Origin of the sequence: Lachnoanaerobaculum gingivalis, assembly GCF_003862475.1 — a bacterium.
GTDB classification, from domain to species: Bacteria; Bacillota; Clostridia; order Lachnospirales; family Lachnospiraceae; genus Lachnoanaerobaculum; species Lachnoanaerobaculum gingivalis.
The window spans coordinates 1-57,671 of the sequence record NZ_RRCO01000006.1; the positions used below are offsets into that span (position 1 = coordinate 1).

Annotated in this window: 65 protein-coding genes and 4 pseudogenes (1 of these 69 running past the window's edge); 16 read left to right on the top strand and 53 right to left on the bottom strand. The window is 32.6% G+C overall.

Translation table 11 applies throughout. The features are described 5' to 3' along the window. Positions 1–127: 127 nt before the first annotated feature. Positions 128–397 (top strand): annotated as a pseudogene (locus tag EHV10_RS15535) (IS1634 family transposase); the annotation flags it as partial. 429 nt (positions 398–826) lie between these two features. On the opposite strand, the gene EHV10_RS11745 reads toward EHV10_RS15535, so the two are convergent. The 35 genes and pseudogenes from EHV10_RS11745 to nrdD form a co-directional block, all read right to left on the bottom strand. After that, positions 827–1,294, bottom strand: a complete 468-nt coding sequence (locus EHV10_RS11745; protein ID WP_207667158.1) for an SEL1-like repeat protein — start codon at positions 1,292–1,294, stop codon at positions 827–829. Positions 1,295–1,462: 168 nt separating this feature from the next. Further along, positions 1,463–1,597 (bottom strand): annotated as a pseudogene (locus EHV10_RS15540) (hypothetical protein); the annotation flags it as partial. A gap of 103 nt (positions 1,598–1,700) precedes the next feature. Then, entirely contained in the window at positions 1,701–1,904 is a 204-nt protein-coding gene (locus tag EHV10_RS15545) for an RHS domain-containing protein (RefSeq protein WP_408610096.1), read from the bottom strand. A gap of 31 nt (positions 1,905–1,935) precedes the next feature. After that, positions 1,936–2,391, bottom strand: coding sequence for a hypothetical protein (locus tag EHV10_RS11755; protein WP_128674812.1), 456 nt, complete (start codon positions 2,389–2,391; stop codon positions 1,936–1,938). Positions 2,392–2,411: 20 nt separating this feature from the next. Continuing rightward, positions 2,412–2,711: an AHH domain-containing protein gene (locus EHV10_RS15550; RefSeq protein WP_408610094.1), complete on the bottom strand. Its 300-nt coding sequence runs from the start codon at positions 2,709–2,711 to the stop codon at positions 2,412–2,414. Positions 2,712–2,715: 4 nt separating this feature from the next. Then, positions 2,716–3,135 carry a DUF2750 domain-containing protein gene (locus EHV10_RS14760; protein WP_207667160.1) on the bottom strand — a complete coding sequence of 140 codons (420 nt, stop codon included), beginning with the start codon at positions 3,133–3,135 and terminating at the stop codon, positions 2,716–2,718. A 2-nt stretch (positions 3,136–3,137) separates the two neighbouring features. Beyond that, positions 3,138–3,566, bottom strand: a complete 429-nt coding sequence (locus EHV10_RS14765) for a DUF2750 domain-containing protein (protein WP_207667161.1) — start codon at positions 3,564–3,566, stop codon at positions 3,138–3,140. Positions 3,567–3,930: 364 nt separating this feature from the next. Beyond that, positions 3,931–4,446: an SMI1/KNR4 family protein gene (locus EHV10_RS11770; protein WP_128674814.1), complete on the bottom strand. Its 516-nt coding sequence runs from the start codon at positions 4,444–4,446 to the stop codon at positions 3,931–3,933. Between the two features lie 115 nt (positions 4,447–4,561). Next, positions 4,562–4,948 (bottom strand): ankyrin repeat domain-containing protein, encoded by a 387-nt coding sequence (locus EHV10_RS11775; protein ID WP_128674815.1) that lies wholly within the window; start codon positions 4,946–4,948, stop codon positions 4,562–4,564. 105 nt (positions 4,949–5,053) lie between these two features. After that, on the bottom strand, positions 5,054–5,491 hold the full coding sequence (locus tag EHV10_RS15555; RefSeq protein ID WP_207667162.1) for an RHS domain-containing protein: 438 nt from the start codon (positions 5,489–5,491) through the stop codon (positions 5,054–5,056). After that, positions 5,491–6,024, bottom strand: a complete 534-nt coding sequence (locus EHV10_RS11785; RefSeq protein ID WP_128674816.1) for a hypothetical protein — start codon at positions 6,022–6,024, stop codon at positions 5,491–5,493. The genes EHV10_RS15555 and EHV10_RS11785 overlap by 1 nt, the downstream gene beginning before the upstream one ends. A 662-nt stretch (positions 6,025–6,686) precedes the next feature. After that, the gene (locus tag EHV10_RS11795; protein ID WP_128674817.1) at positions 6,687–7,454 is read right to left on the bottom strand and encodes a hypothetical protein; all 768 of its coding nucleotides are present in this window, start codon (positions 7,452–7,454) and stop codon (positions 6,687–6,689) included. Between the two features lie 133 nt (positions 7,455–7,587). After that, a complete protein-coding gene (locus EHV10_RS11800; protein ID WP_128674818.1) occupies positions 7,588–7,887 on the bottom strand; it encodes a hypothetical protein in 300 nt (99 codons plus the stop codon). A 239-nt stretch (positions 7,888–8,126) separates the two neighbouring features. Beyond that, positions 8,127–8,435 (bottom strand): barstar family protein, encoded by a 309-nt coding sequence (locus EHV10_RS11805; RefSeq protein WP_045615694.1) that lies wholly within the window; start codon positions 8,433–8,435, stop codon positions 8,127–8,129. Positions 8,436–8,459: 24 nt separating this feature from the next. Beyond that, positions 8,460–8,909 carry a hypothetical protein gene (locus EHV10_RS11810; RefSeq protein ID WP_128674819.1) on the bottom strand — a complete coding sequence of 150 codons (450 nt, stop codon included), beginning with the start codon at positions 8,907–8,909 and terminating at the stop codon, positions 8,460–8,462. 3 nt (positions 8,910–8,912) lie between these two features. Then, positions 8,913–9,167 (bottom strand): annotated as a pseudogene (locus EHV10_RS15560) (RHS repeat-associated core domain-containing protein); the annotation flags it as partial. A 59-nt stretch (positions 9,168–9,226) separates the two neighbouring features. Next, the gene (locus EHV10_RS11820; RefSeq protein ID WP_128674820.1) at positions 9,227–10,039 is read right to left on the bottom strand and encodes a hypothetical protein; all 813 of its coding nucleotides are present in this window, start codon (positions 10,037–10,039) and stop codon (positions 9,227–9,229) included. A 63-nt stretch (positions 10,040–10,102) separates the two neighbouring features. Then, positions 10,103–10,894: a hypothetical protein gene (locus EHV10_RS11825; RefSeq protein ID WP_128674821.1), complete on the bottom strand. Its 792-nt coding sequence runs from the start codon at positions 10,892–10,894 to the stop codon at positions 10,103–10,105. Positions 10,895–11,245: 351 nt separating this feature from the next. Further along, positions 11,246–11,587, bottom strand: coding sequence for an RHS repeat-associated core domain-containing protein (locus tag EHV10_RS11830; RefSeq protein ID WP_279221838.1), 342 nt, complete (start codon positions 11,585–11,587; stop codon positions 11,246–11,248). Positions 11,588–11,698: 111 nt separating this feature from the next. Beyond that, the gene (locus EHV10_RS11835; RefSeq protein ID WP_128674823.1) at positions 11,699–12,502 is read right to left on the bottom strand and encodes a hypothetical protein; all 804 of its coding nucleotides are present in this window, start codon (positions 12,500–12,502) and stop codon (positions 11,699–11,701) included. Between the two features lie 241 nt (positions 12,503–12,743). Next, positions 12,744–13,148 carry an immunity 22 family protein gene (locus EHV10_RS11845; RefSeq protein WP_128674824.1) on the bottom strand — a complete coding sequence of 135 codons (405 nt, stop codon included), beginning with the start codon at positions 13,146–13,148 and terminating at the stop codon, positions 12,744–12,746. Between the two features lie 127 nt (positions 13,149–13,275). Continuing rightward, positions 13,276–13,701, bottom strand: a complete 426-nt coding sequence (locus EHV10_RS11850; RefSeq protein WP_128674825.1) for a hypothetical protein — start codon at positions 13,699–13,701, stop codon at positions 13,276–13,278. Between the two features lie 99 nt (positions 13,702–13,800). Further along, on the bottom strand, positions 13,801–14,247 hold the full coding sequence (locus EHV10_RS11855; RefSeq protein WP_207667163.1) for an SMI1/KNR4 family protein: 447 nt from the start codon (positions 14,245–14,247) through the stop codon (positions 13,801–13,803). A 30-nt stretch (positions 14,248–14,277) separates the two neighbouring features. Beyond that, positions 14,278–14,508: a hypothetical protein gene (locus EHV10_RS11860; RefSeq protein ID WP_207667164.1), complete on the bottom strand. Its 231-nt coding sequence runs from the start codon at positions 14,506–14,508 to the stop codon at positions 14,278–14,280. A gap of 25 nt (positions 14,509–14,533) precedes the next feature. Beyond that, positions 14,534–14,704, bottom strand: a pseudogene (locus EHV10_RS15565) (RHS repeat domain-containing protein); the annotation flags it as partial. Between the two features lie 94 nt (positions 14,705–14,798). Continuing rightward, the gene (locus tag EHV10_RS11870) at positions 14,799–15,116 is read right to left on the bottom strand and encodes a hypothetical protein (RefSeq protein WP_128674826.1); all 318 of its coding nucleotides are present in this window, start codon (positions 15,114–15,116) and stop codon (positions 14,799–14,801) included. Positions 15,117–15,187: 71 nt separating this feature from the next. Continuing rightward, the gene (locus EHV10_RS11875; protein WP_128674827.1) at positions 15,188–15,664 is read right to left on the bottom strand and encodes a hypothetical protein; all 477 of its coding nucleotides are present in this window, start codon (positions 15,662–15,664) and stop codon (positions 15,188–15,190) included. 407 nt (positions 15,665–16,071) lie between these two features. After that, positions 16,072–16,671, bottom strand: coding sequence for a hypothetical protein (locus EHV10_RS11885; RefSeq protein WP_128674828.1), 600 nt, complete (start codon positions 16,669–16,671; stop codon positions 16,072–16,074). Next, a complete protein-coding gene (locus EHV10_RS11890; protein ID WP_207667167.1) occupies positions 16,668–17,042 on the bottom strand; it encodes an RHS repeat domain-containing protein in 375 nt (124 codons plus the stop codon). The genes EHV10_RS11885 and EHV10_RS11890 overlap by 4 nt, the downstream gene beginning before the upstream one ends. Positions 17,043–17,073: 31 nt before the next feature. Continuing rightward, a complete protein-coding gene (locus tag EHV10_RS11895) occupies positions 17,074–17,307 on the bottom strand; it encodes a hypothetical protein (protein ID WP_128674830.1) in 234 nt (77 codons plus the stop codon). 169 nt (positions 17,308–17,476) lie between these two features. Continuing rightward, complete coding sequence (locus EHV10_RS11900; RefSeq protein WP_128674831.1) at positions 17,477–18,040, bottom strand: DUF4303 domain-containing protein; 564 nt, start codon at positions 18,038–18,040, stop codon at positions 17,477–17,479. A 247-nt stretch (positions 18,041–18,287) separates the two neighbouring features. Beyond that, positions 18,288–18,923 carry an Imm43 family immunity protein gene (locus EHV10_RS11905; protein ID WP_128674832.1) on the bottom strand — a complete coding sequence of 212 codons (636 nt, stop codon included), beginning with the start codon at positions 18,921–18,923 and terminating at the stop codon, positions 18,288–18,290. A gap of 1,043 nt (positions 18,924–19,966) precedes the next feature. After that, the gene (locus tag EHV10_RS11920; RefSeq protein WP_128674187.1) at positions 19,967–21,292 is read right to left on the bottom strand and encodes an IS1380 family transposase; all 1,326 of its coding nucleotides are present in this window, start codon (positions 21,290–21,292) and stop codon (positions 19,967–19,969) included. A gap of 420 nt (positions 21,293–21,712) precedes the next feature. Then, positions 21,713–22,012: a hypothetical protein gene (locus tag EHV10_RS11930; protein WP_128674834.1), complete on the bottom strand. Its 300-nt coding sequence runs from the start codon at positions 22,010–22,012 to the stop codon at positions 21,713–21,715. A gap of 1,147 nt (positions 22,013–23,159) precedes the next feature. After that, on the bottom strand, positions 23,160–25,328 hold the full coding sequence (nrdD, locus tag EHV10_RS11935; protein WP_128674835.1) for an anaerobic ribonucleoside-triphosphate reductase: 2,169 nt from the start codon (positions 25,326–25,328) through the stop codon (positions 23,160–23,162). A gap of 276 nt (positions 25,329–25,604) precedes the next feature. Between nrdD and EHV10_RS11940 the strand changes: the two genes are divergently transcribed. Next, positions 25,605–26,543: an alpha-hydroxy-acid oxidizing protein gene (locus EHV10_RS11940; RefSeq protein WP_128674836.1), complete on the top strand. Its 939-nt coding sequence runs from the start codon at positions 25,605–25,607 to the stop codon at positions 26,541–26,543. A 188-nt stretch (positions 26,544–26,731) separates the two neighbouring features. Here EHV10_RS11940 and EHV10_RS11945 read toward each other — a convergent pair whose 3' ends face one another. After that, positions 26,732–28,507, bottom strand: a complete 1,776-nt coding sequence (locus EHV10_RS11945) for an IS1634 family transposase (RefSeq protein WP_128674837.1) — start codon at positions 28,505–28,507, stop codon at positions 26,732–26,734. Between the two features lie 327 nt (positions 28,508–28,834). Here EHV10_RS11945 and EHV10_RS11950 point away from each other — a divergent pair, with 327 nt between their 5' ends. The 7 genes from EHV10_RS11950 (at position 28,835) to EHV10_RS11980 (ending at position 35,023) form a co-directional block, all read left to right on the top strand. Further along, on the top strand, positions 28,835–29,785 hold the full coding sequence (locus EHV10_RS11950; RefSeq protein ID WP_128674838.1) for an ABC transporter permease: 951 nt from the start codon (positions 28,835–28,837) through the stop codon (positions 29,783–29,785). Continuing rightward, a complete protein-coding gene (locus EHV10_RS11955) occupies positions 29,775–30,569 on the top strand; it encodes an ABC transporter permease (RefSeq protein ID WP_128674839.1) in 795 nt (264 codons plus the stop codon). Before EHV10_RS11950 ends, EHV10_RS11955 begins: the two co-directional genes overlap by 11 nt. A gap of 86 nt (positions 30,570–30,655) precedes the next feature. Next, positions 30,656–32,236 (top strand): ABC transporter substrate-binding protein, encoded by a 1,581-nt coding sequence (locus EHV10_RS11960; RefSeq protein WP_128674840.1) that lies wholly within the window; start codon positions 30,656–30,658, stop codon positions 32,234–32,236. Next, positions 32,236–33,000, top strand: a complete 765-nt coding sequence (locus tag EHV10_RS11965; protein ID WP_128674841.1) for an ABC transporter ATP-binding protein — start codon at positions 32,236–32,238, stop codon at positions 32,998–33,000. Before EHV10_RS11960 ends, EHV10_RS11965 begins: the two co-directional genes overlap by 1 nt. 25 nt (positions 33,001–33,025) lie before the next feature. Continuing rightward, positions 33,026–33,778, top strand: a complete 753-nt coding sequence (locus tag EHV10_RS11970; RefSeq protein ID WP_128674842.1) for an ABC transporter ATP-binding protein — start codon at positions 33,026–33,028, stop codon at positions 33,776–33,778. 153 nt (positions 33,779–33,931) lie between these two features. Continuing rightward, positions 33,932–34,381 (top strand): DUF3290 domain-containing protein, encoded by a 450-nt coding sequence (locus tag EHV10_RS11975; RefSeq protein WP_128674843.1) that lies wholly within the window; start codon positions 33,932–33,934, stop codon positions 34,379–34,381. A 3-nt stretch (positions 34,382–34,384) separates the two neighbouring features. Then, positions 34,385–35,023 carry a DUF421 domain-containing protein gene (locus EHV10_RS11980; RefSeq protein WP_128674844.1) on the top strand — a complete coding sequence of 213 codons (639 nt, stop codon included), beginning with the start codon at positions 34,385–34,387 and terminating at the stop codon, positions 35,021–35,023. Between the two features lie 106 nt (positions 35,024–35,129). Here the strand turns inward: EHV10_RS11980 and EHV10_RS11985 are convergent, their stop codons facing one another. From EHV10_RS11985 to EHV10_RS12030, 10 genes are all read right to left on the bottom strand, one after another. Beyond that, on the bottom strand, positions 35,130–35,621 hold the full coding sequence (locus EHV10_RS11985; protein WP_128674845.1) for an HD domain-containing protein: 492 nt from the start codon (positions 35,619–35,621) through the stop codon (positions 35,130–35,132). 98 nt (positions 35,622–35,719) lie between these two features. Further along, on the bottom strand, positions 35,720–36,571 hold the full coding sequence (locus EHV10_RS11990; RefSeq protein WP_128674846.1) for a transporter substrate-binding domain-containing protein: 852 nt from the start codon (positions 36,569–36,571) through the stop codon (positions 35,720–35,722). 24 nt (positions 36,572–36,595) lie between these two features. Beyond that, the gene (locus EHV10_RS11995; RefSeq protein WP_034211414.1) at positions 36,596–37,369 is read right to left on the bottom strand and encodes an amino acid ABC transporter ATP-binding protein; all 774 of its coding nucleotides are present in this window, start codon (positions 37,367–37,369) and stop codon (positions 36,596–36,598) included. A 19-nt stretch (positions 37,370–37,388) separates the two neighbouring features. Then, a complete protein-coding gene (locus tag EHV10_RS12000; protein ID WP_128674847.1) occupies positions 37,389–38,060 on the bottom strand; it encodes an amino acid ABC transporter permease in 672 nt (223 codons plus the stop codon). Further along, positions 38,041–38,700, bottom strand: coding sequence for an amino acid ABC transporter permease (locus EHV10_RS12005; protein ID WP_128674848.1), 660 nt, complete (start codon positions 38,698–38,700; stop codon positions 38,041–38,043). Before EHV10_RS12005 ends, EHV10_RS12000 begins: the two co-directional genes overlap by 20 nt. 223 nt (positions 38,701–38,923) lie before the next feature. Beyond that, a complete protein-coding gene (locus EHV10_RS12010; RefSeq protein ID WP_128674849.1) occupies positions 38,924–39,757 on the bottom strand; it encodes a CAP domain-containing protein in 834 nt (277 codons plus the stop codon). A gap of 137 nt (positions 39,758–39,894) precedes the next feature. Beyond that, positions 39,895–41,688, bottom strand: a complete 1,794-nt coding sequence (locus tag EHV10_RS12015; protein ID WP_128674850.1) for a glycoside hydrolase family 2 protein — start codon at positions 41,686–41,688, stop codon at positions 39,895–39,897. Positions 41,689–41,756: 68 nt separating this feature from the next. After that, the gene (locus EHV10_RS12020) at positions 41,757–42,557 is read right to left on the bottom strand and encodes a carbohydrate ABC transporter permease (RefSeq protein ID WP_334295167.1); all 801 of its coding nucleotides are present in this window, start codon (positions 42,555–42,557) and stop codon (positions 41,757–41,759) included. A 73-nt stretch (positions 42,558–42,630) separates the two neighbouring features. Next, positions 42,631–43,563, bottom strand: coding sequence for a carbohydrate ABC transporter permease (locus tag EHV10_RS12025; RefSeq protein WP_128674852.1), 933 nt, complete (start codon positions 43,561–43,563; stop codon positions 42,631–42,633). Positions 43,564–43,701: 138 nt separating this feature from the next. Continuing rightward, positions 43,702–44,997: an ABC transporter substrate-binding protein gene (locus EHV10_RS12030; protein ID WP_128674853.1), complete on the bottom strand. Its 1,296-nt coding sequence runs from the start codon at positions 44,995–44,997 to the stop codon at positions 43,702–43,704. 209 nt (positions 44,998–45,206) lie between these two features. Here EHV10_RS12030 and EHV10_RS12035 point away from each other — a divergent pair, with 209 nt between their 5' ends. The 6 genes from EHV10_RS12035 to EHV10_RS15155 all read left to right on the top strand — a co-directional run bounded on the left by EHV10_RS12035 (position 45,207) and on the right by EHV10_RS15155 (position 48,521). After that, entirely contained in the window at positions 45,207–46,100 is an 894-nt protein-coding gene (locus EHV10_RS12035; protein ID WP_128674854.1) for an AraC family transcriptional regulator, read from the top strand. 105 nt (positions 46,101–46,205) lie between these two features. Beyond that, the gene (gene tnpA / locus EHV10_RS12040) at positions 46,206–46,508 is read left to right on the top strand and encodes an IS66 family insertion sequence element accessory protein TnpA (protein ID WP_128674855.1); all 303 of its coding nucleotides are present in this window, start codon (positions 46,206–46,208) and stop codon (positions 46,506–46,508) included. Between the two features lie 114 nt (positions 46,509–46,622). Next, complete coding sequence (tnpB, locus tag EHV10_RS15570; protein ID WP_408610097.1) at positions 46,623–46,850, top strand: IS66 family insertion sequence element accessory protein TnpB; 228 nt, start codon at positions 46,623–46,625, stop codon at positions 46,848–46,850. Positions 46,851–46,922: 72 nt separating this feature from the next. Continuing rightward, positions 46,923–47,048 (top strand): hypothetical protein, encoded by a 126-nt coding sequence (locus tag EHV10_RS15145; protein ID WP_279221839.1) that lies wholly within the window; start codon positions 46,923–46,925, stop codon positions 47,046–47,048. A 29-nt stretch (positions 47,049–47,077) separates the two neighbouring features. Continuing rightward, positions 47,078–47,878, top strand: coding sequence for an IS66 family transposase (locus tag EHV10_RS15150; protein WP_408610098.1), 801 nt, complete (start codon positions 47,078–47,080; stop codon positions 47,876–47,878). Further along, positions 47,853–48,521, top strand: a complete 669-nt coding sequence (locus tag EHV10_RS15155) for an IS66 family transposase (protein WP_279221840.1) — start codon at positions 47,853–47,855, stop codon at positions 48,519–48,521. The genes EHV10_RS15150 and EHV10_RS15155 overlap by 26 nt, the downstream gene beginning before the upstream one ends. A 1,314-nt stretch (positions 48,522–49,835) precedes the next feature. Here EHV10_RS15155 and EHV10_RS12060 read toward each other — a convergent pair. The 5 genes from EHV10_RS12060 to EHV10_RS12080 all read right to left on the bottom strand — a co-directional run bounded on the left by EHV10_RS12060 (position 49,836) and on the right by EHV10_RS12080 (position 56,313). After that, the gene (locus EHV10_RS12060) at positions 49,836–50,018 is read right to left on the bottom strand and encodes a transposase (protein WP_128674857.1); all 183 of its coding nucleotides are present in this window, start codon (positions 50,016–50,018) and stop codon (positions 49,836–49,838) included. 168 nt (positions 50,019–50,186) lie between these two features. Then, on the bottom strand, positions 50,187–51,440 hold the full coding sequence (locus tag EHV10_RS12065; RefSeq protein ID WP_128674858.1) for a PIN-like domain-containing protein: 1,254 nt from the start codon (positions 51,438–51,440) through the stop codon (positions 50,187–50,189). A 179-nt stretch (positions 51,441–51,619) separates the two neighbouring features. Continuing rightward, positions 51,620–53,095 (bottom strand): hypothetical protein, encoded by a 1,476-nt coding sequence (locus EHV10_RS12070; protein ID WP_128674859.1) that lies wholly within the window; start codon positions 53,093–53,095, stop codon positions 51,620–51,622. Position 53,096: 1 nt separating this feature from the next. Further along, positions 53,097–54,815 carry a hypothetical protein gene (locus EHV10_RS12075; protein ID WP_128674860.1) on the bottom strand — a complete coding sequence of 573 codons (1,719 nt, stop codon included), beginning with the start codon at positions 54,813–54,815 and terminating at the stop codon, positions 53,097–53,099. A 1,093-nt stretch (positions 54,816–55,908) separates the two neighbouring features. Beyond that, positions 55,909–56,313, bottom strand: a complete 405-nt coding sequence (locus EHV10_RS12080) for a type II toxin-antitoxin system HicB family antitoxin (protein ID WP_128674861.1) — start codon at positions 56,311–56,313, stop codon at positions 55,909–55,911. A 183-nt stretch (positions 56,314–56,496) separates the two neighbouring features. Here EHV10_RS12080 and EHV10_RS12085 point away from each other — a divergent pair, with 183 nt between their 5' ends. Then, positions 56,497–56,694 carry a type II toxin-antitoxin system HicA family toxin gene (locus tag EHV10_RS12085; RefSeq protein ID WP_128674862.1) on the top strand — a complete coding sequence of 66 codons (198 nt, stop codon included), beginning with the start codon at positions 56,497–56,499 and terminating at the stop codon, positions 56,692–56,694. Positions 56,695–56,712: 18 nt separating this feature from the next. On the opposite strand, the gene EHV10_RS12090 is transcribed toward EHV10_RS12085, so the two are convergent. Together EHV10_RS12090 and EHV10_RS12095 are read right to left on the bottom strand one after the other, a co-directional pair. After that, the gene (locus EHV10_RS12090) at positions 56,713–56,904 is read right to left on the bottom strand and encodes a hypothetical protein (protein ID WP_128674863.1); all 192 of its coding nucleotides are present in this window, start codon (positions 56,902–56,904) and stop codon (positions 56,713–56,715) included. A gap of 293 nt (positions 56,905–57,197) precedes the next feature. Next, on the bottom strand, positions 57,198–57,671 hold the 3' portion of the coding sequence (locus tag EHV10_RS12095) for an NUDIX hydrolase (protein WP_128674864.1). The gene runs 45 nt beyond the window's last position; the window shows 474 of its 519 coding nt (coding positions 46–519); the start codon falls outside the window, past its right edge — the gene reads right to left on this strand; its stop codon occupies positions 57,198–57,200.

Below are 57,671 nucleotides of genomic sequence, written 5' to 3' on the forward strand. Positions count from 1 at the left end.
TCCTGACAAAGTCACAAAGCCAAAATGCCTTGTACTTGTCAGGATATTTCTATTTAGTTCTGTAGGGATTAAAATTCAGTATTTCCCGACAGCTCCTTCAATTTTATTTTTACAAAGAACTGATATAATTACGCCTCACTTCTTAACCTGCTTTTTAGCCTTGATTATTTACAGATATCTTGAAAAATTTTTAGAACACAAGTATACATGCGAAGAGATTCCAAAGACCTTAAAAGATTTTAATTTTGCATATATAAAAGGGCAAGGTTTCATACCTCTATATAAACGAACAGAGCTCACAGATAAACTGCATGAGATTTGTCATTTTAATACATATTTTGAATTTATAACAAAAAGCCAAATGAGGACAATACAAAAACAAAGTAAAGGAAAATAAAATGCTATTTTTTAAGTTTCAAAACGAAATAAAAATGCCCTGAAAGCCAGTAAAACACTGGGTTTCAAGGGCATTTTAACTTTTAAAACTGTCAAAGACAGGATTATATCATATTTTGATTAAATTGTCATCTGAGATAGTGATTTTAAAAAAGCTGGTTATAATTTTCTTTATCATAATAAGAAAAAACGTAAATTACTTTATCTTTATATTCCTTATTCTGAAAATCTGTTTTAAATTGAGGTGCAATAGTCAATAAATTTTCAATTGGCATAAAAGCAATCAATGCTAACTCATGACCATCTGGCGCTATCACTTTATTTGAATAGTCTAAATCTAGCCCAACTAATATATTATTTATATTGGGTTTACTATCTAAAAAGTTAAAATTAACGTATCCATTTTTTTCATTTAAATTCTCCTAAAAATTTAAGGGCATTTCTTGCCTGCTTTTTTCAATTTTCTAAGAAATTTCTTGGTTTCTTTTCTTAAACGTTTTCTTTGAGCTTTAGGAGTTCCTGTTTTTCTTAATCCTCCTTGAGCAATATCAATCTCTCGATGTATATCAGTGAGTAGTTTAGTAATAGACATCCCATTTTTTTGAGCAAGTAGAGCCCATTTTTCCGCTTCGTCTAATTTGTTTTTGTCTTTACTGTCTTGGTAATGATCAAAGAATATATAGGCCAAATCATATTGTGCTTGAGTATTACCTAATTCGGCTGATCGAATTAACCAAAATATAAATTTATCATTGTTAAATTCATAAAAAGCAAAATAATTAGCTAATTTTGATACTGCTTGACTATTGCCAGAGGAAGCATCAATTTTTAACTTTTCCAGATCAGTTTTAGAAATATACATACTGTCATTTATTGAAATGTTGGCATTAGATTTCATGTCTCTATCCTTACTGTATGAATTATTATAAGACGTTAGAAAAACACTTTAAAAAAATAAATTTAAGGATTTTATGGCTTAAATGTAACATATTTACCTCCATTTAATACTTCTCCTGTAACTGCACTAACATTTTCTGTTGCACCACGTACAGGTGCTTTTAATTCATTAGCCAATTTTTGAACAATTATTACATTTGTTCATTAGTCCTAATGGATCATTCCATTTCGTTGTATTAGGTGCAAACAAATACAAATTCTCCCCACCCAACAACCCAATAGGATCCTGATTCACAAACCGACCCGCATCAGGACTTTAATACCTGAAGAAGTTGTAGTGGAATTCTATCTCACGGTCAGCGTACTGGTTTTGCAGTCGGAATGGTTGGTAAGCGGTTCCGGATATGTTAGTTACACTCTTTCAGACGCCCCCAAGCTGTGTAGTTGCCGAACCAAACCAGATTGCCGTCTTTATTGGTCATGTCTCTTGGGATGCCGATTTCGGTCGCAGTGGAAGTAGTGGGTTTGTTGCCGGCTTTGTTGTAGGTATAGTGGCGGTTGAACGAAATACAACAAAGATCGTCTGAAAACCTTGCGTTGGATTCAATGATTTATCTAGATGGCGATTATCATGTTTTTTATTTAAGCATAGTTTAATTTAAAAACAACAAGCTTCCCCTCAGGATATTTACCTTCCCATCCACAAGGCCAAAACCCTTTAAAATAAGCATCTTCTATCATATTCCAAAAAGGATGATTTTTCTTATATTTGTTATTTAAATAACAATTAAACAAATCGGCATCTACATCACTAAATAAACTATCTTTTAATCCCTCCTCTAAGTTCAAGGAATTTAATTTTTTTTCAATTGCAGGAACAGCATATTCATCCCAAAAATTGTCATCTTCATCTGTAGATAACTTTAAAATTAGTGAGTTTGATTCACGCGAATCCACCCAAACAGTCTCTAAATCATACTGCTGATATGCATATCTTTGCGCTACTGAAATATCTTGAATAATTTTCCATCGGCTGTTTTGAAAATTACCTGATACTTCTAATAAATTATTTTTTATAAATTCTAACATTATATTCATAATGCTACTCCTTATTATGTTTAGTAATTAATCCAATCTTGTTTTGTTGTCGGTTTATATAAAGTCATACTTCCTGACTTTAGTGCCTTATGAATTTTGGATTGTAATGATTGAATTTTTCTAGCCTTTTCTCTATCACATTTAGAATTCTTATCAATATTATCTACTATTTCCATAATTGCTTGGTTATATCCTCTATGATAGCTCTTATGTTTAGAACGGGTAGTCCCTTTAGATAGAGATTCCGGTAACATTATTCCGTTACCTTGGTGTTCTCTTTCAGACGACCTTACGGTTTGGTTGGATTTCGAACTGACCATTCGTTTAAAGATAAGGCAAATCTAAGGCTTCATCATAACTTTCGTCTAATATTTTATTGACTGAGGCGGCAAACTGAATAGCCTTCATATCAATTGTTTCAGGATTATTTGGAATCGGAAAGACAGCTATACCTATATTATTTTCTATCAACCATGGTATGCCATCCTCTAAAAATTCTTCTATCTTAATTTCATAAATATCAGAATTCTTATCCTCAGAATTTGCCATAATTCTTGCGAATTCTAATTCAGGCCATATGGCTAAAGATGAATTTTTCTCATCTCCCCATAATATCCAATCTCCGTCATTGTCTGCTAAAACATATAAAACTCCAGAGTCAGTTATCCTTTTTAAAGTATGCTCATAACGTTCTTGACTGGACAAATTAAGAATTGCATTTATTGCTTTTTTATGTAAAACCATTGTTAACCTCCTAATAAATAAGGTAAATCAAATTCTTCCCCATACCACTCATAAAAATAATCATTAATCATCTTAGCAAATTCAATTGGATCCAAAATAATAGTTTCGGTTTTTTCATCTATAGGAAAAATAGCTAATCTAATATTACTTTCAGACATTAAAGGAACAGTATCTTCTAAGAAGTTCTCTAGTTCTATTTCATCTATTCTCAATGCTTGAGGGTTCCATTGGAGAGCTAACTCCGCAAACTCAGATTCTGGAAAGATCATTAGGTATTCTTTTCCTTCATCATCTTGCAAACATATCCAGTCATCTTTTCCATCTAATAGGTATAAAGTTTCAGTACCGGATATAGTTTTAATAGAATAATCCAATCTTTCTTTAGCTGATAATTTAACAATTGAATCAATTGCTTGTTTTGGCAGGTCCATTATTTAAATCCTTTCTATTTCCGTGAATCTTTGATTTCTTGCTCAGATTTTCCACCACATTTTTACCCAATACAATCCCATTTAACGAATTATTTGATATTTTCAACATAATATATATTCTTTCCTGTATTTGTCTATGTCAATTAGTTTCTCAGTTATCAGGGGAAACGACTTCTAGATAGAATGTCATTGCTAATGGTAATGAGATTGTTAAAGAACAAATAAGTTCAGGCGACCTCAAAAAAGATATTAAGATGGTCTGAAAAGCAAAAACCGCGTGAGTTCGACCCGCAGGCACACTACTTCAAGATTGAAAGTTTCATACGGGCTAGGGCTTGCTTAATAAATTTATTAAATCTTCTAATTAAAAATACTTAAATGGATAAATATTAAACAAATTATTACTTATACTATTTACTGAATTTATAAACTCAGCTTTTACATTATCCGTAAGTGTTTCTCCTTCATCTAATAGGTGTTCTAAATCTCGGTATAAGAAAGCCAACTGGATAAATTGTGAGAAATCTATCCCTAAATTTGTAAATCCAGATTTGGTATATTCTCCAGTATCATGATTATAATAAAAAATGGTATTATCTATTTTATTTAAAAACCATCCATCTCCTTGTCCCGCTTGTCCAATACTCCAAAAACACCTTGATATTTTGGGATAATGACTCTCTAAGTATCTATTTTCATTTAAAGCCTCTTCATAATTAAAAAGAGAAATATCAGGTATTATCTCTACCTCCTGATATTTAGTAATAAATAACAAATAGTTATTATCTAACTTGGGAAGTTTATCTAACTTTTTAATTTCCACTTTACGCTTAATACATATATTAAAAAAATCCTCGGGAAATAATTTTGATTTTAACATAAAAGTATACTCCATAAATATTTTGATAGAAAGATATTTCTTTCAATACCATATCGTTAAGATTAGGGGTTTCATGCATGCTATAGCCGACCAAGATTGATTTATATTTTATTTTTTATTTACGTTTTCTAGAATTATTTAATAGTTTTACTATCTTCTCTTTATTTTCGCTGGATGAGTTAATTGCAATTCTAATGGCATTTTCCCCAAATTCATTTTGTATATTTTTATCAGATCCATTGTCAAGGAGTAATTTCACCATTTCTATATTTCCAAACATGCATGCATAATGTAGGGGGGTATATCCTAAGTCTCCTTTAAGATTGATCAATGCCCCATTTTGAAGAAATACAAGAGCATCATTTAAAGAATTATTTCTGGCTGCAATATGTAAAACTGTATCATCCATACCTCCTACTTGATTTACATCTTCAATAGTGTCACCCAAAAAATCAGGATGCGTTTCATATTTTTTTAAAATACATAATAATTCTTTTTCCATTAACAATACCTATAGTTCTAAGTTGATAAATTTAATATCTGGATTTTATTTAATACTCGTGACGCAATTTTCTTTATGCTCTTTTTTAGATTGTTTAATCTGTTTTTACGTTCTTGTATTTTTTGAGTATGACCGTCCTGACCGTATTCGTAGGCGGTTTTGGCCTAGATTGTTATTGAAGAAATATTTCAGACGACCCCAGCCGGTGTAGTTTCCGAACCACAAGAGGTTGCCGTCCTTATCGGTTATCTCTCTTAGGATGCCGATTTGGTCGCAGTGGAAGTAGTGGGCTTGTTGGCCGATTTCTCCGTCTTCGTTGGTCCAGTTGCGTACCTGCGCCGGCGGTCCGTAGCTGTCTTGGTCGGTGTTGATATAGGTATATCTGCCGTCCGGTTGGACTTCCTGCAAAAGGTCGCTGCCATCCCAAACGAAGCGGGTTTGGTTTTCGAGGTCGTCTGAAAAGCAGAAATCGCGTGCGTACCGCACACAGTCCACGTCAGGACTTAAGGTTTTCTTAGGTACTGCTTTCTCTACATATTTCATTAGGTAATTTGAACAAAAACATTACCTTCTGAACAATTTTCATTACAGAAAAAATAATAAAACTCATCTCCAAAATCTTGCTGGAACATATTATCTATCTCTCCTGCATATATTTGAAATTGAAATGACATATTTGATTTCTGAATAGGATCTTGTAGCCAGTATGGTACCTCATCACCAGACTCACTGATTGAAAGTTTTTTGCTAGGTTCGATACAGCTTGTTTTTTTTACTTTTGAAGAACGAATATCACTTAAAATTACACAAGAACTTTTATTTGGCTCTGGATTTTTATCGCTCAAATCATATAAATGTTGATCATCTTCATGATCGTAAGTAATAAAGATATTGCAATACAAGTTAATATCTAGCTTTTTATTTAATAAATTTGCAGGAAGCCCCATAAAAAACAGCATAGGGTTTCCATTATAATCTACAGGCCAACTAACTTCTTTCTCTAAAAGAGCTGGGCCAAACATTCGAAAATCAAATTTATCCGCAAATTCATCTATGATTTTTAATTCACCTAACATTTTAGTACCTCCTAAAATTTTATATCCTAAAGATCTCAAATATCGCTGAGCCTGTTCTCTTAGTTTTCTAGCTCTTGATGGACCATACCCAGTCATTCTTATAGATCCTTACCAAACATCTATTTGACGTTTGCTTGGCATAATTCTACCTTATTTTACACCAGATCGTTTACAAAGTGAAGTTTCAAATTGATTTTTGATTTTAGTCCTAAATGTTTTTGTGCGCGCCTTTTCTCATTATTTTGGATAGAATTTGAATTATCCTGTCCTCGGGTTCGTAATAACGCAACAAGTTATAATGCAGCCTGTTTTCTTCATCGAAGTACTGGTTTTGCAGTCGGAACGGCCTTTGCCGCCTTCCTGAATGCGTCCGATTTTGTCGTAAACGTAATGAAGGAATACGCTTCTTTTGTCGGCGTTATGAATTAGGTTGCCGGCTTTGTCGTAGGCGTAGCGGCGGTTGACAGCGCCGCCGGCACCTACCGCACCCTTACAGGATAGACAGTTTTTAGTGGGGAGTCTTTTACTGAACTTGCCGTTCATATAGAACATACCGCCGGTACGAACGATATAACATTTGCGGATTTGACCGAGGAAGAATGGCGCATCGGCCAGTCCGGTTTGGTGGCGGTACGGCTCTTTATCCCTTTACAGCCGGGAAATTATAAATAAAGTTGAATAGTACTTGTTATTCTTTTTTGTGTTTCAACACTAATTTCCTGGTTAAAATTTTGGATTAATTTTAAAAAATCAATAATTAAGTTGATTTGAGTAGTGTTAAATATCGTACTTTGGTTTCTTAGGGCTATATATAAAAATTCAACAACGTAACCATATAAATGAAATTTAGATAAATTAGAAAAAATATATTTTAAACAGCAAGGAGTAAAATATAATAAAGCCTTATTAGTAAAAGCTTGCCACTCTAGTGATTCAAGTATTGAGAGAAAATCATCGTATGTTATCTCAATCCAAGTTTTAGTAGATAGTTGCATTATAGAATATATATAAGAGTTATCACTGTCATCAAAACTTATGATGTTATTTTTATCAACCTTGAAAACTGGAAAAGTAGGCCTAATTTTTTCCTCTAGACAATTTCGTTCTTGTATATATTTTACCTCCGTAAGAAATTTTTCAAATTCACAACATAGTCCTAAGTCTTTGACAAATTTGGAGATATATTCTAAAAAGTCATAAATGATATTGATTTCATCTTTGGTTAAAGATTGCAGTAAACTAAATAGTTCACTTACTTCTCCTTGGGATATGTTAGAATAATAGCTAAATAATTCTATGAAACAATCATTATCTATACTAGGATTTTCTATCAAGCTTAGTAAAAGTGTATTTAAATGTAAAGTATTTTCATTTTTTGGGTTATCTGATATTTGATTTTTAATTAATAAAATTAGATTGTTTTTTTTCATATCTTACTTTCTACCTTTTAATGTATGGCAATATTTGCAGGAATACTTTTCTTAATTAACTCTTCTGAATCTGCCGCAGTGGCATTTCGTGCAAATGGAGTTCCCAATGAAGCTGTTTTTTACAACGCCTTATTTAATCAGATTGATTTTCAAATCGCATAAAAAAACATCCTTTGTATATATTTAATGAAAGAATATTATCATTATTTTCAATAACATATATTTTCTCATATAGAAAATTTGGAAAATCCGTCAATACATCTGTAAGTGCACTATCTATTGCTTCATACTCATCATCTGTCAGTGGTGAATCAATATATACATAAAGAGCGAAAAATTCTTCGGTCATATCAAATGCAATAAGTCTGACTTTGTTACAAATTGCCCCAAGAAAAGCCATTTGCATACTTAAAATAATTTCTTGTTTTTTCATAATTAATTTCTCAAATAAAATATAGAATTTATGTTATATCAGGCAATGCAGGAACAATAAGAGCTTCTTTTTAGGATGAATGAATTATTCCCCATTCTGTCGGAGTCTCATCTCTCTTAGGATGCCGATTTGGTCGCAGTGGAAGTAGTGGGTTTTCACGGCGGTTTGGGCATAGCCCGCCGCTACTTTGGTTTTGCCTTTACCGCTTTCCATCAAATCATTTCAGACAACCATGTAGGTTAGAAATTTATTGTAACTATTTTTTCATGATTATTTTCTTCCCAGTATTGTTTGTAGAAAGATAATGCATCATGTATTAAATGATATAACTCACTATTTCTATCCTTTAGTTTATTAATATTATTAAAATTCAAAATAATTTCTTTCTCTTGAATCCAACTCAAATCTCTCATGCATTCGTCTAAAGCATCTAGATTTGATCCAAAATAGCTTGGAAAATTAAGTTCTTGATTTAATATATTTAAAAAATTTTGTTTTGTTTTTAATTTTAATAAATTTATATCTATGATTTTTTTATTGGTATTCATAATACAACCTCTCAATGCTCCCTGCTAAATAGGTTCAAATATTTGCAGAATTGGTACGATTTTTCCATTTTCCAAGGTAGTAGAATCCGTTATAAAGAAACATTGTGAAAAATTTTTGTCAAAAATATAAGAATACTCATAGAAACATAGAGAGTCTAAATCTTCTAAATCACTTAAAATTTGTGAGCTTGGTACTAAAAATACAGGAGTTGTTTGATCTTTATAATTATAGTGTCGAAGTATATATAGTTCATCTACAGGAAATAAATCACATATTTTGATTGGTGTGCATAGGTTGCCTTCTCCTAGATGAAAAGGTCTTTTGAATATAAAGTAGGTTTTATCTTTTAGATTTCCATTTACCATTATTTTCTTTTTTCTAATGTTGCCTTTAAAAAAAGTATATATTAAACGTCGTACGATTCTTTTAGATTGTTTTTCATCCAAAAAATTTTCATAACAAAATTCTTTCATAAATTAATCCTCCTTTCTTTCTTTCTGAAGAGCCGTTAGTGCATCTTTCCATCCTTGCATTCCTGGGCGGAGAGTCGACAGGTCAGTTGCACATTGTACAGTCGTCTGTCCTGTGATTCGATTGAATGGATTCAATCCAAGTGGATCAATCCACATTTGAGAGTTAGAAGCAAATTGATATAGATTCTCCCCACAAAACAACCCAATCGGATCCTGATTGATAAATCTTCCGTAGTCAGGTTCATAATACCTGAAGAAGTTGTAGTGCTGCTCGTCTTACCGTCAGCATACTGGTTTTGCAGGCGGACGTCAAGAAACTATTTGAATTTTTCTAATAATTTTTTTCTCAATTCCGCAAATTCATCCGATAGATTATTTTTAAGTTCAGTATAAATTTCATCATCAATTTTACTTTGAGTGAATAGTGTCTTTTTAACATAAGGGATAACTTTTTTAGAATTAATTGAAATTAAAAATGCAATAATTTCATTGTAAATATAGGATTTTTTACTAAATTGGCTTAGTTTATGTATTAGTAAATTTTCAATTGATTCTGATTTATATTGTTTTTCTTTCAATCCATATAATATCCATGAGATAATTTTGTGATGTTTGCTGTTTAAATTTTTTATTAGATATTTTTTTATATAATTTCTTTTTGGGAAATATGCGGAACTAAATGCAATAGAAATAATTATAGAATATCTATTTATATTCCAAATAGAACTAATATTATTTTCCACAGTACGAAATTCTTCTTCTCCTAGATTATATTTTCTAAATAGATGTCCTAAGGAAGATATTGCAGATGATTTTACTTTAATACTTTTGTCATTTTGAATAGAGTGAATTAATATGGAGAAAATCTCTTTCAATTCTGTGGTGCTAAGTTTTTCTTGCATTTGTCCCAAGATAAAACTTGCAATTTCTCTATGTTTACTATATCGACTTGTTAAAAGAATATTTCTGATTATATCAATAATCTCTTTATACTGAAAAAATTGTAGCCTTTTTGCTGCTTCATATTGAATAATAGTATTAGAATGTAGTAGTTTCTCCAATAAGTCATTGATTGATAGATCTTTACATTCTAAAAAAGCGTCAAAATTTGAAATTCTATCATTTACCATATTATTTTTCCTGTTATACCTATCTTTCGAATGCCGAGAATGGCGAAATTTCCAAGCTTATTGTCATGATTTATCTTTTGTCATTGAAAGCAGGAAGGGGTTTGTACTAATTAAACGTTTTACTAAATTAATTTCAGTAAAATTTAATTTCCAAATATATTTTTCATTTTGTATAGAATAACTTCCAATCCCTCTTTTAAAAAAACTTTTTAAATTAATATTTTCAGCTTGCTTATGATTTAGAATATTAAATTCGTAAATATCTTTAATGAACCCTTTTTCAGCTAATGAATCCTTTGTCAAAAGCATTTCATTCCATATTTTTTCTGAGAGTAATGGTATATTTCTGCTTGAAAATATTGTAGATTTAATCTGAGAGCCTTCAAGCGTTTGGCTTTCTAGTAGACTCATGCCATAACCATAATCCCAGTTATCAAGATCAATATTTTTAGTAATGAAATCCAATAATACCTCCTTATATTCATATGGACACATAATTACAAATCTTGCTTCATATGTATTATTGTAATTTAACTCTTCCTGATTCAAAAAGGGATTATCGTATATAATTAAAACCCTATCTATTTTTTTTGTTTGTGCTTGAAAGAATGATAAATTTTGTTGTTTAATTTTATTTAAAGCATTTTCTATTGAACTAAAATGATATTTTCCAAAATTTATATCAATATCATCTAGTCTTAAATTAAATTTATTTAGATATAATTCATTAATTAAAATTATATTCTCCTGAAACCAATTGCTTATATTTAAATAACTATGAATGTCATTTCGTACTAAAAGAGTTATGGAGAAATATTTAAAATTTTGTCTATTTGGTAGTTTTTTAAAAAACATATTATTTCCTTCTTAATAGTTTATGTAACCGGACTGCAAGCATAGAAACTTTTGTAGGTTTACGTTTTATTTTTCCTCTTTGGAAATTATCATTTCTTGCTTTTAATTTGTCACATTTATCTAGTTTTTTCCTGTGTTTTGAAAATACTCATTTATTTTTTATAAACTTGATTAGCAACTTCAGTATCGACTTGATTTCCATTTGCTGCCATCATTACTGTATCAAGAGCTTTTTTCCCTTTTTTCATAAATAATACCTATACCTAAAGTTACAAGCTCAGCTTTACCTAACGCAATCAATTCAGGAGCAATAAGAGGTATTGCAAAAACTGCTAAGCCTTTAGGGTCGATCTATCTTTGTACGTTCAGTGCAAACTGATATAAATTCTCCCCACCCAACAACCCAATAGGTTCTTGATTCACAAACCGATCCGCATCAGGCTCGTAATACCTAAAGAAGTTATAGTGTAGTCCCGTTTCACGGTCGGCGTACTGGTTTTGCAGGCGGAAGAGTTGGTGAGCAGTTTCCGTTATGTTGGTTTCACTCTTCAGTTTGCCCCAACCGTAATAATCCCCGAACCAAAACAGGTTGCCGTCCTTATCTGGCATCTCTCTTGGGATACCGATTTGGTCGCAGTGGAGTAGTGGGGTTGTTGGCTGCTTTCGTTGATGTGGTTCGATAGGCAAAACCACGTACGTGCGCTTACATCGGAGTTGGAAGTACCATTAGAGGTACAGTTTGCTTGTGGCTTGTGATTACCAGCTAGTAATAGGTCTATGCAAATTTGCCCAAAAGTTTAATAATTATTCTTCAAAAAAACGAAATTCAGACAGATCCTTTTCCACAACTAGACCTAATTCTTTAAAAAGATATTTAGATTTCGTTCTCTCAATAACATCATATTGACTTAATAGCTCAGCAAGCCCTTTTTTTGATGATATCTCAATTTCATTATAGTATATTGAAAGCCTTACTGCTTTATCATGAAAAATTGATACCTCAGTTAACTTTTCATTATCAAACCTCAGTACAAAATTATTTATCTCTATGATATTTTTTGCTTTTGAAATAACATTTTCTGATATATCATATTTTTTAATAATATCTGTTAGAGAACAATTAAATTCAAAATCACCTATAGCCTTATAAGGAACAAATATTAATTTATCATAAACTGGGGTTGAATCTTTAAGTTTACTTTTTTGAAAGTCTGAGTACTTCTTACTTGTATTTTCATATAGGTCTCTTATACTTTCATCGTAAATTAATACCTGCAAAAATACTTTATCCTTAGAGTCAACATACAAAAGTAAATTATATTGTGGAAAAACATAAAAATAATTTTCTTCATCAGAAATTTCTATTAAAGGATCCTCTTCTTCTAAAAATTTTTCTAAATTGAAGAAGTTAATAATTTTTCCATCTAAACTGAATTCATTGCAACTTCCAGAGGATGATACAGTAATTAATTGAGAATCAGATTGTATCTTATGCTTTCTATCAAACTCTAATGAATAACTAGGATCATTTAAAGTAACATCATCAAAATCAGCCTTTTTTTGACCTAATACAATTCCATTTAACGAATTATTTGATATTTTCAACATAATATATATCCTTTCCTGTATTTGTCTATGTCAATTAGCTTCTCAGCCATCAGGAAAAACGACCTCTAGATAGAATGTCATTGCTAATGGTAATGAGATTGTTAAAGAACAAATAGTTCAGACGACCTCAAAAAAGATATTAAGATGGTCTGGAAACAAAAACCGTGTGCGTGCTTTGACGTTCGCACCTTACTTGTGAATTTAAAAATTTATGCAAGCTACAGCTGGCTAGGCAACCAATTTAACGAAACTTTTTTCTAGGATCTTTAAACGTTCCTATAAATTTTAAGTCATTATAAAGTTTTTCTGAATCATCGGGTTTAAAAGTAGCGTTTGCATAATAATACAAAGAATTCCCTTCATTCACCCCTTTTTCTTTAGATGCTCTTATAATTTCTTCTGTGGCTTTTTTCGAATGCGTACCAATTTCTTCAGCTAAAATTTCAATTGGAACAATCTCTCCGTTTTTGGTACGAAAAGCTACAAAAAAGTCTGAATCAATAAATGAAACCCCAAAATCTGCAAATGCTGGACATTGAGAATCTGAATCTTCCATTCCTTCAGTGTATTTATTAAATTCATCTAACGTCTTATTTGATGTTCCTATCCATACAGAAATCATATTTTTTGTATCTGAATCAAGCATTTTAATCGTCCTTTCTCAATTATTGAAAATTTAATTTAAAATTTATTTCATTACAGAGGTCGTCTGAAAACAGAAACCGCGTGCCGCTTTATGTCAGGATTTGAGGTTTCATGCGAGCTACGGCTTGCTATTCATCATATATTTCCAAGTTTTCTAATTCACCTTCATAAGTTATTTGAGCAGATATTTCCATATCAGGAAGAAACGAACCAGAATAGTATATAAATAATAAATCATCAAAATATGCTGTAATATTGACAATTTTTAAATCATTTGCTAATTCTTTATTATCTAATTCTGTTGGTTCATAATCACTTTGCTCATAACAAGCTTGATTAATCTCTATTGAAATGTCTCTTATTAAATCATCAATGTTTATTCGTTTAAAAAAGCTCTCTACCCTATCAAGAATTGGATAAATTTGGCTTTCTCTTTGTATATCTCCTGATTCATCATCAATAAAAATGGGTATATCATACGGTTGCATATCACTAGGCGATAAAGATATTAAAGCAGTAGCTTTACCGTCATTAATTTTTAAATTTTTAATCATGGATTAAATCCTTCCTAGGGTTGAAATTTAGAAACTACTTACGTGCCTCCAAACGTACTCTTTGTTGTGATCTAGGGTTTCATAAGGGCTACAACTTACTCATTCATCTTCATAAGCATCACCATAGCTTTGAAAAGAGGAATCTAACCAAAACCATTCTTTTTCATTGGAAACCAATTTCTCCAGTAGTTCTGTAAATGACTTAGCAATAACGGGAGACTCATCAGGTGTAGCATGAGTTTCTATAAAACTATCATAACAAAAACCAAATCTTTTTTTGTTTAAGTCTATACTGATAAATTGACTAAGCTCTTGAGAAGATGCAATCATGAACCAATCATTACTGATATCATCTGTCAACTCCTCCCAAATAACATCATTAACTGGATATAGAATTTGGTTTGTTGGTTGCAATTCTGAAAGTGAACTAATTCTTATCTCACAAGAAGTATCAATATTGAGAATAGCATATTCATAATTTTCATAAAAGAATTCTAAATCTTTTGGCAAAGGAAAAGTAAATTCTGGTTTTGATACTGCTTTCAAAAATTGATGGCTACTTTTTTTTCTAATTTTTCAATTAATTCTTTGATTTTCATAATTATCAGAATAAATTTCTACCTTTTTGAAGCCACCTATTCCTGAATATTGCTGGCTGTTTATTTCATAATAATAGTATTCTAAGTCATCAACTTCTCTTTGCAAGATTAAGTAATTATCAGGATTAGGGTTTTTACTATCTGCAAATGCAATGGTAAGAATACCATCTTCTATCTTATAATATGTGTTTTTTGAAATAATTTCCATAAATAATTCCTTATCACATTGTTTCTTAACATTTTCCAGAACCAAATTTTGCTAATCCCCAAGGATCAAGCCACATAGCCGAATTCGGCGCAAACTGATATAGATTCTCTCCACTCAGCAACCCAATCGGATTCTGATTAACAAACTGACCTGCATCAGGCTCGTAATACCTGAAGAAGTTGTAATGCAACCCTGTTTCTTCTTCGAGGTCGTCTGAAAATTGATTTCAGATACTCTTGATATTTTGGGGGACACGACCTAACCTATGACTACTGTTTGTTAAGAGGAATTTATTGTCCTTGACCAAGAATTCCTTCTCCAATTATTGAATCTAACTCTATCCATGCATCTTCAAGTTGATTAACAATAGAAGATTCATTTTTATTTGGATCGTCTTTTAAATTGAGATACCAAATATGTGTTAATTTCGGTATTTCATATAAAAGAGATGCTAGTCTTTTTTCAATTAGATTATGATTATGAGTATAATGCTTTATTTCATTTAAAATTTCTAATAATTCTTGATAGTCCTTTACATCGAATTCAAGATCCATTCTGACCTTATAAATAAAACGATTATTTTCAAGTTTTTCTAATAATTCTTTCATGGTAACCACCTTTAAGTTATATAAAGCAAAGGATTGCTTCTGCTGGAATAGTTTATTTATTTTTAAAATAGTTAAGCGTTCACTCCAATAGAAATAGATAACACATCTTCCTCATTGTCAAGTAGAGATATATCGATAACTTTATCTATTTTATTACTAAATAATTTTAAACAATAAAAATTAGGTTTGTTTATTAATTCTAGCCAATTGCTAATATTTTTTATTTTGATAATGAACAAGGGGAATACTTCGATTGGTATTTCAGCCGAATCATTTATTCCTCCATAAAAGTATACATAAGCAATATCATTTTCCTCTGGTGTAAAAAAATTTAATATTTCATTTTTTATCGATAAACTAAAATTTTCTTTTAATAATTCTATATTTCTATAGGAGGTAAAAGTACGATTTATTATTTCATATGAGAGTGGATATGGAATAATTTTTTCAGAATCTGAAATTAAATTATTTAAAAAATGAAATTCTTTCATTTTTTTTATTAAATTATTCTGTTTTAAAGTAAAGATTTTATCTTCTAAAGTTGTCATGATCCTATTTCCTATGTTGTACGGTTACATTATCTTTGTAGTACTTCCAAGAAAATGTACCCTTCCCATTATTTCTTTTTTGACTAAGATTTTATTCCATTTTGGCAGTAGCTACATACCAGTACGGACAAGGATGTTTTCCAATCGGAAGGGTGGGTGAGCCGTTCCTGTTATGTTCGTCTCGCTCTTCAGTTTGCCCTAGCCTTACTAATCCCCAAACTAGTTTGCCTTCATCATCGGTCATCTCTCTTGGGATGCCGATTTGGTTGCAGTAGAAGTAGTGGGCTTGTTGGCCGATTTCTCCATCTTCGTTGATAGGGTTTCGATAGGCGAAACCGCGTACGTGCGTACCGCGCACACCCTACGTCAGAACTAGCGGTTTTGTGTAGGCTACAGCTTGCTAGTTTTTAACTATATTTCAACAATTTTTCTTCATGTAATGCTTGGATTTGTTTCAAAATAATTTCGTTCATTTGTTTTTCTAATAAATCATTAGTAGAGTTGCAGATAATTTTAACAACAGAAGCAGAAGATAATAGTCCTAACCTCATAAAGTATTCAAGTTCAAGATCATCATCTTCAATTGCTTCCTTCACATTTTCCATTCCTTCTTCAACAAAATATAGTGATAGGTGTCGTGCAAAATAATTATCTAATCCTTCTTGAGCACCTTTTTGGCTTTTATACTCGGTTACAGACTTTAGTAATTCAAAAGATTGCTTTTTCTGATCGCTAGAAATAATAGGAGACTCATTCAAAAGACCAATTATATATTCTACATCTCCCCATATTTCAAAATCCTCTTCAAATCTCACTTGCAAAATAGCAGGAATAATAATTTTGAAAGGTTCATATATTTTATTGACACATAAACTACTAATTAAGTCGGTAAGCGCTTCTCTACTCTTGGAATTATTAAAAGAAAATTTCTTTTGAAGAATAGCAATCTTCTTTTTCTGATTTTTTGTAACACAAAATTCTGCAATTTTATTAAAGTCTATATTCATAGTTTTAAGGTCTCCTTATACAGGTTGTAATGCAGCCTCGTCTCTTCATCATAATACTGGTTTTGAAGTAGGAACGACTGATGCGCGTTCTTGTAAACCCGATCGTCCTTTTTCAGACGGCCCCAGGCGGTGTATTCACCGTACCATAAGAGATTGCCGTGGATGTCGGTCATCTCGCGCGATATACCGACTTGATCGCAGTGGAAGTAGTGGGTTTTCTGGCAGCTCCCGCTTAAATCATGCGGGAATGACATTCCTGAAACTTCTCCATCTTTCAGAAAACCTTTGCCTATCCTTCTATCCAAGGCGTCGTAGGTGTAGGCCCAAGTCTCTTTGCTGCCGTCTTTTTTAAAGATTTGGGCTTTAACCAATTTGTTGAGGTTCGTCTCAATCTACAGCTTGCTAATTATTGATAATAGATTTTTTAGCTATATGTATTAGATCTTTATAATTCTCCATAAAAGGTTCTTCTAATGTGGATTCTAATAAGCATTCTAAGTCATATAGTATTTTTTGCTCAGCTTCATCAATAATTTCATTATTTTCAACGAACTTAACAAGCCATTCAAAAAAAACTAAGACTTCATGGTTGTTTAATTTAATAATATAGTCGTTAGACTCTTTTTTAATTTCCATAATATTATAATGCTCCTCGAGAAACTACATATTGTAACTGACTGGTAACGAGATTGTTAAAGAACCCATATTTCAGACGACCTCAAAGAGGATAGTGAGGTCGTCTGAAAAACAGAAGCTGCGTGCGTACCGCGAAGACTTTACGTCGGGATTGGAACTTTCATACGGGCTACGGCTTGCTTTGAAATCTGTTTTTGAACGTAATGAACTTTTCATATGAATTCAATTGTTCAGCAGAATAATTTTCCATAATTTCAGCATTATCACTATCTACAATAGAAACAAAAAATATGACATTCTTTGTTTTTTTCTTATCTATATTTTCTATTGCTTTTTTAAATCCTTCTATAATTGAATCATATACTTCTGACTGATATTGCTCAAAATTATCTTCTGTTATTGATGCATTTGCATTAATAAGAATATTTTGAATATCATTACTAAATACACTATCTATTTTCTCAGGAACCTCTCCAAGCCCTATTGCAAATTGAGGGTAATACCATTTAATAAAAGGCTGTTCTTCTTTTGGGTAGTTTAGTTTTTCTATTTCGTAGTGAGAAATAGTGTTAGCAGCCCAACCTAGATATGAGCAATAGTCATCAATATATAATGAGTAAGCAAAAACATCATTAGAATTATATCTCTCTAATACATAGTTAAATGTCTCTGTAACTCCTTTATATACATTCTGAATTAAATCTTGAATTATAGAATTACTTAAAATATTCATTTTGATTTTCCTTTCATAGAAATTTTGATATCAATCATTCTCTATTAACATTTACTACGTAACCCGTATTTTCCAATAACCTTACCACCAATTCTAGTTAATTGCTTGCTCATATATCTATCTGCTTGAGCTTTGTTCATTAGACGTAATTTCATCCATCTTGTTACCCTCTTATCAGCCTTCTCCAACGGGAGAGGGAGTAGATGTTGGGATGGAAAAAGTATATCCAACACTTCTTTGATTTATATTAATCCCAAAAAAGGTCTGAATTATTTAATTCCTTCCACTCTTCCAAAGAATAAAGAAAAGGCAAAGAAAAGTTTTCCAATATTTTTTCTTTTAAATTTTCTGACACCATAAATGCTCCTGAATAATTATAATTGGTAGACAATAAAATGTCCTTATCTGAATTAGTATATGCCTCCAGTGAAAAATCATCTTCATCTAATGCTAAATCTGGGTAAATAATTTCATCCTGAATTTCCCAATCAACTATTCTTACCAAATAATAGGCTTCGTTCGTCAATAACTCCCCTTTTGTATTGACAATAATTGCTTTACTCATTCCAAAATCATGATCAAATCCGTATTTTTTAATAAATTCCAAAAAATGTGCTGACATGATAAAGAAATCATTATATGGAAGAAAATCAAAAGTAACACCTCTTGCTTTCTTTAAGCAGACATAAACTTTTTCAGGCATTGGAGGAATTTCTTGTCCCTTTACAAACCAACTCCATGGAAAGTCAAAATCAGGATGCGTTTTTTTAGGGTTAAACTTCTCTGATATACCTAGAACACCACTACTTACACGTGGTAACCCCATTTTTGCTGCTTTATCCATGCTTTGTAGGGCATATCCCCATACTAGTAATTTTTTCATAATATCCTCCTAATCTAATCGTTTGGGTGAGTTGGTAGATGAACATTCTCCAACAGATATGGACTTACTCAAACGTTTTTTAACCTTTCTTGTAAATCTTGTACACGCCGTTAGGCTGGCTGTGTTCGACCATGATATGGTTGCGGTAGGCGAAACCGCGCAGTTTTTGCTGTCACGTCCATAAACGGCAGTCAAATCGCCGTAGTATAGTTAATTTCCTATTTTGTTTAAAATGAGACTACTGCATCAGAAATTTTATGTAATTTATATTTTTCCCAAAGCATATTGATAATATCCTCTTCTGAGGCATTAACTATCTTTGATCCAATAGAATATTCCATAAATTTATTTCTTTGTTGATTTAAGTCATTTTCATTTCCCAGCAACTCATACACTCATCGCAACAGAAAAATAACTTATTAAAGTTAATGTTTTTTTAATAATTAATCTTCCTTGTCCATCACATATAGGACATTCTTTAAACCAAAAATAATCAGTTTTTATCATATTGGGTATCCTGTAATAATCTTATTAGTGCCTTTAATTACAATAATTTTAAATTTTGTGAGAATAGCTCCTGTATCTCTATTATAACAGATTGGTTAATTTATTCCTACATTATATGTATCCGTATCATTATCTGAACTCTCAGGACAACGATTCTTCTTCATCCTTTTCTTCCATGCTTTGTTAACTGTTGAATCAGGTTGCAGAAGTAGTCGTAGGAATAGCTGCTGCCGTTATATTTTTTAAGACTATTGTCTTGAACTGTAGGGCTATCGTTATCGGACACCCTATGTCGGGATTATGGACGGCTTACTTGATCCTAATCCAGAAGTTATAGGTTTGTAACGATAATCTGCTCAAACTTATTAATCAACCTGCATTATTCACGGTACGATATTTAAGTTAATTACCGTGCTATAAATCTTTAAACCTAATCCATGACGCTATAACTGACTTGATACACCTAAAAATGGGCAGACTTCCCCTAGGTAGAGTTTACAAGTAGTTATCAAGCTGTCAAGGTTCATTATTAGTTGTTATTCAAGCTGTATACATAGCTTGCTGATATTTGATAGAGTATCATAGAACTCATCCTTATATGGGCAACTGCTACACAGCTTGAATGTTATATACCTTGCTGAACGAATTACTTTTGCAGCAATCTTTAGCAGTTTTAGACGGACAGTATCAATGCGTTGTTTTCTCATATTTGCAGATAACGCCAATCGTCTAAACCAATTAAATATGTTATAAGCAAGTGCATGTATTTGAAGCCTGTTGGCATTTACAATTCTTGTATGACTGCTGACAGAAGCAAAGTCAAAACCTGTTTTACTTTCCTTTATGAAGTTTTCCATCAAGCCTCTTTTGCAATAGAACTTGATAAGATATTCAGGGGATGATTCCATGTTTGTAACAATGAATGTATACATGTAAGTCATTTGGTTTTCAGGTTTTTCAACTTTACAGACAACACGTCTTTCATAAGGCCAAGGACCTGCCTGATACATGAATTCACCATAAACTACAGCATAATCTACTTTGTTGTTTTTTGTGATTTCATCAAGTTCATCTACAAGATATGATGCTTTATCACGAAGTATAGCATTCTCTTTCAAACGAATTACATAGCCGGTGCCGTTTTCTTCACACTGTTTATATAAACCGGGTGTTGCAAAGCCACTATCTCCACGAAGGAGAAGTTTAATTTCCGGAAAATCTTCAAGATATTCATCAAGTATAGGCTGAAGAAATTCCACAACTCCTGTGCTTGAATACTTAGTCCCATCGCGAAGCTGAATTTTAATCAAATCTCCTGTGATTCCATCATAGCAAACAAGTGGATGGTAACCGTTACTTTGATAGTGGAAGTTAAATGCTCTACCTTCCTGTTTGCCATAGGCATTAAGGAGTGTTGAGTCCAAATCTAAAATGATAGCTTCCGGCATCTGAATGCTATAAACTTTCTTTCGAAGAATTTGATTTATTGAAAGGAACTGATTCAGTGAATCCTCATCCATTCGATTATGAAATCTTGAAATGGTTGGTTGTGATGCTAAAGTGTCTTTATTTAGCACTGCTTTAAACACAGGATCATTTGTAAGTTCATCTGAAGCGTCATCTTCAAAATAACCTGCAATGATCATATATATCATCTGAAGAAGATTTTCTTTATCAGTGTGATAACGGAATAATGCAGAATCATTGGTCTTAAATGATTGACTGAAAAGTTTATCAATGCCAAGTTTACTTACGAATTCTTTTATAAGAAGTAAGCCTGCATCAGAGGATAAATCTCCTCCATCGAAATTAATTTTAATTTTTCTATTGCTTTCAAGTGATAAGGTGTTTACAATACTCATAAAGGGCTCCTTTGTGTATTTTTTTTGAGTTTAAGCACCTTAATTTTACCACAAATGGACGCTCTTTTTTTCTTCACTTAATAAGTGAAAGCAATATTTTGTTAAAATATAGTAATTATGTGGCTTTCAGCCACTTTCATGGAGTTAACAATGAATAATCTAGGATTATCTATACTAGGATTTTCTATCGAGCTTAGTAAAAGTGTATTTAAATGTAAAGTATTTTCATTTTTTGGGTTATCTGATATTTGATTTTTAATTAATAAAATTAGATTGTTTTTTTTCATATCTTACTTTCTACCTTTTAAGGTATGGCAATATTTGCAGGAATACTTTTCTTAATTAACTCTTCTGAATCTGCCGCAGTGGCACTTCGTGCAAATGAAGTTCTCAAAGAAGCTGTTTTTTACAACGCCTTATTTAATCAGATTGATTTTCAAATCGCATAAAAAAACATCCTTTGTACATATTTAATGAAAGAATATTATCATTATTTTCAATAACATATATTTTCTCATATAGAAAATTTGGAAAATCAGCCAATACATCTGTAACTGCACTATCTATTGCTTCATACTCATCATCTGTCAGTGGTGAATCAATATATACATAAAGAGCGAAAAATTCTTCGGTCATATCAAATGCAATAAGTCTGACTTTGTTACAAATTGCCCCAAGAAAAGCCGTTTGCATACTTAGAATAATTTCTTGTTTTTTCATAATTAATTTCTCCAATAAAATATAGAATTTATGTTATATCAGGCAATGTAGGAACAATAAGGGCTTATTTTGGAATGAATGAATTATTCCCCATTCTGTCGGAGTCTCGTCTCCTGTATCCTTGCCAAGTTGTAGAGGTTAAATACAATATATAATAAATTTTCTAAATTAAATTTATTATACCTGTTGCATTTTAATGTAGTTTTCGAATGTTTATATATTTGTTAGTTTTTTATTTCGATTAAAAAATAGGTATCTAATAAATCAAGAAAATCGAAATAATTTTGTTTATCTTTATTTTCATCAAAATTTATCCCTTTAATTAAAAATGAGTACTTAGGAAATAGATTCTCTAATCTTAAAATAAGATCCGCTCCCCAAGAAATTTCTTTTGGCGAAATATTAGGAGAAGTTTTTTTTGCATAAAGATTAAAGTAATATTGCTTAGAGTATTTACTTTTTTGGATATTAAACATGCATTGAATATGACTATTATTATAGAAATAATTCGAGGTATTCAATTTTAAAAAATCATTTTTTTTAAATAGCTCTTAACTCTTAAGTCTTTTAACACTATTATACCACTGTATCTACTTTATCTATGCTTCAAATACTATTATTATAGCCATAAATATTTTAAATAAAATGTACAATTGAACCACCACTTCCTATGCACCTATTGGAGCAAAAAATGTACAAATCAATTCCTTAGATTTGATTATATGATGCACTATAAAAGATACAAAATACCACTCTAGAATAATGTACAAAACAAAAATAAAATACACTTTTTAAAGAATGTACTTTATGCTTATAATTCAGTTGTATCAATGGTTTAGCTCTAGTTAAGTCAATTGTACATAAATTTTTAGTTTTTAAAATACTATTTTTTAAGTTTCAAAACGAAATAAAAATACCCTGAAACCCGGTAAAACACTGGGTTTCATGGACATTTTAAGTTTTGAAACTGTCAAAGACAGGAACAAAATATCCTGACAAAGTAACAAAGCCAAAACGCCTTGTATTTGTCAGGATATTTCTATTTCGCTCTGCGAGAAGTAAAATTACTTATTTCCCGACAGTCCCTTTTTGCATTAAAAAAGCTGCCGCATTTTTGTGCAACAGCTTTTAAACTTTATATTCAATTTTATAAGTGCAGTACTCTGTCCGCAATCTCCTGAGTTCTACCCTGGTTCCAGAACTGTGTTCCTATATAACCGCAAGTTCTTCTTGCCACATTGAGCTTATTCTGATCTGTGTTTCCGCATTTCGGACATTTCCACACAAGCTTGCCCGCATCTTTAACAATCTTTATCTCTCCGTCAAATCCGCATTCCTGACAATAGTCGGACTTCGTATTCAGCTCGGCATACATTATATTGTCATAAATAAATCCAAGCAAACTCATTACCGCCTCAAGGTTATCCTGCATATTCGGAACCTCAACATAGCTTATTGCACCGCCCGGTGAAAGTTTTTGGAATTCACTCTCAAACTTAAGCTTTGTAAATGCATCAATATTCTCAGATACATGTACATGATAGCTGTTTGTAATATAGTTTTTATCTGTGATACCTTCTATAATTCCAAATCTCTTTTGAAGCGCCTTGGCAAATTTATATGTTGTGGACTCAAGCGGTGTACCGTATGGCGAATAATCAATATTCTCCGCCTGCTTCCATTCATTACATTTATCATTCAACTTCTGCATTACACTGAGCGCAAAAGGTTTTGCCGCATCATCTGTATGGCTCTTTCCGGTCATATATTTTACACATTCATAAAGTCCCGCATATCCAAGGCTTATGGTTGAATATCCCCCATACAAAAGCTTGTCTATCGGCTCACCCTTCTTTAATCTGGAAAGAGCTCCATGCTGCCAGAGTATCGGTGCAACATCTGAAGGTGTTCCCTTTAATCTCTCATGTCTTGCTTTGAGTGCACGATGGCAAAGTTCAAGTCTTTCCTTAAAGATATTCCAAAACTTTGTAGTATCTCCGCCTGATGAAAGCGCAACATCCACAAGATTTATAGTTACAACACCCTGATTGAATCTGCCGTAGTATTTAGGCTTACCGTTCTCATCCACATAAGGTGTTAAGAAGCTTCTGCATCCCATAGGTGTGTAGCAATTTCCGTTACCGTTTTTATCCACCTTATACTCAAACATCTTTTTCTCTGAAACATAGTCAGGTACAAGTCTCTTTGCGGTACATTTTGCCGCAAGCTTTGTAAGATGATAATACCTGGTTCCCGGTCGAATATTGTCCTCTTCTAAAACATAGATAAGCTTAGGGAATGCAGGTGTTACCCAGACACCGTCCTCATTCTTCACACCCTGATATCTCTGTCTTATCATTTCTTCAATAATAAGAGCAAGATCTTCTTTTTCTCTTTCATTCTTTGCTTCATTTAAGTACATAAATACTGTGATAAAAGGTGCCTGCCCGTTTGTAGTCATCAAAGTAACTACTTGATACTGTATGGTCTGTACACCCTTTGTAATTTCTCTGCGAAGTCTTTTTTCAATAATCTCTTCTTTTCTTTCAGTAGACACATTTAATCCGTACATCTCGGCCTCCACTTCATCACGGATCTTTTGTCTGCTTATATCCACAAAAGGAGCAAGATGTGTAAGAGAAATACTCTGTCCGCCATACTGGCTTGAAGCCACCTGTGCAATTATCTGCGTAGCGATATTGCAGGCTGTTGAAAAACTATGTGGCTTCTCTATAAATGTCCCTGATATCACAGTACCGTTTTGAAGCATATCCTCAAGGTTTACAAGATCACAGTTGTGCATATGCTGTGCAAAATAATCCGCATCATGGAAATGAAGTATACCTGCCTTATGCGCTTCCACTATCTCAGTATCAAGAAGTATTCTCTCTGTAAGATCCTTTGAAACCTCTCCTGCCATATAGTCTCTTTGTACTGAAGCAACTGTAGGATTCTTGTTTGAGTTCTCCTGCTTTACTTCCTCATTGTCACATTCTATAAGTGCCAATATCTTATCATCTGTTGTATTTTGTTTTCTCTTTATACTCTGAACATATCTGTATGTGATATATCTTCTGGCTACCTCATAAGCATTCTCTCTCATGATGCCGTCCTCTACCATATCCTGTATTTCTTCCACGCTCATTGCACGGTTCATACTCATGCACTGATTCTCTACAGTATTGGCAATACGGTCAACCTGAGCCTTTTTTAATTTATCATCTTCACCTACTACAGCATTTGCTTTATAGATTGCTGAAATGATCTTTGAAATATCAAAATCTACTTCTGCACCGCTTCTTTTAATGATTCTCATGTCGATAACCTCTCTTCATTAATACATAGTATCTGCTTATTGTCGCAGTTCTTATAGGTACATTATTTAAGAGTATATAACTCTCTTGAATTCATAGTATACACAATATATTGTGCTTGGTCAACGACTTTATTACCACATAGTGTAAACCTTAGTATGAACATTAAGCAGAAAAAAACAACAAAAATTTGCAAAAAAAAATTCAACTATGTTATTATTAAGTTAAAAGCAATATAAAAATCATATAATAACAATATATTTTGGGAAAGGATAATTATGTCGGAAAATGTAAAATGGCCGGGACCTGCAGGACTTATTCCTGTAACAAGCGGTAAGGCGGAAGATGCAAATGTGCACAACAGAAACTATTTAAATAATATTCTTGTAGAGATGAGAATAATAGATGCAATGCTTCCCGATAAGCATAAAAAAATATTTGGAACTGAGTTTGACTCTCCAATAATGATGCCTGCTTTTTCTCATTTGAATAAGGTCGGCAAGGACGGCAAAAAGCCTATGCTTGAATATGCAAAGGCTGCAAAGGCATTAAATATACTCAATTGGGTAGGTATGGAGCCCGATGATGAATTCAAAGAAATAGCTGATATAGGAGCTAAGACAGTAAGAATAATAAAACCTTTTGCCAACCATGATATCATCTTTGAGCAGATAGAGTTTGCAAAAAAATGCGGTGCTGTTGCGGTAGGTGTGGATATTGACCATGTTCCGGGAACAGACGGAAAATATGATATAGTTGACGGCATAGCTATGGGCCCGGTTACTCAAAGCGATTTGGAAGAATATGCAAAATTTGCAAAAATACCTTTTGTGGCAAAAGGGGTTTTATCGGTTCAAGATGCCGTAAAGGCAAAGCTGGCAGGTTGCAGCGCTATAGTAGTATCTCACCACCATGGTCGTATTCCTTTCGGTATACCTCCGGTTATGATACTTCCGGATATAAAAACGGAAGTAAGCGGTATGGAGATATTTGTAGACTGTTCAATAGATACAGGCTACGATGCCTACAAGGCTTTGGCTCTTGGTGCAGATGCCGTATCTGTCGGCAGGGGAATACTTTCTCCGCTTTTAAAGGAAGGTGAAAAAGGCGTCGTTGTAAAAATAAACAAAATGAATGAAGAACTTTCAGAGCTTATGATGTATACAGGTGTGAAAGATACAAACTCATTCGATTCTTCCGTTTTGTACATAAGATAAAAATACAGGCTTTATTTTTCAATATTTTATATTGTGAAATAAGGCCTTTTAGATTTGAAACTCATTTTCATTTTCTCTTGACATATCCCTTTCTCTTTTATATTCCTGTCTTTGACAGCTAAAAGGTCTGAACCCCGTATATATCAAGGGTTTCAGACCTTTTTTAATTCACAAAAGTGTAGCTAGGACTACCTACTTTTTTTGCTGTCTCGAAAGACTTTCTTCATACTCAAATCGGTTAAGATTTCATAATCGGTATGAAATCCAAATGCTTCATGAAGTGCATCTGTTATAGCTGTTCTTGTGTAAGTGGGTAGATATCCTAACTTTTCTCCCGGACGATACATCATCATAGAGCGTAATACGTTAATAATCTCATCGCATGTATATTGTTCGCCAAGTTTTTTCTCAAGTATCCTAAAGACTACCAATGAAGCAAAACAAGTTATGAAATGTGCCTTTATGCGATCTTCTCTTTGAAGATAAATAGGGCGTGCACTGAACTCGGTTTTCATGATTCTGAAACATTCTTCAATTTCCCATCTCTTCTTGTTTATACGAACGATTTCTTCGGTTCCGGTTGTCTCCAGATTAGTACAAACGGCGTAGAAGCCGTCATATTTTTCTTCTTCAGCTATGAGGTTCGAATCTATATAAGGGATTTCTCTGTCACAGACTTCTCCTGAAGATGTCATTGCTTCAGTAGCAATAAAACGGCGTGGATCATTTTGGTTTTTTTGATTTCTTTTATATTCCCCTTTTTCAATAAGCTTATTAGCACGGTCAATCCGGTTTTGCCTGATTTTTTGGTGATATTTTTTGTACTTTAAGGAGAATGATACAATAAGATGTTGCTCTAACGCTTTATCACCTTCTTTGACCTTTTTATTGGATAAATCTTCTTTAATCCATCTTTCCTTATAAAAGACTTTATTATAGTCTGTTTGTTCATCTAGGTTATTCAGATTAAATAATCCTGTTTCACCTTGTACTGACCAGCCTTCAGGGTCTAGGGCAAACTCCTTTAAATATTTTGGAAGTTGTTTTATAGATTGTGTTGTTATAAAACTTCTCATTCTTTCACCAAATAAAGTTTTGTCGTTAAACTTTCTATTGGCATTTGAAGAAAGACCTGCGTCTGTACAGATAATAATACTATCAACACCATAATCATCGATTACCTTTTGTTCAAGAGGCTTTAGTGTTGGCTGCTCATTCTTATTTCCGGGGAAAATATCAAAAGCAAGAGGAATACCGTCATGATCCATAAACATTCCCATTCCGACAATAGGTAGTGGTTGATGTTGTTTTGATTTTCCATATTTCCTAAGTTCGTCTTCCTGCTCGATTTCAAAGTAATAGTTTGTGCAATCATAGTAAAGAATGTCATTCCTGCGAGGAAGTATCCTTTGGCTATTTTTATAAAGTTCAGATTGAATAAAGTCACTTTCTTTAGATAAAACAGAAAGTGAACGATATATATCATGTAAATTAAAGGTTGGCTGTTCAATAAACATTTTGGAAGAACGATTTGATGCCAACTTAGAAGATGGATAAAGGATACGAGTAAAAATTAGTCGAGATAAAATATCGTTCAAATCATATTCAAAGCTATACTTCTTTGAAATTTTAGAACAGATTTTATCCAGCTTAAGCGAATAGTAAATACTCTGAAGAAATAGATATCCACAGTTAAACAAATGTTTTTCATCAGGCTTCAGGAATTTTGAAGGAGAACATTTTATCAATATCTCTTTTTGTTCCTCATATTCCTTACGATTAAGTTCATCAACATATTCCTTAGCCCAAACGTAAGGGTCTTTTCCATTAGCTCTAGTCCTAACCATATCAAGATTTCCAAGTTTTTCAATAGTAACTGTAGTGACAGAACCATTGGATTTGCGTATAGATTTCTGAACATAAAATGTAGCAGAGTTTTTTGATTTACTTACAGTAAGCTTCATAGCATTCCACCTCCATGCTCATATTATACCATATCTAACTATAAATAGCTACAAAAAATAACATAAGAATTGACAAAAAAATAAGACTGAAATCCAGTCTTTATAAGGGGTTGAGGTTTATAAAGGGAGTAGTTAGCTGTCAAACTCCCGTACATAAGATAAAAATACAGGCTTTATTTTTCAATATTTTATATTGTGAAATAAGGCCTTTTAGATTTGAAACTCATTTTCATTTTCTCTTGACATATCCCTTTCTCTTTTATATTCTATTATCATGTTTACAGCTTTGCTTAAACAAATAAATTTTACCTTTTATTGGTGGAAAAATTGTTTAAATATATTTTAAAAAGATTATTATCATTAATTCCTATACTTATAGGCATAAGCTTCATATCCTTTGCGCTTATATACTTTACAGGCGGTGATGCGGTGGCGGTAAGATATGAAGCGATAGGAGGAGTACTTTCTCCGGAGCTTATAAATCAAAAGAGGGAAGAACTTGGTTTAAACCGTCCCTTTATAGTTCAATATATCAGCTGGCTTTTGGGGGTGATTCAAGGTGATATGGGTATAAGCTATGTATCCGGCAAGCCGGTATTCGGCTATATCTTTTCTAAACTGCCGAATACTCTCTTACTCAGTGTAAGCTCTTTAATCACTACCCTAATTATCTCCCTTCCGCTCGGTATACTTTCAGCGGTAAAGAAAAACTCTGTATTTGACAGTATTATAAAAGCACTGTCATTTATAGGTAATTCTCTGCCCAACTTTTTTGTGGCGCTTGTGCTTTCATATATTTTTGCATTACAGCTAAAACTTCTGCCGGTAATCTCACAGGGAACAAGTGTAAAAAGTCTGATACTTCCCACACTTACTCTTGCACTGGCAATGAGCGCAAAGTATATAAGGCAGATTCGTGCACTTATTATATCCGAACTCTCAAAACCTTATGTGATCGGAGCAAGGGCCAGAGGTATAAAAGAAAACGCAATTATATTCTTTAATGTACTTAGGCTCACATCTCTTACTCTGATTACATTGATGTCACTCAGTTTCGGAAGTCTTCTGGGCGGAAGCTCCATTGTTGAGAGTATTTTCATGTGGGACGGAATCGGAAAGCTGGCTATTGAGTCTATAAATTTACGTGACTATCCTGTGATTTTGGCATATGTGCTGTGGATGGCATTTATATATGTATTTATAAATCTAATGTCTGATATTTCATATTATTTCTTGGATCCGAGACTTAGAATCGGAGGTGGAAAATATGCGAACTAAAAAATTAATCTTTCCGTCTTTTTTGGTGATAGTACTGCTTATATTTGCATTCTTTTCTCCGATGCTTACACCTTTTGATATCACAGAGCAAAACCTGATGACGGCAAAATCTCCCCCGTCCTTTCCTCATATTATGGGAACGGATATATATGGCAGAGATATGTTTTCAAGGGTGATTGCCGCATCAAGAATCAGTATATTCTCAGCTTTGGCGGTAGTACTTTTAATGGCTGTTATCGGTGTGGTAATCGGAATATTTTGCGGATACCTCGGAGGAATTGCCGACACTTTGCTTATGCGTGTTTCCGATATATTTTTGGCGTTTCCGGGACTTGTGCTTGCAATTGCCACTGCCGGACTTTTTAAAAACGGTGTATTCGGGGCGATAATAGCGCTTGCCTCCGTAGGATGGCCAAGGTATGCAAGACTTTCAAGAGGTCTTGTACTGTCTACAAAAACCTCCACATATATAAATGCGGCAAAAATGAGCGGCAGTGATACGGTACAAATAGTGTTTACAGAGATACTTCCAAATATTATAGGACCGATAGTAGTAACAGCAAGCCTTGATATAGGTACAAGCCTTATGGAAATGGCGGCACTGTCATTTTTGGGACTTGGTGCCACTCCTCCCACTCCTGAATGGGGAAGTATGATAAGTGAAAGCAGGAGTTTGCTTCAGATAACTCCATGGATTACACTTTCACCGGGAATTGCTATCTTTATCACAGTCTCTATATTCAATATATTCGGTGAATCACTTAGAGATTACTTCAACGTATAAATTAATATACTTTTGAAATTGTTAAACAATAAATAAACGGTTAAACATATGTTTATCCGTAAATATATAAAGGAGTTTTTACATACATGAAAAAACAAATAAAATTACTTTCTGTTGCCTTTAGTACGGCTCTGCTTCTGGGTGCGTGCGCCTCTTCTTCAAAAACTTTGTCTGAGAGCTCGGCAAGTTCTGAAACCTCGTCAGTTTCATCCGGTACTTCAGATACTACAAAGACTCTTGTATACGGCACCGGCAGTTATGGTGTGGGTATGTCCGATGCAGGTCTTAATCCTCATGAGGACTACTCAGGCTGGAGCTGTGTACGATACGGTGTCGGGGAGACATTGTTCAGATTAAATGAAAATATAGAGCTTGTACCTTGGCTTGCAGACTCTTATAAGTTTGTAGATGACAATACTCTTGAAGTTGTAATCAAAGACGGCATCAATTTTTCATCAGGCAGAAAGCTTGATGCTGCAGCTGCAAAAGAATGTTTTGAAGATTTGATAGCCGTTCATGACAGAGCACCTAAGGATATGAAAATACAGGAAATAAAAGCTGACGGTCAAACACTCACATTTGTAACTACCGAACCGAATCCCGCTCTTTTAAACTTCCTTGCGGAACCTTATACCGCAATTATAGATATGCAGGTAGGTGTGGATGCAAGTAAAAATGTTTCAGGTACAGGTCCTTACAAAGCAACCTCAGTGTCTGACAGTGAAATAAGCCTTGTATCAAGAGATGACTACTGGGGCGGTGAAGTCTCAAAGAAAAACATCACCGTAAAGTCTATTACAGACGGTGACACATTGACTATGGGACTTCAGTCGGGAGAGCTTGATGCAACCTCCGGACTTCCTTATGCAAGCTATCCGCTTTTTGAGAATGACAATTATAATATAAACTCTGTTGCTACAAGCAGAGCATTTTTCCTGCAGTTAAACTTTGACAATGAACTTCTTACAGATAAAAACATCAGATCTGCTATAGCTATGGCCATTGATAAGGAAGGCTTTGTAAATGTTTTGCTTGGCGGTCATGGAAAGGTTGCAAACGGCCCGTTCCCTATGAAGGATGGAGAAAACCCGACATACAGTTTTTCTCCTGAAAAGTCAAAGGAGTTACTTGCAAATGCAGGATGGAGTGACAGTGATAATGACGGCTATGTAGATAAGGACGGCAAGAATTTAGAACTTAACTACATCACATATCCGGGAAGAACCGAGCTTCCTATACTTGCACAAAGTATACAGGCAAACTTAAAGGATATCGGTATCAAGCTTAATATAAACAGTACGGAGAATTATCTTGAGGTAATGAAAGACAGCACTACCTGGGATATCTTCGGCAGTGCTATGGTTACAAATCCTACCGGAAACAAGGGATATTTCTTTGATATGACTTCTCTTACCGAGTCACCAAAGAACAGAGGACACTACTCAAATGCCGAACTTGACGAACTTGCCAAAACTCTTTCAACAACATTTGAAAGTGAAAAACGTGAAGAGATTGCAAAAAATATGAGTGATATTTTAGTGGATGATTGCGGTTTTATATTTGTTTCACACTTGCAAATGAGTCTTGTAAGTAAGAAAAATATAAAAGGTCTTACTCCTATGCCAAGTGACTATTATGAATTCAGCAAGGATTTGGTAATAGAATAATGAGAGAACTTTTGAAATTTGAGAATATAAATATTTCATATGAAAAAAGACAAGTATTATATGATCTGTCATTTTCTCTGAACTCAGGTGAGATTCTGGGTGTAGTCGGAAACAGCGGTTGTGGAAAATCCACATTACTAAAAAGTATCATGGGGCTTTCAGGCCCCAAGGTACTTACCGGAAATATATTTTTTGAAAACATAGACCTTTTATCACTTAATGCTTCTGAAATGAGGAGAATTCGCGGTAATCGTATAAGTATGGTTTTTCAGGAATCCGGTATTCACACCAATCCTTTAAAAACTATAGGTGACACTGTTTTTGAAAGTATGAAAGCGCATAAACAGATTTCAAAAGAAGAAGCTCTTGATACCGCAACAGTTATTTTTGAAAATCTCTCATTACCCGATCCTAAAAGAATCTTAAATGCCTACCCTTTTGAACTTTCAGGAGGTATGAATCAAAGAGTCGGTATAGCGCTTGCCATGCTAAACAGACCTTCTTTAATTTTAGCTGATGAGCCTACCAGTGCACTCGATCCTATTGTGGCTGTGCAAATAGAAAATGAGCTGAAATCACTGCGTGAAAAATACAATACAGCTATTATACTTGTAACCCATAATATAAAAATAGCAAGAAATATCACCGACAGAATATTGGTATTAAATAACGGTAAAACGGTTGATTACGGAAAAACATGTGACGTACTCTCCTCTCCTAAAAGTGATTTCACAAAGGAGCTGATACTTTCCGCTTCCGGTTAGAGTTTCTCTTTACTTCGGAGTATATATGAATGAAATTTTAATTATAAACAAACTTACAAAGCAATTTGAGGGTGAACCGAAACCAAGTATAGAAAATATTGATCTTACATTAAAGTCAGGGCGCTGTCTTGGCATTGTAGGTGAAAGCGGTTCGGGAAAAAGCACACTTGCAAGAGCGATCACAGGTCTGATCCCGGTAACATCCGGAGAAGTGATATTTGACGGCAAATGTATCAGCAAATTTTCCCCATCACAATACAGAAGAATATATAAGGATTTGCAAATGATTTTCCAGCTTCCGAGGGAGAGCTTTAACCCGATAAGAAGCCTTGGAGAGAGCATAGTTTTAAATTTAAAAAACTTCGGTTTTTGCGGTAATTATAAAAATAAAGCAATATCGCTTTTAAACCGCTGCGGTCTTGATTCTTCTTTCTATAATAAATTTCCTGCCGAGGTCAGCGGCGGTGAATGTCAAAGAGCTGCAATTGCCAGAGCTATCGCTCCCTCACCAAAACTTCTTATATGTGATGAGGCTACCTCGGCACTTGATATGATAGTTCAAAGGAAAATAATATCATTGTTAAATGACTTAAAGGATGAAATGGGAATGGCAATACTTTTTATCTGTCATGATATATCTTTAGTCCATTATATGTGTGATGATGTAGCCGTAATGAAGGACGGTCGTATCATGGAAAAAGATGTGACAAGCAGAATAATTCACCGCCCTCAAAATAAATATACAAAAGCACTTATAGAAGCATCCGATGTATACTGATATATTGGATGCTGTTTTTATTGAATATATGTAAAATCACATTAATAAAAACATAATAATATCGATTAAACTAACCGGTTTGAAACATCTTGAATACCTACGGAGTCTATGCTATAAATTACAAAGATTATTGAAAGGAGTATAATGCATCATATGAATTTTTATACTTTAGATTATATTATAAAACACCAGTCCACCAATATGATTATAAGATCGGCTTTAATCATTTTGCTTTTGGCTGTTGTTATCATTACAGGTTTTCGCTTTATGAAGTATAGAATGAAGACCAGACTTAGAGATATTTCCATAGGCATTGCGGTTTTTATTTTTATTCTTTTGGGAATTCAGGTGGAAAATTATACTAGGAATCATAAGGATTTTTCCCAATCACATGTGCTGGTAAAATTTATTGAAAGTGTGGCTACAGATGCCAAGGTTGCTACAGACGATATTTTGGTAAATTCCACAACTTTAAAAGACGGCATTATAGTCCGCTATAATGAAGAGGACTATATGGTGCATCTAAATAATGACAATAACTCCTATACTTTGCAGCGTACACATGTGATAGATCATAATGTATATATAAACGGGGAGAGATAATTTATGAATATATATTTATTAGTCGGTATCAAATTTATTCTCGGTATCATGGTAATGATTTTACAGATACATATACTTGGAAAATATGAATTCTCTATAAATACTCCGCTAAACCAGATACAAAACTATGTACTTGGCGGTATTATAGGCGGTGTTATTTATAATACTTCCATTTCCATCATAACATTCCTTATCTTTATATTAATCTGGTCTTTAGTTGTGATTATCGTAAAATTACTGGTAAATATCAAGGCTGTAAAGTCATTGGTAGTGGGAAATCCCGTTATCCTTATAAAAAACGGTAAGGTAAATGTTGAAAATTGTGCCAAGGTAGGTATATCTGCAGATCAGCTTATGTTACATATACGTATGGAGGGACTCTTCTCTACAAAAGAGGTTAAATCCGCAATAATGGAAACTAACGGTAAGCTTACCATTATAGATATGCAATCAGCTACACCGAAATTTCCTATTATTTCAAACGGCAAAATAAACCGTGATATACTTGAGGTTATCGGACATGATGAAAAATGGTTGCTATCTTCAATCAATGAACAGGGCGTTGAAAACATACAGGATATTTTTCTCGGTGAATATGTAAACGGTGAATTAAACCTTACAACTTATCCGAAGATTATATAGTTTGTTATATAAAAAATGCATAACTATAGCTTGTAGTTTTACTTCCACCTTCACAAAATTAAATACTTAATTAAAAGGACCCTCTGAAACTCGGAGGGTTCTTCTTCTATCTGTCTAAAAATAACGCTTTAAGATATCTTATGCCGGTTTCCGTTTTGAAAACTTTTCTCATCATCTCTTCTATTGCTTCTTTTTTTAACTTCATCTCATCAGCATTTACCAAAAAATCGGCTTCCAGCAGAATTTGTAAATCAATACCGTCTATATCTGTATATGTATGATGATGTGCTATCATAAAATCTATCCTGTCTACCATAGATTTTGATATATCACTGCCTTCAAAAAATTTTCTAATCATCGGTGAAGACACCTCTTCCTGCTTTTTACCGTCCGCTTCACCATACTTTTCTCTAAGTGACGGACAGGAAATATCATGCACTATAGCGGCTATTTCAAGTATTTTTTGAGTATCATAATCCAGATTCTCTCCCGTTCCTATATTTCTTGCATATCCCCAAACTTTTAAAAAATGATTGATATCCCTAAAGCTGCCCTTACTTTCCCTTATCATCTTCTCCATTACTTCACTTACGGTCATATTACACCTCTTGCAAAAATATTTGCTTAATATTATATATTATTTTTTTACACTTATAAATAAAAAACGGGCTTTTATTCAAAAACCCGCTTTAATCCTTATTGCACTTTTCCACCTTCTATTACAAGAGTATCTGCATATTCACTGCCATAAGTATCTGTAAGTGTCTCTTCATAATCCTTGTGGAAGAAGTTCTCTTTTCCAAGATTTTCAATCTCTGTATTGATCCATTCAAGTAATGTAGTGTTTCCCTTTGTTACAGCCGGTGCGATGGTATCCTTAGCACCAAGATTGTCAATACCTACAGTATATCCCGGATTGCTCTTTGCAAATGCGATAACCTCAGTATTGTCATTTACCCATGCCTTACCTGAACCGTTTAAAAGCGCATTCTTGGCATTTGCATATGTATCATACTTTTGAAGCTTGATATCAGGGTAATTCTTAGTCATATAAGTCTCGGCTGTTGTTCCTGAAATAACTATCATCTCGTCCTCGGCCTTCCAATTGTCAAGGCTTGTTACAGGATCTTTATCTGATGATATAACACCAAGTCCTACATTCATATATGGAAGTGCAAAGTCTACCGCCTCAGCTCTTTCAGGTGTAACTGTAAAGTTTGCAAGTATAATATCTACCTTACCTGTTTCAAGATATTCCACTCTGTTTGCGGCCTCGGTACTTACATAATTGATTTTAACTCCAAGATCCTCTGCAAGTCTGTTTCCGAAGTAAATATCATATCCCTGATATTCACCGTTCTCGTCAACATATCCGAAAGGATGCTTGTCTGAGAAAACACCTATATTTATAGTTCCCGCACTCTTTATCTCATCTAAAGTTCTGAATTTATTCTTAGCCGCACTCTTTGAAGATGAACCACATGCACTGAGTGCCAAAGCTCCTGCAGCCAAAATACCTACTAATCCTATTAATTTACCTTTTTTCATTTTATATTCCTCCTATATGAAAATCTATATATTATATTCTTCCTTATCATCCTTAATGGATTCAAATTCAAAAATATTCAAAAATTGTCTTGCTCTTTCAGTCTTCGGTGAAGTGAAAAAGCTCTTAGGTCTACCCGTCTCCACTATATTTCCCTTATCAAGGAAATACACTCTGTCGGCTACAGCCTCTGCAAATTGCATTTCGTGAGTTACAATAATCATAGTTGAACCCTGTTTAGCCAAATCAAGCATTACATCAAGCACTTCTCTTACCATCTCAGGGTCAAGAGCCGCTGTAACCTCATCAAATAATAAAATCTCAGGATGCATTGCCAAAGCTCTTACTATTGCCACTCTTTGCTTTTGTCCGCCTGAAAGTTCTCTCGGATAAGCATTTGATTTATGTGCAAGACCTACTCTTTTAAGAAGCTCCATCGCTTCCTTCTTTGCACTCTCTTTATCTACTCCGGCCACCTTTGTCGGGGCCAGTATGATATTTTCAAGTATTGTCATATGTGGAAAAAGCTCATAGCTTTGAAAAACCATACCTATTTTTTGTCTGAGTTTTGTCAAATCATTTTGCTTATAGTCAATGACTTTTCCGTCAAGGCTTATACTTCCGCCCTGTATTTCTTCCAGACCGTTTATACATCGAAGTAATGTGGACTTACCGCAACCGCTTGGCCCTATAAGCACTATTACCTCTCCCTTGTTCAGTTCAAGGCTCACACCGTCAAGTACAGCATTTTTTCCGTCATAATTTTTTACAACATTGTTTATTTCCAATAATGCCGGCATATTCTCTCCTTCCTTCATACTAATTTCTTTTTTCCAGATATCTTGCAAGCATACTTATCGGGGTACAAGCGATAAAATACATCATAAAAACCACCAGATATACTCCGAAAGCCGCATTCGGACTTGAAGTTCTGTTTGCCTCCGTTATCTGCTGTGCCACCTTTATTACCTCAACAACTCCTATCATAAGTACAAGTGATGTAGTCTTTATCATTCTGGTAATCAGGTTAATTGAAAGCGGAATAAGTCGCTTTATCGTCTGAGGTATAATGATATATATAAAAGTCTGTTTCTTACTCAGTCCAAGTGCTTCACTGCTCTCATACTGGTGCTTAGGAATACTTGTCACAGCTCCCCTTACCAAATCTCCCATCTCTGCAGTTCCCCAAAGGCTGAATACTATGATTGCTGAAAGTTCTGCCGAGACATCTATTCCAAGTGCTCTTGTAGTTCCGAAAAATACTATAAACAAAAGTACAAGCTGCGGCATTATTCTTATAATTTCAAGATATACTCTAAGTACCGCTTTTAAAACAGGATTTTTAAAAGTCATCAAAATACCGACCAAGATACCCAAGGGAATACTGATAAGCACAGATATTAAACTGATTCTAAGTGCTATACCGAGTCCACCAAGAAGTCTTATGGCATTCTTTCCTTTAAATATCACATCAAGACCCAAATCCGGCATATCGTACCCTCCTTTCTACATAGGAACCGAGTATTGACACCGGTAATAATATAATTAAATAGAAAAATACCAGCAGTACAAGGCTCTCAACAGTTTTATAATACAAGCCTATCAAATCTTTTGCGGTAAACATAAGATCCATTAAGCTGATAGCTGAGAACACAGATGTTTCTTTCAAAAGAAATATTATATTGGCTACAAATGCGGGTGTACTTATTGAAACAGCCTGTGGAAGCAAAATATAAAAGAGTGTCTGATTGTGGCTAAGTCCAAGACTTAATGCACTCTCCTCCTGTATCTTATCTATAGTTTCTATTCCGCTTCTGAAAGCCTCACACATATAACTGCCTCCCAGAAATGCGAGTCCGAATACTCCGCATGCAAAGGCATCTACCTTTAGCCCAAGCTTCGGCAAACCGTAGTATATAAAAAACAACTGTATGATAAGCGGTGTATTTCTGCTCATTTCAATATATATACTTACCAGTTGACTAAGTACCGGTATCTTCTTATGTAAAACAAGCGTACATAAGAGCCCCACAATTATTGCAATTAAGATTCCCGATATACCTATTTTTAATGTCAGTATGGCTGCATCTACGTATAAAGGAAACACCTGTTTTATAAATTCAAAATCCATAATGTTACTTTCCAAGATACTCTTTGTATCTCTGCATTTATTTTACGGAGATGATAATATCACTATAAACCCTTTTTGTCTATAGGTTTATAGTATTTATTTTTATATCTGCATAATGCAAAAAAATCTTTACAAATATAGTATGGTCTTTAGTAAAAAAACCTATACCTCAAAGCAAAATACTGCTTTAAAGTATAGGTTAATTTTGATACTTATAAAGTATTTACCTTCTTGCACCGAAGTTTTGAACCCAATAAAGTGTACTGCCGTCGCTATAGCACCCTACACCTATCAAACTGAAATCATCACTTAGTATATTTTCTCTATGACCCTGTGAGTTCATCCATGATTCCATAACGCTTTCAGGGCTTCTCTGTCCCATTGCAACATTTTCTCCCCAGGTCATAAGTCCTGAAGGCATTAAAGTACGATAGCTTGAACCGTCAGGTCTTGTATGTGAGAACAATGTCACAAGCTCCTTTGCCCTTATGCCTGCGCTATTCATAAGGGCACTGTCGGCTGATAAAGGCGAAAGTCCGTACTGTGCTCTCTCATCATTTACAAGTTCAATGACTCTTTGCGCAAAGGCGGCTGTGGAAGTCTGATTTGAAGTCGATCCCGATGTTGTATTTGCACTGTTGTTTTGTCTGCCGTTTGTTTCCGTCATTCTTCCTTCCGGCTGATATGCTCCGCTTGCATCAACAAAGTATCCGTCAGGTGTATATGTGTTTACATCCATTCTGCCGCCGTTGAAAGGATTCATATAATACCATGTATTATTGACATTAACCCAGCCTACTTTCATATCTCCGTTGTTTGTATCCAGATAATACCAGTCTCTTCCTTCTTTTAACCAGCCTGTTTGCATATAGCCGGATCCGTTCATATAATACCAGACATTGTTTATACTAAGCCATGATGACCTTACATATGACCCGTCGGAAAACTGATACCACCATCCGTTATTATCTCTTTTCCAACCTCCGGTTGCTCCAAATGTAGGCACAGCCATCAATAATGTACTTGCTACCAATCCGAGAAAAACTCTTTTTTTCATACATTACTCCTTTCCGGTAATAAATATTACATATAGTTTAACCTAAATAGAAGTAAAATAAAATAACAATTTACATACAAAAAACAATACAAAATCCATCTTATATAAAAACAAATTATTCATATTAGTATAGTTTTTTAATGATTAGAATTTTTCTTCTCCTCATAAAACTTTTGTAATACGTAAAAAGCCTGCTTTCTATAGTTTTTCTCCGGATTTAATAATCCTTTCCTATTGTAGTAATTTTGAATCACAGAAGTTCTCCTTGGGCATCTAAAATCATATAGGATCCATGGTGTAATTCCTTTTATATACGATATATTTTTTATAGTATTTGTTTGTAGTAAATATACATTTGCTTGACACTCTTCTGTTCCCTTATCATCTACAGAGCCATGTTGATGTGCAAGAGCATCTGCACCACATTCTGTTATAATAACAGGTTTATCAGGCTTTGAGTTCTCAAAAAGTTCTGTTAAACTATTAAAATCCGGAACATACCAACCGCAATATTCATTTTGCCCAATTATATCTAATGACTCTATTAATCTATCTTCTATAGCATTGTTTTTAAAATTAACAAGACATGCAGCTGATACCATTCTAGTCGAATCTTCTAAACGGGTAATATTAGCAAGTCTTGTCATAAATTTAAATCTTGCATCAGTATCCGGATTCTCATTACCTACCGACCAAATAATAACACTTGCTCGGTTATAATCTCTTCTAATTAATTCCTGTAATTGATTTTTTGCATCATCGAATGTAGCATCTCTCTCAAACTGTACAGCCCAATATACCGGAATCTCTTCCCAAAGCAACATTCCCTCATAATCAGATAATATTGCCGAATTCTCATCATGTGGATAGTGTGCTAATCTCATAAAATTACACCCTAACTCTTTTGCAATTTCCATATTTTGTACTCGTTCTTGATTTGTTAATGCCTTACCATTCTCTACACTTTCTTCATGACAACTTATACCTCTCAAAAAAATCTTTTCTCCATTTAAAATGATATCTCTCCCCTCAACTCTAATTTCTCTAAAGCCTATATAATCGGTAGCCTCATCCTCTCCTGATTTTAAAACTGTCTTATAGAGCTTTGGATTATTTGGGCTCCACAGTTCCGGATTGGCGCTAAATATCAATGTTCCTTCACCATTCTGCAACTTTATTTCTTCAAAAATATCAAGTTCTGCAATGGATAAAGTAACAACAGCATTAGTTTTTTCTGAAAGTTTGACTTTTACCGAGATATTACTATATGTACTATCCGGAACAAGTCCAATTTGATAGTCTTTAATGAATACTTGTGGTACTCTAATCAATGCTATATCCCTATATACTCCACCATAGTTAAACCAATCGGTATTATCTGTAGGTACCTGCTCTACTCTTCTTGTGTTATCTACCTGTATAATAATTCTATTATCTTCCAATATTTCATCAGTAATATCAATAAAGAAAGGAGTATTTCCACCTCTATGCATACCAACATATTTTTTATTTAAAAAAACACGACAAATATAATTAGCAGCACCTATTTTAAGAAAAACTTTTTCATTACTTTTTTTCTTAAAATAAAATTTTCTTGTAAAAACCATACTTCCTTCATAAAGCATATACTCATTTTTTTCAGTGTTCCAACAACATGGTAAATTCATTACCGGCCATTCATCATATGAATAATCAAGTGGAATGGTATTTCCTCTATCATCAAAGCGTTTTTCTTTATACCACCTTCCCCTTAAAAATGCATCTAATTGATCAACCGCGTAATGCCATTGACCATTCAGCAACTCCCTTTCTCTACCGGTATCAAAAATCATAGTATCTGCTGATGCTATCTTGCATTCATACTCAGATGTATAATCTATAACATGAATATCTTCTACTATTTGTTCATTGTTTTTTTCATTTAAGTTCATTTTTATCTCCTCATACTATATAGGTTTGATTAAATTTTCATTATTTATTCGAATAAATAATATTACCATTAGCCTTTAACTCCGGTGCTTGCAATTCCTTCTACAAAATATCGCTGTAGGAATATAAATAACACCATAACAGGAATTAAGGATATTACAGCTGCCGCCATTATTAGTGCATAATTTGAAGAATATTGTGTGTTAAACATACGTAGTATCAATTGAATAGTTTTCTTATTATTTGTGGAAAGATAAACTAATGGCCCCATAAAATCATTCCACTCAAATGTGAAAGTTGTTATACAAAGTGTTGCAATTGCCGGTTTTGAAAGTGGTAACATTATTTTTGCATATATTCCATACTCACTTAGACCATCAATCCTAGATGCTTCCAATAGCTCATTTGGTATACCCATATAAAATTGCCTAATAAGAAATACACCTGTTGCTGTAAAAGTATGCATCATAATTAATCCAATATGAGAATCCGTTAATTTTAACTTACTCATCATTATGAACTGTGGAACCATGTATACTTGCCAAGGAACAGAAATAGTTAGAATATATATCATAAATATAATATCTCTACCTTTAAATTTTAGCTTTGCAAATGAATATGCTGCAAATGTTGATGTAAGTATTTGTAGTACTGTAACAATTACTGTTATTTTTATACTATTTACAAATCCTGTAAGCAATGGTACCTTTTCCCAAATAACTTTATAATTACTCCACTGAGCTACAGTAGGAATCCATTGTATTGGAAACGCAAACACATCTTTTTCGTTTTTTAAAGATGAAGATAGCATCCAAACAAATGGGATTAACATTATGAATGCACCGAATAACAGAAATATATATACAGTCATTAAAGGTATTATTTTATATTTATCATTTTTATTATTGTATATTTTAATATTCACCATAAATACCCCTTACCATTTAAAGATAGTCTGTAAACTTCTTTTCCGCCTTAAATTCCATAATAGAAATTGCAACTACCATTGTCATAAGTACCATCGCAACAGCACTTGCATAACCAAATTTCAGACTTACAAATGCACTATTATAAATATGATATGCCAAAACCTTTGTCGCCTCTCCCGGTCCGCCTTGCGTGGTGATGTACATAATATCATATGACTTAAAAGTAGATATTATTAGCATCATTAATACAAAAAATGTTGTAGGTGTTATACATGGCCATATAACATTTGTAAACTGCTTCCATTTTCCGGCTCCATCAATCTGTGCTGCTTCATATAGTTCTCTTGGTACTCCTTGTAGACCGGCTAAATAAACAATCATGTAATACCCCATATTTTTCCAAACAGTAAGTCCTATAATAGTTGGCATTGCCCACGTCTGTGATGCAGCCCATCTAGGTGGAACTGATACTCCTAATTTTATTAGAATCTGATTTACCGGTCCCTTGTCAGGATTAAATAATGCCATCCAAACAACTGCTACTGCTACTAAAGATGCTATATATGGAAAAAAGAAACACGATCTAAAGAACTCCTTCCCTTTTATTGGCTTATTCATTATAATGGCAAGCCCTAAAGAAACCATTAAAGTTAAAGGGACTGTAACAGCTGTATAATACAGTGTGTTTTTTAACGCAATAGGAAAGCTTTTATCATTTGTAAACATTGTAATATAATTACTAAGACCAACAAATTTTATATCAGAATTTCCTGCATTCCATTCGCAAAAACTCAGTATTAATGCAAATACAATGGGTAAAAATGTAAAAATAAAGAAGCCTATTAAATTAGGCAATATGAATGAATATGCAACCATAGTATTTCGAAATTTAGTACTACGTTTTCTTACTGATACTTCAACTGTTTTGCCTTTAACCCAACCAAACATCTTAGCCATCTCCAATCTGTTTAAAATCAGTATTTCAAAACAAAATATAAATAATCTACTCGACAAAAATTTGTCGCATCTATCAAAACAGGGAGAGCCTTTGTTAAAATTACAAAGGCTCCAAAAATTTAACTAATATCACTTAAGTTCATTTACTCTTTCCGTCATATGTTTTATTCCCTCTTCAGGAGTCTCTGTTCCTGTCATTATTGCACTATGTTCCTCATTAATAATTGTATCTATCTCTTTTGCCTTTATACTCATAGGGAACTCTATAACATATGTGTCAAGATCTATATATCTAGATAAATTCTCAGGTACACCTTTATGTGATTCCGGTAAAGCATCAAAAATATTATTTACAGCTTCCCCACCAAATCCTGGAAGTATTCCATTTTGAGCTAAAATTTTAGCACCTTCCTCTCCACAAATATATTTTATAAATTCCCATGCGACCTCAGGGTTTTTAGAATACTTACCAATAGACACAGGAGTAACGCCACCAACTGCCTTATCATTTGCTTCACCTTTATCATTAGGTAGAGAGCATACTCCCCAATTAAAATCTGCATTCTCACACAGCATATTTATGTACCATGTACCAATTTCCAACATTGCAGCTTGTTGATTATAAAATACTCCTGAATAATGTATATTAGATGTTTTTAAAGAGCCATAATCTTGAGTAAACTGCTTGCTCTGCATATCCAGAATAGTATTGTAGTAAGGAATAAGAGCCTCATATGTACTACTGTCTATGGGGTTAAACTCTTCTACTCTTCTTGCATATTGTGATACATTACTCGTCCAAGTATGTGTATGTGCACCATACACTTTATCATTCCCTTCACCACTAGTCATTTTCTCAGCAAGATCTTCGTATTCTTTCATTGACATTCCATCCTTTGGGTATGCAACTCCGGCTTTATCAAACAAATCCTTATTATAGAAAAGTAGAGTATTATCTTTTCGGAATGGCACTCCATATGTCTTATTATCCATTGTCAGCTGCTCTATAAGGCCGGAGTAATTTCTCTTATCAAAATCTTTATCCTGCTCCATGAAATTATCCAACTCCATAATATGACCTTGTGAAATTAAAGCATTGATTGTAGGTATATCTTTGTTGAACACAATATCAAAATCAGTCTTTGCCGACATCTGTGTAAGTATAGATGTATCAAACTCATCAGATGAAAATTCTACTGCTTCACACTTTATATTTGGATACTTTTCACTAAATGAATTAAATATATTCTTAAAGTATTCTGTATTGGAATAATCCCATAAAGCTATCTTTAGTGTTACCGCTCCATTCCCAGAATCCTGTTGAGTGGAATTCTTTGCACTATTTTCTCCTTTTCCTCCACAACCAACCATCAACCCGGCTACTGCAACGATACTTAGCAATCTTCTTACAATTTTACTTTTCATACATTTCCTCCTAATTTCAATTAAATATATAGAACAATTTCTATATCAATTTCATATTGTTACGTTCATTACTCATGATTATATATTACAATATAACCAACTTTTTTATATTGCTTTTTTGGCATATTTTGTGTTATATTCTGCACATAATACATTTTTTACTGTATTTTAAATAAATATTTAATAATAAATCAGGAGGTACAAAAACTATGTCTAATATTGTCGAGCCTAACGATACTAAGAATGCAATTATAGAGAATGTTCTACCATTTGATGTTGTTCACCAAACAACTAGTTCTCTTAACAGTTACCTTCACTATCATCCAAATTATTACGAGCTTTATATTTTTATAAACGGATCTGCAACATTATATATAGAAGGTAAACTATATAACCTCTCTCCGGGAGATACATTTTTTATCAGCCCGGAAATTCCACATATGGTCAAAAAATCAGATGACATCTCTTCCTATTCCAGAGTTGTTGTTCATATATCACCTGAACTCCTTGAAGATATCTCATCCGGTGAACTATACTTTAATACTTTTATAGAAGATATGTTAAATAAGCGATATAGATTATCCAATCAGGAACTGTCTTTGATAGTTTCATATGTTGATTCACTATCATATGAACTTGAATCTTTTGATAAACCATGTCACTGGATGATGGTACGCTCACTATACTCATTAATAATATCTTCTATTATTAGACATACACAGAGTACTCCAAGTAAACCTCTTGATTATCCTAAAATAATTCAAGACATACTAACATATATAGATAAACATCTTACAGAAGAAAATTTATCTATACAAAGTATTTCAAATAACCTAAATGTTTCTAAATCATATATTAGCCATACTTTCAAAGAATACTTTAATGAGAGTATTTGGCAAAATATAATTTATAAACGTTTATTACTTGCACAAAAGTTGCTTCTCTCAGGCCAAACTGTAACTTATTCCTGCTTTTCATGTGGCTTTACCAGCTACTCAAATTTTATAAAGGCATTTTCAAAAATGTTTGGAGATACACCGCACAAATATATTACTAAGCATAAAAATTACAAAAAAGAAAAAATCATTAAAATATCAAAATAGTAAAACTACTGTAATGATCTCGATGTAAGCGTCAATTCAAGTACGCCTCCCCATAAATATACTTCCACTATAAAATAATTTTATACTAAATATGTGGAGGTGCCTATGGCTAAATATCCTAAAGAAGAAAAAGAGCAATTGATTGAGGAGTTTAAAAATAGTGGATTAAGTATCGCAAGCTGGACTTGGAAGAATGGATTACCTATTTCAACAGTCACAAGATGGGTGAGTAAACATTATAAGAAATCAAAGCACTCTAAGGATGTTAAATTTATTGAAATCAAGACAACACAAGCCGGCAAGACCCTAAAGATAGAGATAGGTGCTGTCAACATCTTAGTGGATAGATATACTGATCTTGAACTACTTGCAAAGGTGATCAAGGTGGTGAATGAAATAAATGTTTAACTATGACAGCTATCGTGTAATTCTTTCTTTTGGTGCTACTGATATGAGAGAAAATATAAACGGATTAGCTGAATTTGTTTAAGCAATTTCAACCTTGATTCAAGAGATAAGGTAATATTTGCTTTTTGTAACAATGCGAGGGATGGGGTAAAGCTTCTTGTATGGGAAGATAATGGATTTTGGATTCATTTTAAAAGAATTGAAAAAGGACATGTGGTTTATCCGTCACAAAGTGATACAGAAATCACCATGGATTTATTAATAGACGACTTGAAAAATATAATCATGGCACCGGGAATAAAACAAAAAATCAAACGTAGTAAAGTCTTCAAAAAATGTTGATTTTAATGGATTCATCATAGTTTTTATAGTATAATCTTTACATAAATATTTGAGATTTGGAGGTCCGGTGAAATGAAAACTATATATGAATTGCAAGCAGAAATTTCTGGACTTAAGGCTATCTTACAGGATAAAGACAAAGAGATTGAGATTTTAGAAAAAATAAAAAAGAAAAGAGTGAACAGATTGCTAAGTTAAAGAAATTAAATAATTGGTATATGGAGTAACTGAAATTAAAAGCAAAAGAGAAATTTGGCAAATCAAGTGAAAAAGCTATTGATGGACAACTTTCTCTTTTTGATGTCTTCAATGAGGCTGAGACATTTAGAGAGCCAATTCAAAGTGAGCCACCACAGGAAAGTATTATACCTGAACATAAAAGAAGAAAAGCTAAAAAAGGAAGTAAGTTTAATGACATTCCTGTTGAGGTAGTTGAATATAAATTAGATGAAAGTGAACAGGTATATGATAACTGCCACAGCCCTCTTACAGTTATGAAGAAAGAGATAAGAAAAGAACTGGTGGTAGTCCCTGCTGAGGTTAAGGTTATAGAGCATGTGACTTATGTTTATAGTTGCAGAAACTGTGACAAGAATGGAGAGAGTGGCTTTATAAAGATAGCACCTCATCCTAAAGCTCTTATTAAAAAGAGTGTAGTATCACCAAGCTTTATGTCTTATATAATGAATCAAAAGTACACACTTGCACTACCACTATATAGAATGGAGCAAGAGTTTAAAAGATTAGGCTTTGAGATATCAAGACAAAATTTATCTAATTGGATCATAAAAGGAGCTAATCTTCTAAAGCCTATATATGAGCAGATAAAGCTTAGTCTACTAAATGAGACACTACTCCATGCAGATGAAACTGTCCTGGAGGTATTACATGAACCCGGAAAGGAAGCAGGAAGCAAGTCATATGTATGGGTGTATAGAACAAGCAAATACAATACACATCCTGCAGTATTGTATGAATATACACTTGGTCGAAGCGGAGACTATGCTAAAAAATTTCTTGAGGATTGAAAGGAACTTACCTTTACTGCGATGGTTATACACAGGATATAAAAAGCTTATGGATAAGACCTTATGCGGATGCCTTGTACATGCAAAGAGAAAGTTCCACGAAGCATACGAAGTTAATAGGAGTAATGAGTATGCAAAACAAGGGGAGACTTATCTAAGGAAACTATTCTGCTTGGAAGATAAGGCAGATGAATCCGGTCTTACATTGGAAATGAGACTGGAAATGAGAAAAAACGAGTCCAAACAAGTACTTGATGAGTTCTATAGTTGGATTTCACAAATAGAATCAAAAATCCTTCCTAAGAGTTTAATGTGGAAGGCTATTACTTATGCAATAAATCAAAAAGAGTACTTAGAGAACTTTCTAAAGGATGCAAGAATACAATTAAGTAATAATCTTGCTGAACAAAGTGTGAAGCCATTCGTTATAGGTAGGTCTAATTGGCTATTTGCGAATACACCTAACGGAGCTAATGCCTCTACATTGATATATAGTATAATTCAAAGTGCAATACTTAATAACCTGATACCACAAAAATATCTTACATTTATTTTTGATACCATACAGTCAGGTGGAGATGCTTCGCTCTTAGTACCTTGGTCAGATGAGATTCCTGAGAGTTGTAAAAATAAAAAGTCGTAGGTTTAGAATGATAAGTTCTAGTTCTATGACTTTTTTGCTCTATACGTACTTAGCTTGACGCTTACCAAAAATAGTGGTAGCTAAAGCAAATAGACACCGTGTATGTACTTCCGAAATGCCTAAATTTTTAGCTGCGTCTTGTTCCATTTATCGTTCTTTCATTAATAGAAAACTCTCTACTACTACTCAGAGAAAAGAAGCTATTACAAAGAATATTCGATTTATTTATGATGTTTTTAAAACAAAACTGCTGTTCTCCTAAGGTAACTGGAGGTCTATGTAAATCCAAAGAAACCATTGCCGAACGTACTGTATGTAAATATATGCGTAAAATAGGCATCGAAGCTCAATGGACTAAGCCTTTTACTACCACCACCAGAGGCTCTAAGTTTAATACTAAACTTACAAACATCCTTGATGAACAATTTAACCCATGATCCCCTAATTGTGTATAGTGTACAGATATTGCCTATATATGGACTCAAATCGGATTTATTATCTTAATTGTGTAATGTACTTATTTACCAGTAAAATACTAGTCTGGGCTCTTTCGGATAATAATTGAAGAATTAGCCGTTATAATCACTATTAATAAGGTAAAGGCTTATCGTAGCACTAAATTACCTTTAGTAATACATTAAGATCGTAGTCGCCAATATGTTTCACATTCTTAAACAAACGTGAAGTCACCAAATCTATGCAACGTAGCTATTCTCACTGTATCTATCCATATAAGAATGGTTGTATTGAATCGTTTCATTCAATAATCAAAATAAAATTACTAATCAGATTCAAAACATAAAACTCTAATTATACCTATGAACTTGTTTTTAATACATTCAAGACTTTTTCAACACTACAAGTATCTATGGTCATTGTGATTATATGTCTCTTTGTACTGCCTGTATTTACGGCTTTTTCGAGTGAAAGATGTAACCTGTAAACCAAGCTTCTGCATTATACGTTGACATTTTGTTTACAAAGTAGCCTTAATTTCTTAATTCTCCAACCACTCGACGATAACCATAATCCTTGTGAGTCTCTCTTATTTCAAGAATCTTCTCCTCGATTTCTTTGCCATGGTTTTCACTATCAAATCTTTTCTGCCAGTATATATACGTTGCTTTAGGCATGCTTACATAAGAGAGAATATCTTTTAGTTTGAATTCTTCTCGTAGGCTGTTAATGGCGAATTCCGTTCTCTCATTTTTTCCCGTCCTCTAAACATAACCTCCTCAGTTTGCTCCTATGTCAAGATTATATAGTTAACAAACTTCGTGGAATAACATACCTGATGTACGTACATCTCTGAATTTATTCTCTTAGAAAACCTTCACTGACTGTATCACTAAATCTTGTCATTATATCAACGAATACTATCATGATCTCACCCACTCCACGGTTCTTAGTTCCAATCAGAATTCCAAACCAGTATTTTTCACTCTCATTTCCTACAACCCACATGCCCAATACTTCTTTACAAACCTTTTTTAACATTAATCCAAGCGGATATATACTACATCTCTAGTTTACACAAAATATACGCTATATAATAAATCGGAATATTTTCCTGCATCTCGGACAGCTAAACCTCTCACTTTAACTTTTACTTAACCTAGACATAAGACAAAACATTTATATCAATCAAGCTGTTCTATATAATACTCAATACTGTTCTATATAATACGCAATAATACTAAAGTCACAATATTCATTATCTTCATTCAAATATTTATGATTATTTTCTACTTCTATTATGTCAATACATCTATCTATTGAAACAACCACTGTTCCAACAAATATATGTTCATCATCCGAATCACAATGCAACTCTACACGATATTCTAATTCATAATTTATACATATACCACCTTCCGATAAAAATGAATATACATTTTTTTCCCTCATAAAAGTGCAATCTTCAACACAATCAATATCCATATCAAAACCTAAATAATATTCTGAGTTTATGTATAAATCATCTTGTATATCTTCTTCTATTTTCTCATTAACTCTATGAATAAAAGAATCATCATCTCTATTTAAATCTATATATACTTGAGATTCGAACATATTATACAATCTAGAAGCATATTCTTGGAAAGTTTTTATTGTCATAAAATCAATTGACACTCCAGGATTCATCTCTGTAAATTCTTCATATAACTCACTCCTAAGATTTAACAATATTTTTGTTTCTTCTACTTTCCCCAGTTCTTCTTTATCCCACCAATCATCTTTTTCATCATTTGTGATAAAAATCACATTATTCACCTTTTTCAAGCTTGGTAATTTCAATATTTCTTTCCACACAAACAAATCTCCAAACTTTTCTATACCGTCTTTTTTATCATCTTCAAATCCTGGTGGCAGACTATACTTATACCTTAAATCCCCTTCCTTTATTATTTCCATTTTTTCAATAAACCCTATTTTACATCCTACTTGATTCTTATTTTTTAAATCATCAACAAATTTTTCAATGTCCTTTTCTATTGAATAATCCTCATATTCTACTCCAGCAAAGTCCTTATATGATTCTATCTCAACTATGGCTTCATCTAATTTTTTCAAAATATTACTTGCGTATTTTTCTCTGCCATGATAACTATACCTCTCTGAGTTTTTGAAAATTTTTCTAAATTTTTCTTTACTATCATCAATAATCTTTTTTAGATCCTTCTCAAAATTCGAATATTTTTTCTTCAAATTACCAAATACCTGATATTTATTTTTATTGTACTCCATGATGACTTGGTTTGGAATCCATATCAAATCACTGCATTTATAAAATATTCCCATAATATTTTTACTTGTATATATCGAGTATCTTGCTAAATCTAAAATAACATTTGTATCTAAAATTATCATTGTATCTTTGGCTTTTAATTTTTTTTCAAATTCATTATATTTAATCATTAAATCATTACCACAACAACTAAATTTACCCTACACTATATAATACATTGGCTATATTATGTATATAATATAGAATATCAAGAACATTTTCTATAAATGTCTGCATCAACTTCACCGATAGAGGAAGTGTTGCGTTACAACTATGTTATATCACAACAGTCTTACTTTATAATTATTTTCTAGACATCTTCGAATAATCTATATGCAACATATTTAAATATGTCCTCACTAATACTATTTTTATCAAAAGGCATACTATCATCCCAGTAATATGTTACTTTATATTCCCAGCCCTCATCTGTATTTTTCTGTCCAAATTTTGTTTTCTGAACGATTAAATAATCCATTATATTCATAAGCAAATCAAAAAAACTCATCTTTTCCATCATATTGTAAGTACATATATTACCACTACATAGCAGAAGTTCATTTATGTCTTTACACTCATAGATAACAGGAATTCTATCATTTTTGTTTTCTTTTTTTAAAGATTTCTTATCATATGTTTTTACTTTATCCAAGTGATTTTTAAATGCCTTTTTATATTTTTCTTTACATTTATCAATATTTAGCGAACTATCTAAATACTTTTCAAAAAATTCCTTCTCATAACTCTCATAGCAGTCAATACTTTCCACATTATCAATACAAAATTGTTTATCTACTTCAATAAAATATGTACGTAATGTAATGCAAAAAATATATGTAAACATTTCTTCAGAGATTTCATTACATTTAAATTTATTATGAGCCGCCCAGTTTCTATAATTTCTAACAGCTTGATGGTATCTTTTTATTTTAGAACCATCATTGATCTTTTTAATTTTTGCACTTTCTTCATGAAACGATGTTATCACTTGTAAAGCTTGATAATATACTGCATTACTATTAGAGGGCTCATTTATTGGATACAACATTTCAACTCTATTTAGCATATTAATAAATACATCAGCCTCAATAGATGATTTCTCATCATCTTCTTTTGAATAATATAGTTTATTAAATGCAATAGCATATTTTTCGTTTATATCTCCTAACCACTTCTTCCAATGTTCACAAGCTTTATACACAGTACAACGCGTCTTATGATATGAATTTATATAGCAACTATCTATCCATTTTTGAAGTTTTTCCTTTTCATTTCTATTTATACTTTTAGGTGGTACAATACCAGCTTTAAGAAATTTATCTTCCCATGTTCCTGTTGAATTTTTTTCGCCCTTATTTCCAGTGAAAATACATATACGATCCGTTGGAAAACCACTTTTTAATAGGTACAAATATATATAATACCCACAATATTTACCTATATCTTTTTCCTCATCAATATTTATTCCCCTTTTTTTACATTTTTCTTTTATTATATCAATTTCATCTAGTGCATTAATAAGATTCACATCTAATACAACACAATCAAAAAAATTCATATTATTTTCTATAAAATCTAACGCTTCTTTAACATTCATAAATAATCTTACACTATCTGAATATTTAGAACCAAATTTATCTATAATATCTGAATTGTGATTTGCAAAATTTTCATAATTATCTTCTTCACTATCCCAATCTTCATCTGTTGGAATATTTGCCAAAGTTATATTCTTATTGTCAAAATCTTCAACCCATATAATATGCTTATGACTATTTCTTCCCAATTTATACCTCCGGTATATTAAATAACGTCTTATCTAACAAAAAAAGTACTGTAAAAATATTATTCTCAATAATATTTTTTACTGGTCGTATATAACATGACTCATATCCATTCAGCTTTTTTAATATGTCTCCTTTTGATGATATTCCGACTCCTGAGTCAGTTTCTATAATTTCTGAAACCATATTCTTTTGTAAAATACCAAACTTTTCATCAGTAAATTTTAGATTTATCCCTATTTCTTTGTCTAAATCAGCATATTTCATAAAATTTATTATTAGTTCACAAAATATACTTCTTATCAATATTTCTGCATAACCATTTTTTAAAAAGTGAAGTTCATCCCATTCTTTATCAGCCAAAAATCTAACTGGTATATCATATCCATTTAAAAAATCTACTAGGCTAGTCTTTCCAAGAACAATATCCTTTTCGAATTGCTTTACAAAATCCCTCATAAAACCAAGCTTTTTTTTAATCCTTTTATATATTTTTTTTGCAATAATATCCTCTCCATTAGGATTTCCTGAGTATATTATTCTAAGCATACATATTTTGAATGCATTCTCAAATATATCTTCAATTTTTACTGTATTTTCTTTGTTATCTTTATATACGCCTTTAATTATAAATTTAGCAATGTCATCTTGTCTATCTTCAAAGTTTAACCTTAATAAATTAAATTCTGTATTCATAGAATTTTTTATTCCATATTCCGCCAAAATCAATCTACCACAACGTTGTACATCTATATCCGTATTGTCCAATAAAATATTTGCTATCTCCTTTAATCCAACAGCCTGTATATTTTCATACGTATGAGAAAAATCCCTTATTAAATTATATCTTTCTTCATGTAATTTTTTTAGCTCTTCATTTTTCCTCTCAACTTCATAAATGAGATTTCCCATTCTACTAATAATCACTCCCATTTCATCATATATCTTATCCGTTTCAGATATCGCAATATAGCATGATAGTACTTTTTCACTATTTTTAAAGCTATGCAAAAATGATTCCCAGTCAATATCCTTATTAGTTTTTGCCTTATATTCTGCTTCTATATCTTTCAATTCTCTTACATTAATATATGGCAAGCATATATCATAATAGCACAAAGTTTTATCTTTGAAGATTTTATAATATATCATTCCTGTACCATACAAAACCAGCATTTTTAATTCCATATCTATTTTAGAAAAACAATATGCTAAATCATTATACTCTTTCTCCATTTGTTCAGTTCTGTAATCAAGTATTTTTTGCATGTAAATTACTGCTAAATACACATATGCAATTTCCACGTCTTTTTTTATATATCGTAATTCTAAAAAAGCCTCCTTTGTAGGATTCGTTAACGTATCCAGTAATTTCAAAAAATATCTTCTTTCATCATCTTCTCTAAATATACCTACAATAGAGATTATTATATTTCTGTCTATTTTTTCAAAAATGTTTATCTTATGTAAATAATTATATAAATTTGTAAAAGCTATTATATTGGTATTGAAATCATTACTTTTTCTTGCTATATTCTTATATGCCTCAACCATATGGTTCGCTAAGTCATTTGCTTCTACACTATCATTTATATCTGCCAAAAAATTTTTATATATTATTTTATAATTAATATCTTTAGATCTATCAATTAAAGAATTATTTCTTTTGTCTAATACGCCATCTATTTCTTGTGCTATATCCTTAAAAATATCTTTGTTCATTTATTTTATCCTCTATATATTTTTCATTCTCGTTATTTAAAATTTAAAATAACTACACAACACATATTAATCACAGCTAGATGCAACCATTTTCTCCATTTAATGTTAATGATCTAAATATGATATTTTTATACTTCTCCAAACAATTGAAATCCATAATGTCGTTCAATCTATCTCAAAAATGTTATCTATATAGAAATATATATTGTAAAAAAATTTAGTCATGTGAAAAATAAATGCCTAAACTTTAAGTAATCCTGTAATAAGAAAAGGCAGAAATAATTCCATCTTTTCTTATTACACATTTGAAAGCTTATACATTTACTCACCCATATTACACTATATCTCCTCTCACCAAATAGCTTTCAACCTTATACAAATATTCTAACCACTTTATATGCAGTTTTTGCTGCCCTATATACTTTATATACTTTTCCTACCACTTTTAAAACACTATATACTCCCATTTTTTCCTCCTGTATAGGTTTACATCATATGATTAATAATACTTTATATGCTATTCTTGTTTTTACATGGTACTAACTACCACTCAAAGTTTCTTGTAGGATCAAATATTTCTATTATTCCCATCTTAACCACCTTTCAATGCAACAAAATATTTATATAGTTCCTATACTACTATACTTAAATATTACACCATATACTCTGAGATTAATTTTAACTACAATCTTGTACACCAGTAAAAAGTATATAATATACTTAATATCCTAGTTGCTACCAATATAGTATTTCCACCAATTGGTAGCAATCTAATATTAATACACTCCTTACTATTACTTATATATCATCCCCTTCAAATATTTCAATTACTGCAACTACAACTTGAGCCACTTTTTTCACAGACTCCCAAAAATTTATACTATCCATTCTATCTCCTCCTATTTATTACTACAAATATCAACTACTGCAATGACAATTTGAGCTGCTTTTTTTACTACCTGCCACATATTATTATCCATATCATACCTCCAGTTATTTTCTTTGTATTTTTCACCAACTGCTGTCTAAAATAAGATTTTTCTCTTACTTATAGCAGTTTTTGATACAATGTATCATAAATTTATTGTATCTACTATCTTTCACCTATTCCAAGTTCGTTTTTTAAGCCCTTCACTAAAACAGCTGAAAAATTAATATTTTTTTTCTTTGCCATTTCATCCAACCATTTTGGTACGGTTAGTGTTTTCTTTACATAAATTATTTTTTCTATATGCCTAAAATATGGCATCCACATATGTATATATACCAATTTATCATCATCTTCCAACTTTATATCTTGATATTTACTTGGTAACGGACACTCCCCACCTCTATCTTCAATGTCTCTTATACAAATTGATAATATCTCTTGTGCTGCTTTAATTGCTTCCTCTTCAGTTTCTGCACACGTTACCTGTCCCGGAAAATCCGGAAATGATACTAAAATCTCTGAATCTTCCCTTTTTAATATTACCGGATATATATAATTTTCTTCCATATTCGCTTATCTCCTAAAACCATTATTTCATATCATTTATTATAACACGTTTTAAATACGTGTCAACTATTTTCTTGACTTTTCTTTATTATTTTATTATAATTTATTTAAATTAACTGTGTAGCTTTAAAAGGTTGTGGTTTAGATTATTGTAGCTATAAACATACTTTTAAAGGAGATTATATGGTTAATTTTAAAACTGTCGAGAAAAAGATTCGTAAAAATGGTTGGTATCTTGTTCGTGTGACTGGATCACATTATCAGTATAAACATCCAACAAATCCTAATACTATTACGGTTGCAAACCATGGTAGTAAGGACTTAGGCATCTTTGTGATTTCTAATCTCGAAAAGCAAACCGGATTATCTCTCAGGAGATAGTTCGTTTTTTTATTAAAATCACCAACTTCGCCCTCTTGATTCTTTCGCTTTATTTTCATTATATTTTTCTTCTTCATAACATTTTTTAGCTTTGTAATAATGAAAATTTCCTTCACCACTTTTAGCCATAGCCCAATGCCTATCTCCATCTTCTTTAAATCTCTTTGCTCTTGCTTTATACATTTCCTCAGGATTTTTATAAAATGCCATAAACTTCTCCAAATGTAATTATACACGTGTTTAACACGTGTTATATTGTATATATTAACATCTTTTCAATATGAAGTCAACAATGATTTTTTTATATTACTATATTACTATATTACACTGAATATGCAGTTTACAATTCTCACAAGGGATATTTCTCACATTAAGATATCTAAAATAAATATTTTCAAAAACTATTTGATTTAAAATACACTTATATCTAAATAAAATCGTATTTATTCAAATAAAAAATAACAGGTTACCCACCAGGTAATCTGCTATTTCATTTGTACATCTTATAAATTATATAAAACTTCCTTTACATTATCAAAATGTAGGAATTCACCTCTTTTTGCTATCTCCTTTATCTCCGGAACACTTAAAATCTTAAAATCGGACACTTCCTCTGCCTGTATACTTACATTTCGAATATCTTCCTCGGATATAAGATAACAGTACATATCCACAAAATAACTGTTGCTTTCAGTATTTATCCTCTTATAGTTATACAGCTTTTCATATTCTCTGTCATAAAGATTTATATTGGTCTCTTCCAAAATTTCTCTACGTACGGCATCCTGTGAACTCTCTCCCGCTCTTACTCCACCGCCCGGTATCTCCCAGAGTCCTCCGGCATATCTCTTATCAGGTGAACGTTTGGTAATCAATACTTTTTTATCCTCTGTAAAGAGTATTCCTATTACAACCAGATGAAATTGTTTCGGGTTTAGCGAAAGATTATATCTGTCTACAGTTTCCCCTGTAGGCAT

Bases quoted from the DNA above. Each gene is read 5' to 3' on its own strand.
- EHV10_RS11745 (WP_207667158.1), bottom strand. From the start codon at position 1,294: ATGAAATCTAATGCCAACATTTCAATAAATGACAGTATGTATATTTCT.
- EHV10_RS11755 (WP_128674812.1), bottom strand. From the start codon at position 2,391: ATGAATATAATGTTAGAATTTATAAAAAATAATTTATTAGAAGTATCA.
- EHV10_RS15550 (WP_408610094.1), bottom strand. From the start codon at position 2,711: ATGGTCAGTTCGAAATCCAACCAAACCGTAAGGTCGTCTGAAAGAGAA.
- EHV10_RS14760 (WP_207667160.1), bottom strand. From the start codon at position 3,135: ATGGTTTTACATAAAAAAGCAATAAATGCAATTCTTAATTTGTCCAGT.
- EHV10_RS14765 (WP_207667161.1), bottom strand. From the start codon at position 3,566: ATGGACCTGCCAAAACAAGCAATTGATTCAATTGTTAAATTATCAGCT.
- EHV10_RS11770 (WP_128674814.1), bottom strand. From the start codon at position 4,446: ATGTTAAAATCAAAATTATTTCCCGAGGATTTTTTTAATATATGTATT.
- EHV10_RS11775 (WP_128674815.1), bottom strand. From the start codon at position 4,948: ATGGAAAAAGAATTATTATGTATTTTAAAAAAATATGAAACGCATCCT.
- EHV10_RS15555 (WP_207667162.1), bottom strand. From the start codon at position 5,491: ATGAAATATGTAGAGAAAGCAGTACCTAAGAAAACCTTAAGTCCTGAC.
- EHV10_RS11785 (WP_128674816.1), bottom strand. From the start codon at position 6,024: ATGTTAGGTGAATTAAAAATCATAGATGAATTTGCGGATAAATTTGAT.
- EHV10_RS11795 (WP_128674817.1), bottom strand. From the start codon at position 7,454: ATGAAAAAAAACAATCTAATTTTATTAATTAAAAATCAAATATCAGAT.
- EHV10_RS11800 (WP_128674818.1), bottom strand. From the start codon at position 7,887: ATGAAAAAACAAGAAATTATTTTAAGTATGCAAATGGCTTTTCTTGGG.
- EHV10_RS11805 (WP_045615694.1), bottom strand. From the start codon at position 8,435: ATGAATACCAATAAAAAAATCATAGATATAAATTTATTAAAATTAAAA.
- EHV10_RS11810 (WP_128674819.1), bottom strand. From the start codon at position 8,909: ATGAAAGAATTTTGTTATGAAAATTTTTTGGATGAAAAACAATCTAAA.
- EHV10_RS11820 (WP_128674820.1), bottom strand. From the start codon at position 10,039: ATGGTAAATGATAGAATTTCAAATTTTGACGCTTTTTTAGAATGTAAA.
- EHV10_RS11825 (WP_128674821.1), bottom strand. From the start codon at position 10,894: ATGTTTTTTAAAAAACTACCAAATAGACAAAATTTTAAATATTTCTCC.
- EHV10_RS11835 (WP_128674823.1), bottom strand. From the start codon at position 12,502: ATGTTGAAAATATCAAATAATTCGTTAAATGGAATTGTATTAGGTCAA.
- EHV10_RS11845 (WP_128674824.1), bottom strand. From the start codon at position 13,148: ATGCTTGATTCAGATACAAAAAATATGATTTCTGTATGGATAGGAACA.
- EHV10_RS11850 (WP_128674825.1), bottom strand. From the start codon at position 13,701: ATGATTAAAAATTTAAAAATTAATGACGGTAAAGCTACTGCTTTAATA.
- EHV10_RS11860 (WP_207667164.1), bottom strand. From the start codon at position 14,508: ATGGAAATTATTTCAAAAAACACATATTATAAGATAGAAGATGGTATT.
- EHV10_RS11870 (WP_128674826.1), bottom strand. From the start codon at position 15,116: ATGAAAGAATTATTAGAAAAACTTGAAAATAATCGTTTTATTTATAAG.
- EHV10_RS11875 (WP_128674827.1), bottom strand. From the start codon at position 15,664: ATGACAACTTTAGAAGATAAAATCTTTACTTTAAAACAGAATAATTTA.
- EHV10_RS11885 (WP_128674828.1), bottom strand. From the start codon at position 16,671: ATGAATATAGACTTTAATAAAATTGCAGAATTTTGTGTTACAAAAAAT.
- EHV10_RS11895 (WP_128674830.1), bottom strand. From the start codon at position 17,307: ATGGAAATTAAAAAAGAGTCTAACGACTATATTATTAAATTAAACAAC.
- EHV10_RS11900 (WP_128674831.1), bottom strand. From the start codon at position 18,040: ATGAATATTTTAAGTAATTCTATAATTCAAGATTTAATTCAGAATGTA.
- EHV10_RS11905 (WP_128674832.1), bottom strand. From the start codon at position 18,923: ATGAAAAAATTACTAGTATGGGGATATGCCCTACAAAGCATGGATAAA.
- EHV10_RS11920 (WP_128674187.1), bottom strand. From the start codon at position 21,292: ATGAGTATTGTAAACACCTTATCACTTGAAAGCAATAGAAAAATTAAA.
- EHV10_RS11930 (WP_128674834.1), bottom strand. From the start codon at position 22,012: ATGAAAAAACAAGAAATTATTCTAAGTATGCAAACGGCTTTTCTTGGG.
- nrdD (WP_128674835.1), bottom strand. From the start codon at position 25,328: ATGAGAATCATTAAAAGAAGCGGTGCAGAAGTAGATTTTGATATTTCA.
- EHV10_RS11940 (WP_128674836.1), top strand. From the start codon at position 25,605: ATGTCGGAAAATGTAAAATGGCCGGGACCTGCAGGACTTATTCCTGTA.
- EHV10_RS11945 (WP_128674837.1), bottom strand. From the start codon at position 28,507: ATGAAGCTTACTGTAAGTAAATCAAAAAACTCTGCTACATTTTATGTT.
- EHV10_RS11955 (WP_128674839.1), top strand. From the start codon at position 29,775: ATGCGAACTAAAAAATTAATCTTTCCGTCTTTTTTGGTGATAGTACTG.
- EHV10_RS11960 (WP_128674840.1), top strand. From the start codon at position 30,656: ATGAAAAAACAAATAAAATTACTTTCTGTTGCCTTTAGTACGGCTCTG.
- EHV10_RS11965 (WP_128674841.1), top strand. From the start codon at position 32,236: ATGAGAGAACTTTTGAAATTTGAGAATATAAATATTTCATATGAAAAA.
- EHV10_RS11970 (WP_128674842.1), top strand. From the start codon at position 33,026: ATGAATGAAATTTTAATTATAAACAAACTTACAAAGCAATTTGAGGGT.
- EHV10_RS11975 (WP_128674843.1), top strand. From the start codon at position 33,932: ATGAATTTTTATACTTTAGATTATATTATAAAACACCAGTCCACCAAT.
- EHV10_RS11980 (WP_128674844.1), top strand. From the start codon at position 34,385: ATGAATATATATTTATTAGTCGGTATCAAATTTATTCTCGGTATCATG.
- EHV10_RS11985 (WP_128674845.1), bottom strand. From the start codon at position 35,621: ATGACCGTAAGTGAAGTAATGGAGAAGATGATAAGGGAAAGTAAGGGC.
- EHV10_RS11990 (WP_128674846.1), bottom strand. From the start codon at position 36,571: ATGAAAAAAGGTAAATTAATAGGATTAGTAGGTATTTTGGCTGCAGGA.
- EHV10_RS11995 (WP_034211414.1), bottom strand. From the start codon at position 37,369: ATGCCGGCATTATTGGAAATAAACAATGTTGTAAAAAATTATGACGGA.
- EHV10_RS12000 (WP_128674847.1), bottom strand. From the start codon at position 38,060: ATGCCGGATTTGGGTCTTGATGTGATATTTAAAGGAAAGAATGCCATA.
- EHV10_RS12005 (WP_128674848.1), bottom strand. From the start codon at position 38,700: ATGGATTTTGAATTTATAAAACAGGTGTTTCCTTTATACGTAGATGCA.
- EHV10_RS12010 (WP_128674849.1), bottom strand. From the start codon at position 39,757: ATGAAAAAAAGAGTTTTTCTCGGATTGGTAGCAAGTACATTATTGATG.
- EHV10_RS12015 (WP_128674850.1), bottom strand. From the start codon at position 41,688: ATGAACTTAAATGAAAAAAACAATGAACAAATAGTAGAAGATATTCAT.
- EHV10_RS12020 (WP_334295167.1), bottom strand. From the start codon at position 42,557: ATGACTGTATATATATTTCTGTTATTCGGTGCATTCATAATGTTAATC.
- EHV10_RS12025 (WP_128674852.1), bottom strand. From the start codon at position 43,563: ATGTTTGGTTGGGTTAAAGGCAAAACAGTTGAAGTATCAGTAAGAAAA.
- EHV10_RS12030 (WP_128674853.1), bottom strand. From the start codon at position 44,997: ATGAAAAGTAAAATTGTAAGAAGATTGCTAAGTATCGTTGCAGTAGCC.
- EHV10_RS12035 (WP_128674854.1), top strand. From the start codon at position 45,207: ATGTCTAATATTGTCGAGCCTAACGATACTAAGAATGCAATTATAGAG.
- tnpA (WP_128674855.1), top strand. From the start codon at position 46,206: ATGGCTAAATATCCTAAAGAAGAAAAAGAGCAATTGATTGAGGAGTTT.
- EHV10_RS15145 (WP_279221839.1), top strand. From the start codon at position 46,923: ATGAAAACTATATATGAATTGCAAGCAGAAATTTCTGGACTTAAGGCT.
- EHV10_RS15155 (WP_279221840.1), top strand. From the start codon at position 47,853: ATGCTAAAAAATTTCTTGAGGATTGAAAGGAACTTACCTTTACTGCGA.
- EHV10_RS12060 (WP_128674857.1), bottom strand. From the start codon at position 50,018: ATGTTAAAAAAGGTTTGTAAAGAAGTATTGGGCATGTGGGTTGTAGGA.
- EHV10_RS12065 (WP_128674858.1), bottom strand. From the start codon at position 51,440: ATGATTAAATATAATGAATTTGAAAAAAAATTAAAAGCCAAAGATACA.
- EHV10_RS12075 (WP_128674860.1), bottom strand. From the start codon at position 54,815: ATGAACAAAGATATTTTTAAGGATATAGCACAAGAAATAGATGGCGTA.
- EHV10_RS12080 (WP_128674861.1), bottom strand. From the start codon at position 56,313: ATGGAAGAAAATTATATATATCCGGTAATATTAAAAAGGGAAGATTCA.
- EHV10_RS12085 (WP_128674862.1), top strand. From the start codon at position 56,497: ATGGTTAATTTTAAAACTGTCGAGAAAAAGATTCGTAAAAATGGTTGG.
- EHV10_RS12090 (WP_128674863.1), bottom strand. From the start codon at position 56,904: ATGGCATTTTATAAAAATCCTGAGGAAATGTATAAAGCAAGAGCAAAG.